Below are 54,043 nucleotides of genomic sequence, written 5' to 3' on the forward strand. Positions count from 1 at the left end.
CAGGGGCTCCGTGTACAGCTCAGAGCAGCAGCAGGTCGTGCAGCGAAGCCATGAGCAGCAGACAGCCGATCACCGCAAGGAAGATCATCAGCGGCGGCTGGGAGAGCGCGAAGAGACAACCGCGCCGCTCCTCGGGCGGAGCAGCGGTGTCGCTCGTTGTTGTGTCCAGCATCTCGCGGGCGATGATGACGCAGAGGGCACCGGCTCCGCGATCAACACGCCCGGAATATACGGGAGTTCGCTGGATCATGTGACGGGCGCGCTCGAACGTGAACGGTTCCGCGCGTTCCCTGCGACACGCGTGCGATCTTGTGTCGCCTCAGCCGGTCATATGCCGTGCTTCTTCAGGATCGCCTCGATGTCGCTGAAGTCGTCCCCGGAGCCCTTCGCCCGAGGTGTCGCGGCCGGCCGGGTGGCGACGCCGCCGCCCTGGCCCAGCGAGGGGGCCGAAGCCGCGGGAGCCACCGCATCGCGCTCGGCGGCGGCCTTCGCGGCCTTGCGTTCCTTCCGCGTCCCGCCGCCGCGCCGCTCCACGGCGCGGGTGATCATGAACAGCGCCCAGGCGCCGCCGAGCACCACGAAGCCGGCCCACGCGGTCGGGCTGAACGCGGTGTCCGCCAGCCAGCCGACCACTCCGGTCATGACCAGGCCGATCGGAACCAGGGAGTAGGCGGCTATGCGAGCGGCCCTCAGGAAACGCTTGCGGTAGGCCGTCACCGCGGCGATGCCCAGGCCGGCGACGGAGACGGCGGAGCAGACGGTCTCTGCGATCATTCCGGTCCTCCAGGCAGGGCTCGGTGGGACAAGGCCTCGTTCGTCCCTTCCATCCTGCACCGTCACATGCCCGGTATGCCATGGTCCGGGCAGACCTCAGGGACATCTCGGGGTCGCGGTCCTCCCCAGGTCCCGGTTGAGCCGCCCCCTCACGGGGCTGGGAGACTGGATCCCATGAACGACTCCTCCGACTCCTCCACCCCGCGTCCGGCCCCCGCCGTCCTGGACGTCTGGTGTGAGCTCCAGTGCGCCGACTGCCGTGGCGCCCTCGCCGACCTGCGCGCGCTGCGTGCCCGCTACGGCGACCGTCTGGAGCTGCGGCTGCGGCACTTCCCCCTGGAGAAGCACAAGCACGCCTTCGCCGCGGCGCAGGCCGCCGAGGAGGCCGCCGAGCAGGGCAGCGCCTGGCCGTACATCGAGGCCGTGCTCGGTCGCGTCGAGGAGCTGGACCGCAGGGGCGAGGCCGTCCTGGTCGAGGTCGCGCGGGAACTCGGCCTGGACGCCGAGGAGTTCGACACGGCCCTGATCGACGGCCGGCACATCCTGATCGTCGACGCCGACCAGGCCGAGGGCAAGGCGATCGGCGTCACCGGCACCCCGACGTACGTCATCGGCGATGAGCGTCTGGACGGCGGCAAGAGCCAGGAGGGACTGCGCGAGCGGATCGAGGAGATCGCCGACCGGCTGCTCGCCGAACAGGCCTGACCCACACGCCGAGCCGCTGGACCGCCCTGCCGCAAAGGCGCCTTGAAGAGGGGCGCCTTGAGGAACCAAGGGGCCGTGCCGAGCCGAGCACTCCTTGAACAGCCAAGGGTTCCTTGAACGGCCAAGGAGTGCCTTGAAGAACCATGGGTTCGTTGAAGCGCCAGCAGAGCCCCGAGAAGCCCAGGCCCGGCTAGAGCAGCGTCTTGTACAGGCAGTACTCGGCCGTCTCGTAGCCGAGTGACTCGTAGAGCCGCTCGGCGGGGGTGTTCCCCGCGAAGACGTTGAGAGCGATGCGGTTCAGTCCGGCGGCCGTCGCCTGTGCCTCGGCGAGCCGCATGAGTGTCCGGCCGTGGCCGCGTCCGCGCTGTTCGGCCCGGACCCCGACGTTGTAGACGAAGGCACGCCCGCCCCGGCGCCCCAGCCAGAGATCGCCCACGGGGACGCCCTCGTGCTCGAGGACGCTCAGCCACATGTTCGCGGTGGCCGGGCCCTGCGGCAGCGCGCCGCCGAAGTCACGGCTCGCCTTGGCGAGCGCGTCGGCCTCCGGCACGCCCCGCCTGATCCAGCCCTCGGCGTACCGCTGCCTGCCCGTCCGGTCCCAGATCTCGTACTCGTCCCGCGTCATGGGCCGGTCGGCGCTGCCCGGGGGCAGTACGGGCGCGAGGCCGTCGAGCGCCTTCTCCATGACGCGGTTGCGCAGGACGTAGCCGAGCGCCCTGGTGAGTTCCAGGGCCGCGGCGGCCTCGCCGGGAACGGTCACCTCGATCTGTCGGCAGCCCCAGCCACGGGCCACCTCCTCGGCTGCCAGCGCGGCCACGGTGCCGCGGCCGCGGCCACGGTCCGGCTCCTCGATGCGGAGCTCGTGGATCCTGGCGACGGACGGTCCCGAGCCGGGGCCCGTCGTGAGGTGCACCCGGCCGACGGGGCGGCTGTTCACGCACACTTGGTAGCGGCGTGAACGCCCCCCGTCGGTGGCGCGCTGAAGCGGCTCGGTCGGCCGCAGAGTCGTGGTCATCAGGGGTGTTGTACCCGCTGAGGCGTGCGAGGTCAGCCTAATTACCCGGCGATCAGGGGCTGATGGCCCCCGGGGACCGGTCAGGGATCGAGGTCGTCCCCGGCCCGCTCGTCGAAGACACGCATCGCCTTGGCGGTCACCGGCCCTGGTGCGCCCGGCAGTTCACGGGCGTCGACCCGGTGCACGGCCTGCACATCGCGCAGCGTCGAGGTCAGGAAGATCTCGTCGGCGCGGTCCAGGACGTCCAGCGGCAGGTCGGTCTCCCTGGCCCCGGTCCATTCGACCGTGAGGGCGCGGGTGATGCCGGCGAGGCAGCCCGAGGCGACCGGCGGGGTATGGATCTCACCGTCGAGAACGACGAAGACGTTCGACCCGGTGCCCTCGCAGAGTTGGCCCACCGTGTTGGCGAACAGCGCCTCGGACGCGCCGTGTTCACGCGCGCGGGCCAGGGCGACGACGTTCTCGGCGTACGAGGTGGTCTTCAGGCCGGTCAGGGCGCCGCGCTCGTTGCGGGTCCAGGGGACGGTGACGACGGCCGTGGACTCGGGGCGCGGGGCGGAGGTGCCGAGCGCGACGACGAGCGTCGGGCCGTGCTCTCCGCGGTCGGAGCCGAGCGGGCCGTGCCCGCCGGTGTACGTGATGCGGAGCCGGCCGAGCGGCATCGGATTGGCGCCGAGGACGGCGGCGCAGGCGCGGCGCACCTCGTCGGCGTCGGGCTCGGGCAGACCGAGACCGCGCGCCGATCGGGCCAGCCGGTCGAGGTGGCGGGTCAGCGCGAAGGGCCGGCCGTCGACCGCCTTCACGGTCTCGAAGATGCCGTCACCCACGGTCAGTCCGTGGTCGAAGACGGAGACGCGGGCGGCCTCGATGTCCTGCAGCCCGCCGTCGAGCCAAAGCTTCACTGGTCCCTACCTCGCATGTGTGAATGTGCCGGACGCGTCGTCCGGCGTGGCGTTCCGGCCCCGGTTCCCGGCTTGCCCCCGGAACCGGACGTGTCCGTTCCGTCCGTGGTCAGTCCGTGGGAGTCCCGTCTCCCGCGTCATACGTTCCCGACGCTACCGCGAGCAGCCGGGACGCCTTCAGCTCGGTCTCCCGCCACTCCCCCGCGGGGTCGGACCCCCAGGTGATGCCCGCCCCCGTGCCGAACCGCAGCACGCCGTCGGCGCGGTCGATCCAGAACGTACGGATGCCCACGGCCAGCTCGCCGGTGCCGCGGTCGGCGTCGACCCAGCCGACGCCTCCGCAGTACGGGCCGCGCGGCGAGGTCTCCAGGGCGTCGATGATCCGCAGCGCGCTGGATTTCGGGGCCCCCGTGACGGAGCCGGGCGGGAAGGCGGCGGCGAGGAGTCCGGGCCACCCGACGCCCTCGCGCAGTTCGCCACTGACGGTGGAGACCAGGTGCACGAGCCCGGGGTGCTTCTCGACGACGCACAGGTCGGGCACGGTCACGGTGCCGGTGGCGCAGACCTGGCCGATGTCGTTGCGGACGAGGTCCACGATCATCACGTTCTCGGCGTAGTCCTTTTCCAGGAGGTCCGCCTCGGTGCGTCCGGTGCCCTTGATCGGGCCGGACTCGACGGATCGGCCCGCGCGGCGCACGAAGAGTTCCGGGGAGGCGGTGGCTATCTCCACTCCGTGATCCGGCAGCCGAATCGTTCCCGCGTACGGCGCCGGGTTGCCGCGCGCCAGCAGAGCGGTCAGCGCGTCGACGTCCGCGTCTGGCGGGACGGGCGCGGAGAGCACACGGCAGAGGTTCGCCTGGTAGACCTCGCCGGCCGCGATGTGCTCGCGGATACGTCGTACACCTGCCGTGTACGCGGCGCGGTCGAGGGACGACTTCCAGTCACCGGCCGCCGGGCCGTGCCACCGTCCGGGGACCGGCGCGGGCACCGGCTCCTCTCGTACGTCCCGGAAACGGGCGCAGGTCAGACGCCCTTCGAAGTCGGCCGAGACGGCCCAGAAGCCGGTCGAGTCCAGGGCCGCGGGATCGCTGGTGACATCGAGGAGACCGGTCGCGACGAGGCCACCGAAGCGGGCGAGAGGAGGGAGGTCGAGCACGCGGTCGAGTCTAGGGCGGGTGTCCCGCGGGTGCCCTGACCATGTCCTCGGGCGGACAGACCGCAGCACGCTGCACAAACGCGTTTTTGTGCTGGCCCGGGAATCCGCTAGAGTTCAACTCGTCGCCGGGACGCGCAAGCGTCACGGAAACGACAAGCGGACGTAGCTCAGTTGGTAGAGCGCAACCTTGCCAAGGTTGAGGTCGCCAGTTCGAACCTGGTCGTCCGCTCGCAGGAAGTGGGGGATCTTCCCGAACCCGCACTCCTGGTGGAGTGGCCGAGAGGCGAGGCAACGGCCTGCAAAGCCGTCTACACGGGTTCAAATCCCGTCTCCACCTCCAAGGACGATTAGCTCAGCGGGAGAGCGCTTCCCTGACACGGAAGAGGTCACTGGTTCAATCCCAGTATCGTCCACTGGTCCGCAAGGACCCGATCCGCGAGGATCCCCGCGCGATTAGCTCAGCGGGAGAGCGCTTCCCTGACACGGAAGAGGTCACTGGTTCAATCCCAGTATCGCGCACGCAGCACCAGCAGCAAGCGTGGCTCCGGCCGCGTGACCCGCGCGATTAGCTCAGCGGGAGAGCGCTTCCCTGACACGGAAGAGGTCACTGGTTCAATCCCAGTATCGCGCACCAGCAAAGCCCCCGACCGTCTCGTACGGCCGGGGGCTTCGTCGTGTCCCGGGCGCGGTGGGCCGTGTCCGCCGCCTGCTGTCAGGACACGCCGGAGGGGCCCCTCCGCTCGGGAGGGGCCCCTCCGGTCGTTCAGGACGAGAAGAGCATGTGGCCGAAGCTCTTGTGCCGGTGGTGGCTGTCGTGGCCGCCGTAGTGACCACCATGACCGCCGTGACCACCGTGGCCGCCGTGCTGCGGGGCGCCCCAGGCGGGCGCCGGGGCGGACGGGTAGGCCTGCGGGACGCTCGGGGGCGGCGCGGGCTGGGACCACTGCGACTCCACGCGGGTCAGTGCCTCCAGCTCGCCGTAGTCGAGAAATATCCCGCGGCAGCCGCTGCACTGCTCGATCTGGACGCCATTGCGGTTGTACGTGTGCATCGGCGCATGGCATTTCGGACACTGCATGCTCGGCTCAACTCCTCGCCGGTCGGTACTGCTTTCGCCAGGACAGACACTGCCCGGCTTCGGTCGGTTGCACCTTACGTCGCGAAACCTCGGGTCAACTCGGGCGGGAGCGCGCTCATTCGGTCACAGGCGTCGACCACGGCCTGCTGCACCTCGTCCAACGGCCGCTCCGCGGCGGCGGACTTGGCGACGGCCAGGGCCGCGGTCTGCACAGTGAGGGCACGGGCCGCGACGTCCAGGGCGGGCCACGGATCGCCGTCGGCCGGAACGGCCGGGCCGCCCGCGTCCCGGTAGGCGGTCAGGAAGCGGAGCCACTCGTCGGTCGGCAGCAGCCCGCAGGCGTACCAGGCGGCCGGACGGGCCAGGTCCCAGGCCGGGTCGCCGACGCCCAGGTCGTCGACGTCGATGAGGAGCCAGGGTCCGTCCGGCGCGGGGTGGCGTACGAGCTGGCCGAGGTGCAGGTCACCGTGGCACAGGGTCGTGGTGTGCGGCATCGGGGCCTCGCCGCGCGCCCAGCCGGGCAGGGCCGCCCAGGCGCGCAGGACCGGGCCGGCGGCGGGGCGCGGGCCGGCCGCGCGCAGCCGGGCCGTCGCGCGGGCCGCCTTGACGGGCCCCCGCATGGGCGGCAGCCCGGCCGGGGCGGGAGCCCGGTGCAGGCGGGCCAGCAGGGTCGCGGCCGCCTCCCAGGGAGCCGCGTCGGGGGTGTCGGGGTCGACGGGACCGCCGTACGGCCAGAGGGTCACCCGGCGGCCGAGGAGGTCGGCGGGGGTGGGGTTCAGCGGCGGCAGGAGGATGCCGGGGAGGTTCGCGGCCACGGAGAGCCGGCGGCCGAGCGCGGCGGGGTCCGTGTCCGGGGCGTGGGCCTTGGCGACGAGGTCGCCGTGGCGGACCACGGTGCCGTCGTCCCGGTCCGCGAGGAGCTCGTCCTCGGCACCGCAGGGGCAGGCGCCGCGGGGACCGGGCACAGCCGTCGCCGGGTGAGCCGCGCGACGCACCCCGGCGACGAGTGCGGACAGCAGGCTGTCAGCGGTCACGATTCCCCCTGAGCTGTACGACGGGCCGGCACGACATCTGCCGTGAGGGTACGCAGCCCGGTGCGGGCCCCCGGCACCCCGGTATCCCGGCTCCGCGATGCAACCTGGGCTTCTGGGCCCCGGCGCCCTTGGACCCCGGCACCCCCTACGTTCTGGAACCCTGGACCGGGCACGCCGACAGCTCGGCGTCCCGGCACGCACACGCGGAGCCTCTGGACCCCGGCCCCGTAACGCTCCCGCCCCCCCTGGAGACCCGCACCCCGCCTGCTGCCGGCCGGCAGCAGGCGGCAGGCACAAAAAGATGCCCGCGCAGCTCCCCAGCTGCGCGGGCATCTTGTGCCGTCCGCCGCACCCCCGTCCCCACGGGGTTTCATGGCCGGATGTCCCCGCCCGGACCGCTCTTCCGGGCCTGGGGCGCCGCTCAGCGCCCCAGCATCACGCCCACGGACGACGCCTGTGTGACCACCGCGTCCCAGCCGCCGAAGACGACTACGAGCAGGGCCGCCAGGGGAAGGACCATCGCTGTCGCCACCAAGGGGTGGCGCTGACCCTGGCGTGTGCCGAACGCGGCGATGTACGCCCTGCGCCCTTGCGCGCGGAGCTCTGTCCGCGGTGCCGTGTGGGCCATGGTCCCTCTCCTGACCGAGTTCTGTTGTGCCTGGCAGCGGCGGGTGCTGACCTCGGGGGACGAGTGCTGCACCCACCGCTTGACCTCAAATCTAGGCGTACGGCGACATCGGGTCGTCATGCCCTCGTACCGATTGCCGGGCCTCCCGGAGGATGAGCGATGACCTGCGGAGTACTACCGTGGGAGGAGACGCGGACCCAGGTCTCAGGGTCTTCCCGGAGAGGGCGCCCGTTGTGCCCCTACTGTTCCGAGCTGTCCTCCCGGGGAACCGGCTGCTCGACGAGCGCGAGCACCCGGGTCGCCATGAAGCGGGCGGTCCGTACCACTGTTCCGTTTCGAGTGACTTCGCTCACTTCAACGACACCTCGTCGTACCGCCGTCTCCACCCGGCGACCCGCCCTGCTCGCCACCACCTCGTACGTACGCGTCGTGTCCCCCGCGTCCACGACTATCTCCACGCGGTCACCCTTCACGGGCTCAATCCCCCTTCTGCGATGGATGGTTGGGATCACAGGCAGCCCAAAGAGGCCCTGTTCGCACGCTCTCTGACCACCTCTCAAGTTTCCCACCCGGCACTGACAATCGATCGGGACGAGAGGGCGCGGCCTCTGCGCGCACCCGGCCGCGGAAACGTAAGCTGTGGCTCGTCAAACGGACCGGGCAGCGGGGATGGACATGGCGATGATGCGCCTGAGGCGCGAGGACCCGCGTGTCGTCGGCTCGTTCAGGCTTCACCGACGGCTCGGCGCGGGCGGTATGGGTGTGGTCTACCTGGGCTCCGACCGGCGTGGCCAGCGGGTCGCGCTGAAGGTGATCCGGCCTGATCTGGCGGAGGATCAGGAGTTCCGTTCGCGGTTCGCACGGGAGGTCTCGGCGGCACGGCGGATCAGGGGCGGCTGCACGGCCCGGCTCGTCGCCGCCGACCTGGAGGCGGACCGGCCGTGGTTCGCCACGCAGTACGTGCCCGGCCCCTCTCTGCACGACAAGGTCGCCGAGGGGGGGCCGCTGTCGGCCGCCGACGTGGCCGCCGTCGGTGCCGCGCTCTCCGAGGGTCTTGTCGCGGTGCACGAGGCCGGGGTGGTCCACCGTGACCTCAAGCCGTCCAACATCCTGCTGTCCCCCAAGGGGCCGCGGATCATCGACTTCGGCATCGCGTGGGCGACCGGGGCGAGCACGCTCACGCACGTCGGCACCGCGGTCGGGTCCCCCGGCTTCCTGGCGCCGGAGCAGGTGCGAGGTGCCGCCGTCACCCCGGCCACGGACGTGTTCGCGCTCGGGGCCACGCTCGCGTACGCGGCGACCCAGGACTCGCCCTTCGGACAGGGCAGTTCCGAAGTGATGCTCTACCGGGTGGTGCACGAGGAGCCGCATCTGCACGGGGTTCCCGACGCGCTCGCGCCGCTCGTCCGGGCCTGTCTGGCGAAGGACCCCGAGGAGCGGCCCAGCACCCTCCAACTGTCCTTGCGGCTCAAGGAGATCGCGGCCCGCGAGGCCCACGGCATGACGGACGCGCGGCCGCCCGCGCCGCGCACGGATCCGGACCGGCCGACGGGACGCCTGGCCGAGCAGTACGCCGAGCAGCGCACCCAGCGGCGTCCGGGTACCACTCCCCCGCCGCGCACCGGCGGGACGAACGGCGGATCCCGGTCGGGATCGCGACCGGCGCCCGTCCGCAACACCGGCCGCACCGGGAACCGGCCCGCGCCCCGCAGCGGCGCCGGGCGGCCGGGTCCGCGCACGACCGGAACCGGCAGGCGGCCCGCCAATCCGCGGCTGCTGCGCCAGCGGCTCTTCGTGTTCGTGGTGGTGACGCTGCTGGTCGCGCTCGGTATCGCCGCGGCCCAGGGGTGCCAGGGTCCGTCCCGCGGGCTCGACGACGGCCCGCGCGGCGGCGTACACCAGGAACAGAGAGCTCAGGGGCGCCTGGGGACGTGACGGTCCGTAAGGACACCGGAGAACCGGTGGCGGACCGGAGCCCGGGCGGTCCCGCGGGTGACCCTCAGCTCTCCGGGCGGCCCGTCGCCACCGCGTAGAAGGCGACCGCGGCCGCGGCGCCGACGTTCAGGGAGTCGACGCCGTGGGCCATCGGGATGCGGACCCATTCGTCGGCCGCCATCAGGGCCCGGGTGGACAGACCGTCGCCCTCCGCGCCGAGCATCAGCGCGACCCGGTCCATCCGGTGCGGGGCGGCCTCGTCGAGGGATCTGGCCTTCTCGTCCGGGGTGAGGGCGAGCAGGTTGAACCCGGCGTCGCGCACCGATTCCAGGCCCTTGGGCCAGGTGTCGAGACGGGCGTACGGGACCGAGAAGACCGCGCCCATCGAGACCTTCACCGAGCGGCGGTACAGGGGGTCGGCGCAGTCCGGGGACAGCAGCACGGCGTCCATGCCGAGGGCCGCGGCGGAGCGGAAGATGGCGCCGATGTTGGTGTGGTCGTTGACCGACTCCATGACGACGACCCGGCGCGCGGACCGCAGCAGTTCGTCCGCCGCCGGCAGCGGCTTGCGCTGCATCGAGGCGAGCGCGCCCCGGTGCACGTGATAGCCGGTGACCTGTTCGGCGAGCTCGGGGCTGACCGCGTAGACGGGTGCCGGGAGTTCGTCGATGACGTCGCGCATCACGTCGACCCACTTGGCGGACAAGAGCATCGAACGCATCTCGTACCCGGCGTCCTTGGCCCGTCTGATGACCTTCTCGCCCTCGGCGATGAACAGGCCCTCGGCGGGTTCGCGCTTGCGGCGCAGTTCCACGTCGGTCAGGCCCGTGTAGTCGCGCAGACGCGGGTCGTCGGGGTTCTCGACGGTGATGAGATCGGCCACAGGGTGATACTGCCTTGTCCTGGGTGCGGTGCCAACGGCTGGGAACGGGTTGGGTTACCCGGGGTTACTCGGGAAGTCCGGAGCCGACGTCCACGACCTCGCCGATGACGATGACCGCGGGCGGCCGCACATCTTCGGTACGAACGGTCTCGGCGACGGTGGCCAGGGTGGCGTCGACCCGGCGCTGTGCCGCGGTCGTGCCCTCCTGGACGAGGGCGACGGGGGTGTCGGCCGGCTTGCCGTGCGCCACGAGCGTGTCGGCGATCCTGCCGATCTTGTCGACGCCCATGAGGACGACGAGGGTGCCGCGCAGCTTGGCGAGGGCCGGCCAGTCGACGAGGGAGCGCTCGTCGTCGGGGGCGACATGACCGCTGACCACGGTGAACTCGTGGGCGACGCCCCGGTGGGTGACCGGGATGCCCGCGGCGCCCGGCACCGAGATGGAGCTGGAGATGCCGGGGACGATCGTGCAGGCGATGCCCGCCTCGGCGAGCGCCTGGGCCTCCTCCATGCCGCGGCCGAAGACGAACGGGTCGCCGCCCTTCAGCCGGACGACGGACTTGCCCTGCTTGGCGTGCTCGATGAGCGCGTTGTTGATGGCCTCCTGGGCCATGAACCGGCCGTACGGGATCTTCGCCGCGTCGATCACCTCGACGTGCGGCGGGAGTTCGGCGAGCAGGTCGCGGGGGCCGAGGCGGTCGGCGATGACCACGTCCGCCTCGGCGAGCAGTCGGCGGCCGCGGACCGTGATCAGGTCGGGGTCGCCGGGACCTCCGCCGACCAGGGCGACGCCGGGGGTACGGGTGCGGTGGTGCGGCGCGACGAGCGTGCCGTCGCGCAGTCCCGCGACCACGGCGTCGCGGATGGCGGCGGTGTGACGGGGGTCGCGACCCTTGGCGTTCGTGGTGAGGACGGCGACGGTCACGCCCTCGCTGTGGCCGGTGGCCGGGGTCCACGCGGTCGCCGCGTCGGCGTCGTCCGAGCGGACGCACCAGACGCGGTGGCGCTCGGCCTCGGCCGAGGCGTCGGCACTGGCCCGCGGGTCGCTCGTGGCGATCAGCGCGTACCAGGCGTCGGCGAGGTCGCCCTCCTCGTACGGGCGCCTCGTCCAGGTGATCTCACCCGCGTCCGCCATCGCCTCGACGGACGGTGTCGCCTCGGGAGACACGAGGTGGACGTCCGCGCCCGCCGCGATGAGCGCGGGAAGCCGGCGCTGGGCCACCTGGCCACCGCCGAGGACGACGACGCGTCGGCCGGCGAGGCGGAGGCCTACGGGGTAGGCGGGGTGTTCGGCCATGGAGGTGCGGCTCCTCGTACGGGCAGGCGGTGCGGTGGGCGCGCTGCGGCTGTGGAGCGGCCCTGACGTGGGGTTCTTCGGTGGGAGTCCCGACAGGGGTCCAGCCTACGGCGGGGCCGGGTGGGCAGCTCGGACGCCTGCCCACCCACCCGTGCCGTCGGACTACTTCTCGGTCACCCCGGCCGAGTCGAACGTCGCGACCTCGTGCATGGCTCGCGCCGCGCTCTGGACGATGGGGAGCGCGAGGAGGGCGCCGGTGCCCTCCCCGAGACGCAGGTCGAGGTCGATCAGGGGGCGCAGGCCCAGCTTGTTCAGGGCGGCCACGTGACCGGGTTCGGCGCTGCGGTGACCCGCGATGCAGGCGGCGAGGACCTCGGGCGCGATGGCGCGGGCCACGAGTGCGGCGGCGCCGGCGCTGACGCCGTCCAGGATCACCGGCGTACGCAGGGACGCGCCGCCGAGGAGGAGGCCGACCATGGCGGCGTGTTCGAGGCCGCCGATCGCCGCGAGAACGCCGATCGGGTCGGCCGGGTCCGGCTGGTGGAAGTCGATGGCCCGGCGGACGACCTCGGTCTTGCGGGCCAGGGTCTCGTCGTTGATGCCGGTGCCGCGGCCCGTCACCTCGGCGGGGTCGGCGCCGGTGAAGACCGAGATCAGGGCCGCCGACGCGGTCGTGTTGGCGATGCCCATCTCACCGGTCAGCAGCGCCTTGTTGCCCGCGGCCACCAGGTCGCGGGCCGTCTCGATGCCCACCTCCAGCGCCGCGACGGCCTCTTCGCGGGTCATGGCGGGACCGGTCGTCATGTCGGCGGTGCCCGCGCGGACCTTCCGCGGCAGCAGACCCGGCGTGGCCGGCAGGTCGGAGGCGACACCCACGTCGACGACACAGACCTCGGCGCCGACCTGGTTGGCGAACGCGTTGCAGACCGCGCCGCCGCCCAGGAAGTTGGCCACCATCTGCCCGGTGACCTCCTGCGGCCAGGGGGTGACGCCCTGCGCGTGGACACCGTGGTCGCCCGCGAAGATCGCGACGGCGGCGGGCTCCGGGATCGGCGGCGGGCACATCCGGGACAGGCCGGACAACTGCGCGGAGATGATCTCCAGCATGCCGAGGGCGCCCGCGGGCTTGGTCATCCGCTTCTGGCGCTCCCACGCCTCGCCGAGCGCCTTGGCGTCCAGGGGGCGGATGTTGGAGACCGTCTCGGCGAGCAGGTCGTGCGGCTCCTCGCCGGGCAGGGCACGGCGGCCGTACGTCTCCTCGTGCACGACCCAGGACAGGGGGCGGCGCTTGGACCAGCCGGCCTGCATCAGCTCGGGCTCGTCGGGGAACTCGTCGACGTATCCGACGCAGAGGTAGGCGACCACGTCGAGGTGGTCGGGCAGGCCCAGCGCGCGGACCATCTCCCGCTCGTCGAAGAAGCTGACCCAGCCGACGCCGAGGCCCTCGGCGCGGGCCGCGAGCCACAGGTTCTCGACCGCGAGGGCGGAGGAGTACGGGGCCATCTGCGGCTGGGTGTGCCGGCCCAGGGTGTGCCGGCCGCCCCGGGTCGGGTCGGCGGTGACGACGATGTTGACGGGGGTGTCGAGGATGGCCTCGATCTTCAGTTCCTTGAACTGCTTCGCGCGGCCCTTGGGAAGCGACTTGGCGTAGGCCTCGCGCTGGCGCTGGGCGAGTTCGTGCATGCTGCGCCGGGTGTCGGCGGAACGGATGACGACGAAGTCCCAGGGCTGGGAGTGGCCGACGGACGGCGCGGTGTGCGCGGCCTCCAGGACACGCAGCAGCACGTCGTGCGGGATCGGGTCGCTGCGGAAGCCGTTGCGGATGTCACGGCGCTCGCGGATCACGCGCAGGACGGCCTCGCGCTCGGCGTCGCCGTAGCCGGGGGCCGCCGGACCGGTGGACTCTCGTACGTCTTCCACCACGGCCGTGCTCTCTTCCTGGTCGGCGACCTGGGTGTGCAGGTCCTCCGCTTGCTGTGCGACTACGGGTTCCGGCTCCGCGGTGAACGGTTCCGGTACGGAGGCGGGCTCGGGCACGGCCTCGGGCGCGGCCTCCGCTTCCCGGGGGGCGGGCACGAGCGCCTGGGCGACCGGCTCCGCCTCGGAGGTCTCCTCGACGGGGGCGGGCGCCATGACGGCCGCGGCCGGCGCGGGTTCCTGGACCGGCGGCTGCTCCTCGACGGGCAGCGGAGGCACGGTCATGGCGTGCGGCGGGGTGGGGGCCAGGTGCGGAGTCGTCGGCACCGTGCCGTCGACGGGCACGAACTGGCCGAGGCTCTGGTCGGCGTCGGGCAGCAGGGGCGCGCCGGGGAACCCGGGGGCGCCCGCGGCGTCCAGGGCACTCGCGTAGTGCTGGTCGCCGAGGGAGTGGTCGGCGGCCGGCTGGGAGGCCTCCGTGTGCGCCGCCACACCCACCGGTACGCCGTGCGGGGCCTCGGTGGTGCCGGGCCCGGAGAAGGCGACGCCGTTGTGGGAGAAGGCCGCGTCCTCGGAGAGCGCGGCGCCGTTCTCGGCGAACGCGGGCTGGTCCGTGAACTGCTGGTCCTCGAACTGCTGGTCCTCGAACTGCTGGGCCTGGAACCCTTCGAGGGCGCCACCCTGACCGCCCAGCGAGGCTTCCGCCGAGCGCGCGGAGAGCGCCGACAGCGCGGACTCGGGGACTTCGAAGGAGTGCGGGGCCGCGGCGCCGACGGACTGCTCGGTCCCCGGCAGGGAGGCCTCGTCCGCGAATCGGACCGCCGGTTCCGGCACGTGGACGGCGGGGTCCGCGAACCCTGCCGCGTGGGCTCCGGTCTCGGCCGGGTCGGCTTCGTACATGTCCTGGTCGGCGACCTGCGGCGGGACCTGCGCGGCGAGGTCCTCCTCGGCGGGGGCGAGGTGCTGCGCGGGCACGACGTGCCCGGCGTCCTCGGGGACCAGTGCCGGTGCGGCCTCGGGCTCGGCCGTCTCCGCGTCGCCGGCGGCCTGCGCCACGGCGTCGAAGGTGTCCGGTGCGCCGAGGGTCTGCGGGGCGTCCGGGAACCGCGGGGCGTCGGGAACCTGCGGGGCGGGCGAGCCGTCCGTGGCGGGCGCGGCCCCGGGAGCCTGTCCGTCCGCCTGGTCCTCCAGGTCGAGCGACGTCTCGTCGGCCCCCGGCATCGGCGCCTCGGCGGCGTCGGGTGCCGGGGCCGGGTCGTGGAGGAAGGGCGCCGCCACGAAACCGGGCGCCTGCTCGGCCTCCGCGGCCTGCGGCACCTCGGCGACCGGTCCGGCCGCAACGCTCACCGCGGCTCCGGGCAGCCGTCCCGCCTCCGGGACGACCGTTTCTGCTGCCGTGGCCTGGCCGCCCATCGGCGGAGCCCCCCACGCCACCGCGCCCTGCGGGAGCGCCTCGCCGAGCTGGGGCACGTCCAAGTACTCGGGACCCACGGTCGGCGGGCCGGCGTGGCGCGCCGGAGTGACCGGGCTGGCCATGGAGCCGGTGCGGGAGCCCGCGGGTCCGCGGTCGGCCAGCGAGCGCACCGGGCTGGAGGAGCCGTCCGGTGTGGGCGGGCCGAGGTGCAGCGGACGGCGCGGCGGCACAGGCTGCGGCGCGGGCTGCGGGACGGGCGCCGGACCCGGCGCGCGGACGGCGCCGAGGTCGATCGCGCCGCTGTCCCGTCCGTCCGTCTCGTGCGGACCGGGCTCGTCGGTGAAGGGCATCGGGGCCGGCGGCGGCACCTCGTTGCCCCAGGCGCCCTGGGCACCGGGCGCGCCCGGCATCAGAAGCAGGTCGTCGTCCTCGACGGGGTTCTCGGAGGGGTCGAGGAAGGTGTACGCGCCCGGCGTGGTGACGCCCGGCTGCTCCACCATGCCTGCGTTCTCCGGCAATCCCTCGCCCGGGACCTGGCCGGTGTCGGTCATGCGTACCCCTCGCCCATCGGTTAGTGCTCCAAAGTCCAGCTCGCCCGGAACGGCGCACCGACCGCCCCACAGTGAAGAACGAGCGTGCGTGCCCAGCGGCACGTACGACCGGCCAACAAAGACGACAAAGCCATTAACTGGCATTGTCCCGGTCATCCCGCCCTCGCGACAGCGTGATCCGCGAGCACCCGCTGTGGACTGCGCCACGTTGCGCGTCCTCCGGTTCTGCCGTACCACACACGCCTCAAAACGGGCGGGTTTTCCGGACATTGGCCCACGAAAGGCCGACCCCCCGGGTGCGGTACAACGATCGGCCAGCCTACCGCGCGCAGTACGACAACAGGATCACGGGGCGCGATCCGGCAAACGGCCGCTGAGCAGGAACGCGACGCTCCGCTCCTTCTCCGTCCAGGCCCGTGTATCGAGTTCGACGGACTGGATGAGGGCGCACTCGACGTCATAGCCGTGCTCGGTCAGATCGCGGCCGATGAGTTCGGCGGCGTCACGGGTGGCTGCGTCCGCGACGATCCGCTGCGGCCGGCGGTCGGCGACGGCGGAGACGACCGCCGCTCCCCCGCCGCCGACGCGGACGACATCGGGTTCGGGCAGGTCCTCCAGGACGTGCGGGGCGCTGCCGTGCACGATCTGCATCTGGACCCCGTAACGGCGGGCCGAGTGCTCGGCGCGGGCGCAGGAACCCGGACTGCGGTCGACCGCGATGACGGCGGCACCGGTGCGGGCGGCCTCGACGGCGAAGGCGCCACTGCCGGAGCCGATGTCCCAGACGAGGTCGCCCACGCGCGGTCCCAGCCGGGCGAGTTGGGCGGCGCGCAGCAGATCCGTCTCGCCTTCGCCGAGTGCGCCGCCGTACGCCCCGGCGGGCAGCGCCCAGCCGCGCGGTCCGCTGCCGGGCTCCCGGCCGGCGATCCAGCCGCCCCCCTCGGCCGCGGCCACGAAGCCGCCGATGACGATCACGACGTTCGGGTCGCGCCAGGTGTGGTCGGCCGCCTTGTCGGAGGTCAGGATCGTGACCCGTTCCCGGGTGGTGCCGAGTTCCTCACAGATGACGAAGGTGCGGTGCACTCCTTCGAGAAGCAGCCCGAGTTCGGCGGGTCCGGCGCCCGGTGAGGTGAGGACAGCCACTTTGGTGTGGGCTCGGCATACATTCACCGCGCGTCGCAAGGTACGACTGTGTGCGACCACCACTTGTGCGTCGTCCCAGGGCATTCCGGCACGGGCGAAGGCGGCGGCCACCGCGGAGACGGCGGGCACGACTTCGACCTCCAGGCCGAACTCGGGCGCGCGCAGGGTGCGTACGACACCGAAGAATCCGGGGTCCCCGTCGGCGAAGACGACGGCGGTGCCCCGGTGGCCGGCGATCCGGCGGGCGGCGAGGGCGACGCTGCCGAGCCTGACGCGCTCGGCGCCCTCGGGCACTTCGGGGAGCGCGAGATGGTGGGCCGCGCCGGCCACCAGCGTGGCGGCACCGAGAGCGGAGCGCGCCGCGACGGTCATCGGCGAGCCGTCCCAGCCGATCACCGTGACCCGGTCGGCCATCGTCGTCAGTCTCCAGAAGGTCTTCGCAGGTCGTCAGGTGCAGCCCGGGCGGGCTTCGTGAGGGTACCTGGTGCGGCCCGGCGGCGCCGTGCCGGTCGGCGTGGCGCGGGAGCGGTCCCGCCGTGCGCGGATCACCCGTCCGGTCCGGGGCCGCCGGGTCCGGTGACCCGACTCCCGTGCGCCCATACGACTCGACGCGGCCGTACATGACTCACCACGACCGTTCCCGTACGTATGCGAGAACGGCGCGCGGAATGCCGTACGCCTGCCCGGTCCGCTCAGTTCCAGTCGTTGAACGAGGTGAAGCCGCCGGTGTCGGCGAGGCGCCCGCCCATGCCGTCGAGGTCCTCCGGCACCAGGCTCCACACGATGAAGTCGGTGCGCAGGTCGACCCAGGCGCCGTCCTCGGTCCGGGTGCGCGCTATGCAGGCGTTGCGCAGAACGCCCTCGCTGATGCAGCCGATCTTCTGGGCGACCTGCTGCGAGGCGGTGTTGCCCGCGGCCGTGCGCAGTTCGATGCGCTCGAACTTCTGGTCGCGGAAGAGCCATCGGGCGGTGGCGAGCGCGGCTTCGGACGCGTAGCCCTCGCCGCGCGCCCAGGGGGCGATGATGTAGGAGAGCTCGGTCGAGCGGACCCGCCAGTTCGTCTTGCCGAGCTGGATGACGCCGACCAGGCGCTGGGTGAGGAACTCGGTGACGGCGAGGTCGAGTCCGCGCCCCTCCGTGCGTTCCGTGGGCGCGTAGTCGCGGATCCAGCCGCGGGCACCGTCCTGGGTGAACGGTTGCGGGATCGACGTCCAGGCCGCCACCATCTCGTCGTTCATCATCTCGGTCAGCGCGGGCACGTCGTCCTCGTCGAGCGCACGCAGGACCAACCGCTCCGTGCTGATGGAGATGTCGGGGAAGGTGCTCGTCATGCGACGCTCCGTAACCGTCGGGGACTTCGGACCTGATGTACCGTCGGGTCCGCTGAACTGCCCAGCATGCAGCATGAAACCACTGAACGGCACAACGGGGTCCACTCCGGGTAATGGAGTGGACCCCGTGCGGTGACGAGAGAGGCTGTCGGCCCTAAGTGGCCGGATCCCCGGTCTACTTGAACGACGGGATGACGGAGCCGGCGTACTTGTCCTCGATGAACTTCTTGACCTCGGGCGAGGTGAGGAGCTTCGCGAGCTTCTTCACGCGCGGGTCGTCCTCGTTGCCCTTCTTGACGGCGAGGAAGTTGCCGTACGGGTTGTTCGTCGCCGACTCCAGGACGAGGGCGTCCTTGGCGGGCTTGAGGTGGTCCTCGATGGCGTAGTTGCCGTTGATCACCGCGGCGTCGACGTCGTCCAGGGAGCGCGGGGTCTGGGCCGCCTCCAGCTCCTTGAACTTGAGGTTCTTCGGGTTCTTCGCTATGTCCTTGGGCGTCGCGCTGTTGCCCGCCCCGTCCTTGAGCGTGATGATCCCGTTGGCGGCGAGCAGCTTGAGCGCGCGGGCCTCGTTGACCGTGTCGTTCGGGACGGCGACCGTCGCACCGCTCTTCAGGGCGTCGACGCTCTTCACCTTGTGGGAGTAGAGGCCGAGCGGCTCCAGGTGCACCGTGACGACGGGCACGATGTGGGTGCCGTTCTTCTTGTTGAAGTCGTCGAGGTACGGCTGGTTCTGAAAGTAGTTGGCGCCCACGGACCCGTCCTCGGTCGCCGTGTTCGGCGTGACGTAGTCGGTGAACTCCTTGACCTCCAGGTCCAGGCCGGCCTTCTTCGCCAGGTGGTCCTTGATGAACTCGAGGATCTCGGCGTGCGGGACCGGGCTGGCCGCGACGACGAGCGGCCCGCTGGTGTCGGAGGCGGAGTCCTTGCCGGAGCCGCAGGCGCTGAGCCCGAGGGTGAGGGCTCCGGCGGCGAGGACGGCGGTGGTGATCTTGGCGGTGTTACGCACGAAAAGTGCCTTTCCTTATGGGTGGAGCTGCCCCGTCTTGGGGTGAACGGGGAAATCTGCGGGTGGGACGACCGGGGACCGGAGGCGGGACCCCGAGGCGTTTCAGGCGGCCTTGCCGACGTCGGCCGCCGCGGGCCTCGCAACCTTCAGCAGCCGCAGCCTCGGGGCGGCGCCGGATTGCCCGCCGCGCCGGTGCAGGGTGCGGGCCGCGTAGTCGCCGGCGAACTGGATGGCCGAGATGACGACGGCGAGGATGCCGACCGTGATCCACATGAGGCCCGACTCGAAGCGCTGGTAGCCGTAGCGGATCGCGATGTCGCCGAGGCCGCCCGCGCCGACGGTGCCGGCCATCGCCGAGTAGCCGATGAGGGCGACGACCGTGGTGGTCGCGGAGGAGATCAGCGAGGGGAGCGACTCCGGTACGAGGACCCTGCGGACGACGGTCCAGGTGTTGCCGCCCATCGCCTGTACGGCTTCGACGAGCCCGCCGTCCACTTCGCGGACAGCCGTCTCGACGAGCCGCGCGAAGAACGGGATCGCACCGACCGCGAGCGGCACGATCGCCGCCTCGCGTCCGATGGTCGTTCCGGTGATCGTGCGCGTGAAGCTCATCAGCGCGACCATCAGGATGATGAACGGCAGCGAGCGGGCGATGTTCACGACCTGCCCGATGACCTTGTTCACGACCACGTTCTGCAGGAGGCCGCCGCGGTCGGTGAGGACGAGCAGGACGCCGAGCGGCAGACCGGCGACGACCGCGATCAGCGTGGACCAGCCGACCATGTAGAACGTGTCCCAACACGCCTGGGACAGCAGCGGCTGCATCTCCGACCAGGTCACAGGGCACCTTCCTTCACCAGAACGGGCTCCTGGCCCTGGATGTCGATCTGCAGGCCCTGCTCGCGCAGGAAGCCGATCGGTACGACGTTCTCCTCGTAGCGGCCGGGCAGTTCGATGCGCATCCGGCCGACCTGCTTGCCGGCGACGGTGTCCATCGCGGCGCCGAGGATCGAGATGTCGATGTTGTAGGTGCGCGAGAGCTGCGAGATGACGGGCTGGGTGGCCGACTCTCCGTGGAAGGTGACGTCGATGACGGTGCGGTCGTCGCCGGAGGCCTCGCCGCTGACCGGGAAGAGCGCGGAGGCCAGCTCGGAGCCGGGCGTCGCGAGGAGTTCGCTGACGGTGCCGGACTCGACGATGCGACCGTTCTCCATCAGCGCGGCCGAGTCGCAGACCGTCTTGACGACGTCCATCTCGTGGGTGATGAGCAGGACGGTCAGGCCCAGCCGGCGGTTCAGGTCGCGCAGCAGCTCGAGGATGGAGCGGGTGGTCTCCGGGTCGAGGGCGCTGGTCGCCTCGTCGGAGAGCAGCACCTTCGGGTCGCCGGCCAGGGCGCGGGCGATGCCGACGCGCTGCTTCTGACCGCCGGAGAGCTGCGCGGGGTACGCCCTCGTCTTGTCGGAGAGACCGACCAGGTCGAGGAGTTCGAGGGCCTTGGAGGACCGCTGCTTCCCCGAGAGACCGAGGATTTCGAGCGGCAGCTCGACGTTGTCCTGGACGGTCCGCGAGGACAGCAGGTTGAAGTGCTGGAAGACCATGCCGATCCGCGTGCGTGCCCGGCGGAGCTCCCGGCCGGCCCGCGGGCCGCGCCCGACGAGGGCGGTGAGGTCCCGGCCGTCGACGGTGACCGTGCCGGAGGTGGGACGCTCCAGGAGGTTGACGCAGCGGATGAGCGAGGACTTGCCGGCGCCCGACTGGCCGATGACGCCGTACACCTCGCCTTCGCGGACATGCAGATCGACGCCGTCGAGGGCGGTCACTTCACGGCCGCGCGAGCGGTAGACCTTGGTGAGGCCCGTTGTCGTGATCACTGGGAATTCCGTCACTGTCGAGTGCGGGGCGTGGGTGTGCGCCGGGCACGGGTGCATTCGGTCGGGAACGCGGCACGGTTCTCGCGATGGCGATGGAACCGGAAGGAGAACGTGTGCGCGGGGCAGCCCGGTCACGTACGCGGTACGGACACAGGGCGCGGGATCAGGCGGTGGTGCGGGGGCCCTCTAGCAGGCGCACATTCGACACGTACAACGAGCACCGGGCGTCGTGGTCGCCTCGGTCGCAAGGATGCGGCAGCTCGTCGTGGTCATGGAATGAAGTAAAGCAGACCGGGGGCCGGGGGCCGCCACCGCTGTCCGAATAGCGGACAGCGGTGGACGGTTCTCAGCCTCGGACGGAGATCTCCACTCCGGTGTCCGTCACCAGTACGGACAGGGCGGAGAGGTCCTCGACGACGAGGTCGGCGTCCAGCTCGTGGGCCTGGTGCGTTGTGGCCAACGCCACGGTGGTCATCCCGGCGGCGCGGCCCGCCCGGAGCCCGGCGGGGGCGTCCTCGAAGACGACGCAGCGGGCCGGGTCGACGCCCAGTTCACGGGCGGCGAGCAGATAGGGCTCGGGGTCGGGCTTGCCCCGGGTGATGTCGTCGGCGGTGATCAGCGTCTTGGGGTGGATCCCGACCTCGTCGAGCCGGGCGTCGGCGAGCCGGCGGGTGGCCGAGGTGACGACGGCCCAGCGCTCGGCGGGCAGCGCGGCGAGCAGAGCGAGGGTGCCGGGCAGCGGCACGACCCCGCCTCGCACGTCCTCGACCTCGAGCTGCTCGATGCGGGCGAGCGCCTCGGGGACGAGGGCGGCGGGCAGCAGGTCGGCGGCTATCTCGACGGCGGGGCGGCCGTGCAGGCCGATCGCGGCGAAGTCCTCGGCGGTGATCCCGTACTCCTCGGCCCACAGGGTCCAGCAGCGGTTCACCGACGCGAGGGACGATACGAGGGTTCCGTCGTTGTCGAACAGGAGGGCTTCAGCGTGGATCTTCATGCCGTCGACCCTACGGGGGAGCCCGGGGGCGAGCGCATCAGGTCTTTTGGCCCGTAATAGGGTCACGGCATGTTTGATGCCCTGACGGTCGCGACGGCCGTCGCCGCGCTCGCGCTCGCCGCCTGGTGCGGCTGGGCCGCCCACCGCGATCAGCCCACCAAGGACTGGCACTTCATCGGCATGGCCGTGGTGTCGCTGCTCGCCCTGGTCCAGCTGGTGATCGGCGTCGTCCAGCTGGCGCGCGGCGAGAAGGCCGAGCAGGGCACGACGATCTTCGTGGCGTATCTGCTCGGCGCCTTCGCGTGCGTTCCCGCCGCGGGGTTCATGTCGCTGGCGGAGCGCACCCGCTGGGGTTCGGTCACGGTGGCGGCCGGCGGCGTCGTCCTCGCCGTGCTCGAAGTGCGGCTCTACGACATCTGGGGAGGCTGAGATGACGGCCACGGAGGAGAACACGACCGTGCCTCGGAACGAGCGGGACGAACGCGAGGCGCAGGGCGGGAAGCCGCCGGAGGGGCCCGCGGACCAGAAGCGCACGCGGCTCATCAGCGGCCCCGGCATCCTGCTGCTGTGGCTGTACGGAGTGATGGTGGTCGGCGCCGTCTCGCGGTCGGCCGTGCAGATCTCCACCCAGTTCGACAAGGCGCCGCTGGCCTACTCGCTCTCCGCGGTCGCCGGTCTCGTCTACGGGTTCATCACGTACTCGCTCGTGCGCGGCGGCGAGACGGCGCGCAGGGCGGCGCTGGTGTGCTGCGCCGCCGAGCTCGCGGGTGTGCTGACCGTCGGGACCTGGACGCTGGTCGAGCCGTCCGCGTTCCCCGACGCCACGGTGTGGTCGGACTACGGCATGGGCTATCTCTTCATCCCGGTCCTGCTGCCGCTGTCGGCGATGTACTGGCTGCGCAGGGCCCGTACGACCGCCGACTCGCGACCGCAGCCGAAGTAGGCCGCGTTCAGGCGCTGGTGGCGTACGCGCCGGTGTCGGCGCCCTTGGCCAGGGTCACCCGCGTCATGCGCTCGCCCACCTGCTCCTGCGAGACGGGCGCGTAGCCGTGCTTGCGGTACAGGCGCAGGTTGCGCTCGCTGCGGTGGCCGGTGAAGAGCTGGAAGGACTTGGCGGTTCCCCCCGCGCCGAGGCGGGTCTCGATCGCGTCGAGCAGGCGTCCGCCGAGGCCGTGCCGCTGCATGCGCGGATGCACGATGAGTTTGTCGATGCGGGCCGTGCCGTCGGTGTCGACGGCGCCGCGTACCGAGGCCACCACCTCGTCGCCGAGGCGGGCCACCAGGACGGTGCCGCCCGCCAGTTCCGCCCTCAGCGAGTCGAGCGGCTGTGTGAGCGGCTCGATGCCGTAGTCGCCGTACAGCTCGGCCTCGCTCTGATAGCAGAGGTACTGCAGCTTCAGGATCTGTTCCGCATCCTGCTCGGTCGCCGCCGAGATGGTCACGCTCATGCCCATGTGTGCATGCCTCCCGCTCACCTGTTCCGGTCGTCCCCCACTCCTATCCCCGTCGTCAGCGGGCCGCAACCTCCGTCGTCAGCAATCGACGCAGACATCCAAGACATCTGGAACGTTCCGGACCAAGACTGCCTTGTGAGATACCCAACTCACCCGCGATCTCCCGGTAGGTGAGGTCCTGGGGGGAGAGCAGGGCGGCCAGCAGACCCGGGCAGCGGCCGGGCAGCCGGCGCACGGCGTCGTACAGCTCGCGACGGCGGGCGGCGGTCATCGCCTGCTGTTCGGGGCCGGGGCGGCCGTCGTCCGCGGGCTCGACGGCGTACGGCTGCTCGACGCGGGACCTGCGGCGGCTGCGGCGGGCCTCGGAGCGCACGGCCCGGCGCACCCAGCGCTGCGGGTCGACCGGCGGTCCCGTCGTGTCCAGGCGCTCCAGCAGGCGCAGCCAGACGGCCTGTTCCAGGTCGCCCTGCTCGGCGCCGGAGGCGTGGGCCTCCGCCGACGCCTCGGCGGCGAGCAGCGGCCGCAGCGTGGAAACCAGCTCATGGGTCATGTGCGGCACGACGCGGCCGCCCCGGCGAGAGGTTGCCGGGGCGGCCGGTTGTCATCCCATCCGGGGTGACCGGCTCACGCGTTGACGGATGCGGACACCTGTCTCGTTGATCGGACGCGTCCGTCGGCGGCCCGGGGAGACGGCCGGAGAGGCGGCCCGGGGAGGCGAGGTCATCCCTTGAGGAAGTCCGCGCGGGCGAGCACCGCGGTGTCCGCGTTGTCGGAGAAGACGCCGTCGATGCCCGTCTCGAAGTAGACCTTGAAGGCGCCGAAGGGGTCCCCGTAGGCGTCCACGGCGGTGCCCTTGCGGAAGCTCGTGGGCAGGAAGGGGTTCTCGTTGCGCATGGTGTACGGGTGCAGGATCAGGCCCGCGCGGTGCGCGTCGGCGACGAGCGTGGTCGGCGCGGTGAGGTCGCCGTCCGCGTCCTTCGGGATGACCAGGTCGAGCGTGGGGCCGATGCCCTGCGCGTACGAGGCGATCCACGCCAGGCCCTCGGGGGTGACGAGGTCGGCGACCGTGCGGGGGTCGCCCGCGGCGACGAAGTCCCAGGGGCTGGTGTTCGCGGCGGACAGCAGGACGACGAGCGGGTTGCCGACCAGCTTGTCCAGCCGCTGGATGCTGCTCGGCTCGAAGGACTGGAGGATGACCGGCGAGTCCTTCTTGTCCTTGCCGTACTTGCGCAGCAGCTTGGCGACCCGCTCCTCCAGGCCGAGGCCGAGCGCCCGGAAGTAGGTGGGGTGCTTGGTCTCGGGGTAGATCCAGACCTGCTTGCCGCGCTTGCGGGTCTGCTCGTCCTGCCAGCGGAGCACCTCTTCGAAGGTGGGGATCTCCCAGCGGCCGTTGTAGAGGGTGTTGTGCGGGCGGTTGGCCGGGATGCGCTCGACGGCGCGCAGCGTCTTCAGCTCGGCGAGCGTGAAGTCCTCGGTGAACCAGCCGGTGGTGGGGACCCCGTCGAGTGTCTTGGTGGTCTTGCGGCCGGCGAACTCGGGGTGCGCCGAGACGTCCGTGGTCCCGCCTATTTCGGGTTCGTGACGGCATACGAGGTGGCCGTCCCTGGTGGGCACCAGGTCGCCGGCCTCGACGACGTCGGCGCCCAGGTCGAGGGCGAGCTGGTACGAGCCGAAGGTGTGCTCCGGCCGGTAGCCGCTGGCTCCGCGGTGACCGATGACGGCCGGTCTTGGCAGGCTCCGGTAGCCCCCGCCCCCGTGGCGTCCGTCCGCGCTCGCGGCGCCGGGCAGGCCGAGGACCGCTCCGCCCGCCCCGAGCGCCGCGGCTCCGAGCAGCGTCCGCCGCGCCGTGCCCCGTTCCTGACCGTTCGACTCCTGCGCCCCCATGAGCGCTCCTCCCGCCGTAGGTGCCCTGCCTGTCGAAACGGGACGATCGTAGGGGCCCCGGTGTGACGGGAGGGAGACCCGCGGCGGAACAGTGGGTGACCCCGGATGTCGTACAGGATGCGGAACCTGACGGTCCGTCGGCATCGGCAGGGCGGTCGGGGGTAGGCGTGAGACTGCGGCGAACGGGCGGCGATTCATGACGGGATCACCCGTTCGCCGGTACGGCGCGCGATGTCCGTCACATCGTGTCGCCCCGCGTCCGCCGCTCACAGGCACGCAACCGCAGGTAAACGTAGGTCAACAGTGCGTATCCAGTCGATGAACCCGATGTGCAATCATCCGGGAACCGCGAGTATCGTCCTCACCTGCACATACTCCATACCGATCCCTTGACACCGGAGGGCCCGTTGTCCCGCTTCGCGCTCATCAAGGCAGTGCTCGGACCGATCATGCGCCTGATGTTCCGCCCACAGGTGGAAGGCGTGGAGCACATCCCGGGCGACGGTCCGGTGATCCTGGCCGGCAACCACCTCACGTTCATCGACTCGATGATCCTTCCGCTGGTCTGCGACCGGCAGGTGCTCTTCATCGGCAAGGACGAGTACGTCACGGGCAAGGGCCTCAAGGGCCGCCTGATGGCGTGGTTCTTCACCGGCGTCGGCATGATCCCGGTGGACCGGGACGGCGCCAACGGCGGCGTGGCCGCGCTGATGACCGGCCGCCGCGTCCTGGAGGAGGGCAAGGTCTTCGGTATCTACCCCGAGGGCACCCGCTCCCCCGACGGCCGCCTGTACCGCGGCCGCACCGGCATCGCCCGGCTCACCATGATGACCGGCTCCCCGGTGGTCCCGTTCGCGATGATCGGCACGGACAAGCTCCAGCCGGGCGGCGCGGGCATCCCGCGGCCGGGCAAGGTCACCGTCCGCTTCGGTCCCGCCATGGAGTTCTCGCGCTACGAGGGCATGGACCGCGACCGCTACGTGCTGCGCGCCGTGACCGACTCCGTGATGACCGAGGTCATGCGGCTGTCCGGCCAGGAGTACGTCGACATGTACGCCACCAAGGCGAAGGCCGCCTAGACAGCTCGGCCGCACGCGAAGGGCCCCGGCTCTTCGCCCGGCCACGCGACATCACACACGGGTGGGCCCCCGACCGGCAGCCGCGGTCGGGGGCCCACCCGTTTCGTACGACCAGGGGTCCCGTCCGGGTCGTCCCGGACCCGGCGTGCCGCGTGGCCCGGTCCGCGGGTGGCCCGGCCCCGTGGTCGCCCCTGTCCCGGCATGGTCCGAACGGCGTTCCTACGTCTCCAGCTTCTGGCCGCGCAGCAGGAACCACGCCGCCACCGCGGTGGCGAGCAGGACCGCCGCGCCCGCGCCGGAGGCGAGCGCCAGGCCGTCCACGAAGGACTCCCTGGCCGCGGTGAGCATGGTCTCCGCGGTGTGCTCGGGCAGACTCCCGGCGGCCTCCACCGCTCCGCCCAGCGAGTCGTGCGCCTCGGCCGGGGTGCCCGCGGGGCTGGTGAAGCCCGCGTAGACGCCGGTCACGACGGAGCCGAGCAGGGCGATGCCGAGAGCCGCGCCGAGTTCGTACGCCGTCTCGGAGACCGCGGACGCGGCGCCCGCCTGGTCCTTGGGCACGGCGGAGAGGATGACGTCGGCGGTGACGGTGAACGAGAAGCCCGCGCCGATGCCGACGACCAGCAGGGCGGCGCCGAGCAGCGGATAGCCGGTGGCCCGGTCGAGCACGGTGAGCGCCCCGAGCGCGAGGCCCACGGCGGTGAGTCCGGCGGAGACGACGGTCCGCACGGAGAACCGCCGCGCGAACCGGCCCGCGACCAGACCCGCCGCCACCGCGCCCACCGCGGCGGGGACTTCGGCGAGCCCCGCCTCGAACGGCCCCCGGCCCTGCACGAGTTGCAGGTACTGGGAGAGGAAGAACACGAGTCCGGACATGCCGAGCACGGTGAACAGGTCGGCGAGCACGGCACCGGAGAATCCCCGGTTACGGAACAACCGGACGTCCAACAGCGGTGTGGGAAGAGTCAGTTGGCGGCGCACGAACCAGAACAGCGCGCCGGCGCCCAGCAGGCCCGCGGCGAATGCCCCGCCGCTCGGTCCGTGCGCCGCGAGCTCCTTCACCGCGTACACCACGCCGATCACACCGACGAGCGAGAGCGTGACGCTGATCAGGTCCCAGGGTCCGGGGTTCGGGCTCTTCGACTCGGGGAGCAGCCTGCGGCCGACGAGGACGAGCACCACCATCACCGGAAGGTTGATGAGGAAGACCGAACCCCACCAGAAGTGTTCGAGCAGGAAGCCGCCGACGACGGGACCGACCGCCGTGCCCGCGGAGGCCGTCGCGCCCCAGATGCCGATGGCGAGGCTGCGCTCGCGCGGGTCGTGGAAGATGTTGCGGATCAGGGCGAGGGTGGCGGGCATCAGGGTCGCGCCCGCGACACCGAGCAGCGCCCGCGCCAGGATCATCGACTCGGGTGTCGTGGCGTAGGCGTTGAGCACGGATATGAGGCCGAACGCCGTCGCGCCGACGAGCAGCAGCTTCTTGCGGCCGATGCGGTCGCCGAGGCTCCCCATGGAGACGAGCAGACCGGCGATGACGAAGGAGTAGACGTCACCGATCCACAGGAGCTGGGTGCCTGAGGGCTTCAGGTCCTCGCTGATGTACGGGGTCGCGAGGCCGAGGACGGTCGCGTCCACGGCCACCAGCAGCACGGCGAGGACGAGGACGCAGAGCGCGAGCCAACGGTCCGGGCGCTTGTGCACCTCCGTCACGAGCGCCGGCCGCAGGGTGCTGGTCATGGTTCCTCTCTCCTGAGCGCGCCGCCGAGCAACAGCTCGACGATCATGTGGTGGAAGTCCTTGGCGGCGACCCGCCCCTCGGTCACGGCCCAGGCCGCCGAGGCCATCAGCCCGTAGAGCGCCTCGGTGAGCCAGGCCGGGGTGAGGTCGATGCGGAACTCGCCGCTCTGCTGGCCGCGCCGGAACAGCGCGGCCATCCGGGCGTCGAGGCGGGCCCAGCCCTCGTGCTGCCCGTCGCCCTCGAAGAGCTGGTTCTCCGTGTAGAGGAAGGCGAGCAGTCCGGCCACCTTCTCCAGCTCCCGCACCAGGCGGCGCACGGCTTCCTGGGCGGTGCCGTCGTCGAGGCGGGCCGCGTCCAGGGCGGCCTCGCACTCCTCGATGCCGAGCGCCTCCAAAGCGCGTACGAGCGCGTCACGGCCGGCGAACTGACGGTGCAGTGTGGCCCGGCTGATCCCGGCGGCCTTGGCGACCTCGTCCATGGTCGCGGTGGATTTCCGGGTGAGCAGGGCGGCTGCGCTGCGCAGCACGTGGTCACGGTCGACAGCCATGAGACAAATATACCGCAGGTGAGACATGAACGTCTCACCTGGCGCGTACGTGTCTCACTCCCTCCCTGTTCAGGGGGTTCACGCAGCCCTTCTCACGTACCGCCTGACATACCGCCTGACACGCTCAGTGCCAGGGCAGCTGCCCGCGTCGTTCCCAGTACGCCCGTGGTTCCTCCACCAGGGCGGCCAGCCGGGAGAGCTGATCGTCGTCGAGGTCGACGACCGCCGCGTGCAGGTTCGAGGCGAGCTGGCTGACGGTGGCCGCCCCCGACAGCACGACACCCGCCCAGGGCTGCCGCAGGATCAGCGCGAGGGCGACCGCGTCGCAGCCGAGGGAGGTCTCCGCGGCGACGGCGCGCAGCGCGTCCGGCGCACCGGGCCCGGCGAGCCGGCCATTGGCCATGCCCTCCTTGACGATCACCGTGAGCCCCGCGTCGTGGGCCTCGGCGAGCGCCGGGGCGGCCGAGGTCTCCAGGAGGTTGTACGTGGACTGGACCGTACGGAAGAGCGGAACGCCGTCGACCGTGACGGCGAGCGCGGCACGGATCGCCTCCGCCTGCGCGGGCCCGCTGGTGGAGAAGCCGACCGACAGCCCCCCGGCGGCGGCCTGGGCGAGGGCCGCGTGCAGTTCCTTGTCGGTGAGGGCGGGGCTGTCCGGGGTCACCGAGTGGATCTGGTAGAGGTCGAGCCGGTCGCCGAGCAGTTCCGCGGTCTCGGCGCGCTGCCGCTCGTACGTGGCGAGGCCGTGGTCCTTGACCTCGTGCGCCTCGGCGTCGGTGCGCCAGTCAGCCGTGTACCTGTAGCCCCATTTGCTGCCGATGACGATGTCGTCGATGTCGGGGCGACCGCTCAGCCAGTCGGCGAGGAACTCCTCGGAGCGGCCGTAGGAGCGGGCCACGTCGAAGTAGCGCACGCCCTGGGCGTAGGCGGCTTCGAGGAGTTCGTGGGTGCGCTCGCGCAGGGCGTCGACGCTGCGGTCGGCCGGGAGGTCCTCCTCGCGCCCGAGGTTGATGTAACCGGGGCGGCCCACGGCGGCGAGCCCCAGGCCGAGGTGGGCGGTGGGAGTCGTCGCTGAGGCGAGACGTGCGAAGGGCATCGCGGCTCCGTTCGGTCGGCTCCTTTACGGCTCCCGGCCAACGTAACCCGCGACGCCCTCCGTCGTACGGCACCCGCCCCGCTCACGGACCGTGTCCGCTCCTCCGGACGGGCTACTTCTTGTGCTTCGCCACGGCCCACACCTGCTGGGCGGCGACGTCCGTCTTGATCTCGGCGAGCTGGACGGCGACCGCGCTCGGCGCCGTACCGCCGCGGCCGTCGCGGGAGGCGAGCGCGCCGGGGACGTTGAGGACGGACCGCACCTCGGGCGTCAGACGCGCCGAGATCTTCGCGAACTGCTCGTCGGTCAGCTCGTCCAGTTCCTTGCCGTCCGCCTCGGCGACCTTCACGCACTCACCGGCGACCTCGTGCGCGACACGGAACGGCACGCCCTGCTTGACCAGCCACTCGGCGATGTCGGTGGCGAGCGAGAAACCGGCCGGGGCCAGCTCCTCCATGCGCTCGCGGTGCACGGTCAGCGTGGCCATCATGCCCGTGAAGGCGGGGAGCAGGACCTCCAGCTGGTCGCAGGAGTCGAAGACCGGCTCCTTGTCCTCCTGGAGGTCGCGGTTGTACGCCAGCGGCAGCGCCTTGAGCGTGGCCATCAGCCCGGTCAGATTGCCGATCAGCCGGCCCGACTTGCCTCGCGCGAGCTCGGCGATGTCCGGGTTCTTCTTCTGCGGCATGATCGACGAGCCGGTGGAGAACGCGTCGTGGAGGGTGACGAAGGAGAACTCCTTCGTGTTCCAGATGATGACCTCCTCGGCGATCCGGGAGAGGTTCACGCCGATCATCGCGGTGATGAAGGCGAACTCCGCCACGAAGTCGCGGGAGGCCGTGCCGTCGATGGAGTTGGCGACACTGCCGTGCTCGAAGCCGAGGTCCTTGGCCACCGCCTCCGGGTCCAGGCCGAGGGAGGAACCGGCCAGGGCACCGGAGCCGTACGGCGAGACGGCCGTCCGCTCGTCCCACTGGCGCAGCCGCTCCGCGTCCCGGGACAGCGACTGGACATGGGCCAGGACGTGGTGCGCGAACAGCACGGGCTGGGCGTGCTGGAGATGCGTGCGGCCGGGCATCGCCACGTCCGGGTGCGCCTCCGCCAGACCGATCAGCGCCTCCTGGAGGTCCGCGATGAGACCGCCGATGATCCGGGCGTGGTCGCGCAGGTACATCCGGAAGAGCGTGGCCACCTGGTCGTTGCGGGAGCGGCCGGCGCGCAGCTTGCCGCCGAGGTCGGGGCCGAGACGCTCCAACAGGCCGCGCTCCAGGGCGGTATGGACGTCCTCGTCGGCGATCGTGCCCACGAAGGAGCCGTCGGCGACAGCGGACTCCAGCAGGTCGAGGCCCTCGGTCATCCGGGTGAGCTCGTCCTCGGTGAGCAGGCCCGCACCGTGCAGGACGCGCGCGTGGGCTCGCGAGCCGGCGATGTCGTACGGCGCGAGGCGCCAGTCGAAGTGGACCGACGCGGACAGCTTGGCCAGGGCCTCGGCGGGACCGTCGGCGAAACGTCCGCCCCAGAGCCGGACGTCACCGCTGTTGCTGCTCACTTGCGTTACTCCTCGAAAGGTGTGGATGTGCCACCGCCTCCCCACGCGCGAGTGAGGAGGCGGCTGTCAGGCTAGTGCGGTCGGGAGGCTTCGAGGCGGCGGACACGACACGGCCCGCGCCAAGTCCCGTACGGGTTACGCCAGATCCCGCTTGGCGGCGATCTTCGACGACAGGCTGTAGATGTCGATGAAGCCCTTGGCCGCGGCCTGGTCGAAGGTGTCGCCGGTGTCGTACGTGGCGAGGTCGAAGTCGTAGAGCGAGGTGTCGGAGCGCCGGCCCGTGACGACCGCGCGGCCGCCGTGCAGGGTCATCCGGATGTCGCCGTTGACGTGCTGGTTGGCCTCGTCGATGAAGCCGTCCAGGGCGCGCTTGAGGGGGGAGAACCACTGGCCGTCGTAGACCAGTTCGCCCCAGCGCTGCTCGACCTGCCGCTTGTAGCGGGCGAGTTCGCGCTCGACCGTGACGTTCTCCAGCTCCTGGTGCGCGGTGATCAGCGCGATCGCGCCCGGAGCCTCGTACACCTCACGGGACTTGATGCCCACGAGCCGGTCCTCGACCATGTCGATCCGGCCGATGCCCTGGGCTCCGGCGCGCTCGTTGAGCTGCTGGATGGCCTGGAGCACGCTGACGGGCCTGCCGTCGACGGCGACCGGGACGCCGTGCTTGAAGGTGATGACAACCTCGTCGGCCTCGCGGTGCTCGGCCGGGTTCGAGGTGTACTCGTAGATGTCCTCGATCGGGGCGTTCCAGATGTCCTCCAGGAAGCCCGTCTCGACCGCGCGCCCGAAGACGTTCTGGTCGATGGAGTACGGGGACTTCTTGGTGGTGGCGATCGGGAGCTGCTTCTGCTCGCAGAAGGCGATGGCCTTGTCCCTGGTCATCGCGTAGTCGCGGACCGGGGCGATGCACTTGAGGTCGGGGGCGAGGGCGACGATGCCGGCCTCGAACCGCACCTGGTCGTTGCCCTTGCCGGTGCAGCCGTGGGCGACCGTGGTGGCGCCGTGCTTCTGGGCGGCGGCGACGAGGTGCTTGACGATCGTCGGCCGGGAGAGGGCGGAGACCAGCGGGTAGCGGTCCATGTAGAGGGCGTTGGCCTTGATCGCCGGGAGGCAGTACTCGTCGGCGAACTCGTCCTTGGCGTCCGCGACCTCGGCCTCGACGGCGCCGCACGCGAGCGCGCGCTTGCGGATGACGTCCAGGTCCTCGCCGCCCTGGCCGACGTCGACCGCTACGGCGATGACCTCGGCGCCCGTCTCCTCGGCGATCCAACCGATGGCGACGGAGGTGTCCAGACCGCCTGAGTAGGCGAGTACGACGCGCTCGGTCACGGGATTCTCCTCACAGTGCATTCGCTGACATGCATGAGTATGCAGCACTCTGCATGGTTCGTCAATCGTGACCCGCGCGGCGCCCCGAACTTCCGGGCCGACGGACAGAGGGACGAACGGACGAACGGACGGGCAGACGGGCAGACGGGCAATCCGGGGTAACGGGACAGCCGGGCAAGGGAATCCCCGGGCGCCCGGCGACGGAATCTTCCGGACGCTTGAACGCGTGAAACCGCTTTCGCGTATCTCCCGCTGAACGCAGGCGCCGCGTTCGCGTACGGCAGACACACGGACAACGGACCGCCCGGACCATCACCGGGCGGTCGTCCGCCCCCCGACCCGAGTGAGGATTCCGCATGTCCAGGGCTCTTCCGAAGTACAACAAGCGGCGCGTCGTGATGATCGGCGGAGCCTCCGCCGTGGTGCTGTCCGCGGCGGTGATCACCGGCAGCGCCCTGGCGGGCGGGACGCACGGCAGCGGCGCGCAGAACGCCACGACGAAGGCCGCGGCCGCGGGCACGGTGAACTGCCCGGCCGTCGCGCCGAGCCTGCCCGCGGTCCCCGCCACCGCGAAGGCCGAGGTCGACCGCAACCTCACCCTGCTGGACACCCAGATCGCCGAGGCGAACAAGCGGCTGGTCGACACCGTCGGACAGGGCGGCGCCAACTTCGTCCAGAACGCGATCCTCGGCCCGCTCAAGGACAAGCGCGTCGCCACCATCAACCGCATCGCGACGGCCATCGGGCGCACGGCCGCCAAGCCGCAGGGCCTGGACTCGCTCGCGCCCTGCACGCTCAACGCCGTGGGCGGCGCGGCCACCGGCGCCGCCGCACCCAGCGCGACGGCCACCGCGCAGGCGGGCGGGGCAGCGGGCGACACGGGCGCCGCCACCGCGGCCGGCACCATCACCTGCCCGGACGTCGCGTCGCAGCTGCCCGCCGTCCCGGCCTCCGCGAAGGCCGAGGTCGACCGCAATCTGGCGCTCCTGAACACCCAGATCGCCGAGGCCGACACGCGTCTGGCCAACACCGTCGGACAGGGCGGCGCCAACTTCGTCCAGAACGCGATCCTCGGCCCCCTGAAGGACAAGCGGACCTCCACGATCGACCGCATCGCGATCTCCATCGGCCGCACCGCCGCCAAGCCGACCGGACTGGACACCCTCGCCGCCTGCACCCTCACCAAGTGACGTGACAGGCGCCCCGGCCGCTTCGCCGATGGCGGCCGGGGCGCCTGTCACGGGTTCCGGCGGTGCCCCTGAACGACGCCGCCGGAACCCGCGATTCCTTAGACGGACGAAAGACTTTCCCGGATAATCGTTAGACATGGGAAAGACCTACGAGCGCATCGACGGCCGCCTCCGTACGTTCATCGAGGCGCAGCCCCTCTTCTTCACCGCGACCGCCCCGCTGTCCGGGGACGGCACGGTCAACCTCTCCCCCAAAGGGCTCAGCGGATCGTTCGCCGTACTCGACGAGCGGACCGTGGCCTATCTGGACTTCGCCGGCAGCACCGCCGAGACGATCGCGCATCTGCGCGAGAACGGCCGGATCACCCTGATGTGGTGCGCCTTCCAGGGCCCGCCCAACATCGTCCGGGTGCACGGGCGCGGCGAGCCGGTCTTCCGCGACGACCCGCGCTTCAAGGAACTCCTCACCCACTTCCCCGCCATCGATCCGGCCCCGCACGGACTGCGCGCGATCATCGTCGTGACGGCCGAACTCGTCCGCGACAGCTGCGGCTACGCGGTGCCCTTCATGTCCTACGACGAGGACCGCGATCTGCACGGCAAGCGCTTCGCGCGCGAGGACGACACCTCACTGAGCGAGTACTTCACCAAGAAGGAGCACATCGCGACGAGCCTGGACGGACTGCCCGGGCTGCCGCTGCCGTTGCCCCCCAGTACGGTCTGAGCCATGCGCCTCGGAGCCGTCGCCCTCGCGTCCGCGTCCCTGCTCGCCCTGGCCCCGGGCGGGCCCGTGCCCCTTGCCGGGCTTCCCTCGCGGCTGGCCGACACCGGCGGCGGAACCCAGCTGATCACCGCCGAGGCACCCCGCGAGAACGCGACCTCGGGGACGCTCACCTGGTGGGACCTGCGGGACGGGCGCTGGGTGCGGGCCGGTTCCGCCCCCGCGCGGTTCGGGGCGCGCGGGCTGGCCGAGGGCCGGGCGCGGCGCCAGGGCACGAACACCACACCCACAGGGCTGTACGGGCTGCCGTACGCGTTCGGGACCCGGGCGGCGCCGGAGGGGACCTCGACGCCGTACCGCCGGGTGGGCCAGGACTCCTGGTGGTGCCAGGACAACGCGTCCCTGTCGTACAACCGCTGGACCGAGCCGCGCCCCGGGGACTGCCGGGCCGAGGAGTCCGAGCGTCTGATCGCCTACGAGAAGCAGTACGCGTACGCCTTCGTCATCGGGTTCAACTACGACCGGCCGGTGCGCGGGCGCGGGGATCTTCCTGCACGTCAACGGGAGCGGACCCACGGCCGGCTGTGTGTCCGTCCCGGCGGACGCGATGCGCCGGATCCTCACGTGGGCCGATCCGGCACGGAAGCCGCACATCGCGATCGGCACGACGAACGGGGCGACCGCGGTCACCCGATACTGACGGACCGGCACACCGGCACTCCGGCTGAACCCGGACCGGCGCCACGCGGACCGGCGGAAGGGACCGACCGGCAGTCCGATGGGCCGGGCTTCAGGCCGCGGGGAGGCGGACCGTGAACGTGGTCGCTCCCGGGCCGCTCTCCAGAGCGACCGTGCCGCTGTGCGCCTCGACCACGGCGGCCACGATCGACAGGCCGAGCCCCGCTCCGCTGCCGGTGCCGTCCGCGCGGCGGCGGTCCGCCCGGGTGAAGCGTTCGAAGACACCGGGCCGGACGTCCTCGGGCACCCCCGGTCCGTCGTCGTGGACCTTCAGCACGGCCTCCGTACCGCCCTCCTCCAGGGACACCGTCACCCGGGTGCCGACAGGCGTGTGCACACGAGCGTTGGCCAACAGGTTGGCCAACACCTGCTGGAGCCGGTGGGCGTCGCCCGTCACCGTGACCGGCTCCTCGGCCAGCTCCAGGACCCAGTGGTGGCCGGGGCCCGCCGCGCGGGCGTCGGTGACCGCGTCGAGGACGAGGTGGGTGAGGTCGACGGGAAGGCGTTCCAGCGGGCGGCCTGCGTCGAGTCGGGCGAGCAGGAGCAGGTCGTCGACCATCTCGCCCATGCGGGCCGACTCGGCGGCGATCCGTTCGAGGGCACGGGTCACCTTCGGGGGCACCGGGCCGGGGTGCAGCAGCGCGAGCTCGGCGTGGCCGCGGACCGAGGCGACCGGGGTGCGCAGCTCGTGACTCGCGTCGGCGGCGAAGGTGCGCAGCCGTTCCTCGCTGGCGTGCCGCTTGGTGAGCGCGTCCTCGACATGGCCGAGCATGCGGTTGAAGGCACCGGCGACGCGGCCCACCTCGCTGCGCGGGTCGGATTCGGGCGCCCGCGGGGGCAGGGCCACCTCGCCGCTGGCGAGCGGGAGTTCACTGACCCGGGTGGCGGTCGCGGCGACCCGGTTCAGCGGGCGCAGCGACCAGCGGACCCACAGGGCCCCGGCGACTCCGGCGACCACGAGTGCCACGCCGAAGACCAGGGAGGCCACGAGTTCCAGGCGGTGGACGGCCGCGTCGACCGGTTCGGTGGGCAGCCCGGTGATCAGCACGTCACCGTCCCTGCCGGGTGTCGCCAGCACGCGGTAGTCGCCCAGGGCCGACAGACAGACGGTGTGGGCGCTGCCGTCCGCCGGGAGCGCGGCGAGAGCCGCCTCGTCGCGGGCGCTGAGATCCACGTTCCGGGCGGCCGTGCCGGTGCCGGGCGGCACGACCGCCGCGTTCGTGACGTCGTCGCCGACCAGACGGGCTCCGAACGTGCCGGTGCTCTGCCGGCGGGTGTCCCCCTGCTCGTCACCGTCGTGGTCGGACGGCTTCGTCGAGCCGTGCTCCAGGCTCGCCGGGAACCGCGCCCCGGCGACCTGCAACTGCTGGTCGAGGCGACCGGTCAGGAAGCCGTCCAGTTCGTACACCGCGGCGACGCCGACGGCCGCGCAGCTGACGGCGAGCAGCACCACGAGCCCGGCGGTGAGGCGGGCGCGCATGGTGCGCGGTCGCGGCAGCGCGCGCAGGGCCGCCGTCAGCCGGAGCCACCAGCGCCTGCCCATGGCCCTGGACCTGGTGATGGCCCTGGCCCGCGTGCTCCCGCTCACCGGCCGGCCGCGGGCTTCATGACGTACCCGGCGCCCCGGACCGTGTGGATCATCGGCTCGCGGCCCGCGTCGACCTTCTTGCGCAGGTAGGAGATGTAGAGCTCGACGACATGGGCCTGGCCCCCGAAGTCGTAGGACCAGACGCGGTCGAGGATCTGGGCCTTGCTGAGGACGCGGCGCGGGTTGCGCATCAGGAAGCGCAGCAGCTCGAACTCGGTCGGCGACAGCTCGACCAGGTCGCCGCCCCGGGTCACCTCGCGGGCCTCCTCGTCCATCGCAAGGTCTCCGACGACGAGCCGCGGGCCCTCGTCGATCCGGCGGGCCATGCCGGCCCGGCGGAGCAGTCCGCGCAGCCGGGCGACGACCTCCTCCAGGCTGAACGGCTTGGTGACGTAGTCGTCGCCGCCCGCGGTGATGCCGGCGATGCGGTCCTCCACGGCGTCCCGCGCCGTGAGGAAGAGGACGCAGACGCCCGGCAGCACGGTGTGCAGGTCGCGCAGCACGGCGAAGCCGTCGGTGTCCGGGAGCATCACGTCGAGGACGACGGCGTCGGGCAGCAGCTCGCGAGCCTCGGCGGCCGCCGAGGCACCGTCGCCCGCGGTACGGACCTCCCAGCCCTCGTAGCGCAGGGCACCGGAGAGGACCTCGGCCAGGTCCGGATCGTCGTCGACGACGAGGACGCGCACGGGGGTCCCGTCGGGCCGGGTGAGCGAGGGCGGCCTTCCGGTCCCCCGGGACCGGACAACGCCGGTGCCGGTGTCCTGGTCGCCGGGGGTGCCGGGGTCTGGGGTGGGAGTGTTCATGTCGCCTTCCAGCATCGCCCCTCCCGACGGCCGCACCTTGCCACGCGGCCTCTGAGTTTCCTCTGAGTCGTCTCTCCTCAGAGGTCCCCCTGTTTCCCTCGGCCTTCCCCTCCTCCGCCCCTTCCCGGTCGCTCTCAGTTTGCTGTGAGTCCGCGCCGAAGGGGCCGGTTCAGAGCCTCCTCAGAGGTTCCGGACGCACAGTTTGCTCCCGGACTGCCGGAAAAGAGGACGGACAGATGACCACGGTGTACGAGCGGGCGGCTGACCCGCGCGGGACGCGAGGACGCAGGCGGCCGCGGCCCTCGCCCGCCGGGCCGCTGCTGGCCCTGCTCTGGGCGGGAGCGGCCGCGGTCCTCGCCCTGTGGTGGACCGACACCCGGTCGGTGGTGGGCCTCGCCGGCTGGCTGACGGACGCCGGACGGATCGCCGGGCTGCTGTGCGGCTACAGCTGCGCCGTCCTGGTGGCGCTGATGGCCCGGGTCCCGCTCCTGGAGCGGCGCGTCGGCTCCGACCGGGTGGCCCGCTGGCACGCCATGGCCGGCCGCTACACGATCTGCCTGCTGGTCGCGCACGTCACCCTGATCCTCTTCGGCTACGCCGCCCAGGACGGGACGGGCATCGTGCACGAGACGCTGAGCGTGGTGTTCGACTACCCGGACATGCTCAAGGCGACGACCGGCACGGTCGTCCTCTTCGCCGTCGGGATCACCTCGGCGCGTCTGGCCCGCCGCCGGATCAGCCACGAGTTCTGGTACTACGTCCATCTGCTGACGTACGTGGCGGTCTTCCTGGCCTTCTTCCACCAGCTCGCGCTCGGCTCCGACTTCGTCGGCGACAGCGCGGCGCAGGCCGCCTGGTACGCGCTCTACCTGGGCACGGCCGCCCTCGTCGTCTGGTTCCGCCTGCTGGTCCCCGTACGGCTCAACCGGCGCCACCGGCTGCGCGTGGAGTCCGTGCACCGGGAGTCCCCCGGGGTGTTCTCCATCGTGATATGCGGGGAGGGTCTGGACGAACTGAACGCGCGGGCGGGCCAGTTCTTCCGCTGGCGGTTCCTCGCGGACGGGATGCGGTGGACCTCGACGCCGTACTCCCTGTCGGCGCCGCCCCGGCCCGACCGGATGCGGATCACCGTGAAGGCGCTCGGCGACCACAGCGCGGCCGTGGGGCTGCTGCGTCCCGGCACCCGGGTGTGGGCGGAGGGCCCCTACGGCTCGCTGACCGCCGACCGGAGCACCTCGTCGAAGTCGCTGCTGATCGCGGGCGGCGTCGGCATCACACCACTGCGTGCCCTGTTCGAGGAGCTGCCCGGCCGGGTCACACTCCTCTACCGGGCGCGCACGGCCGAGGACCTGGCGCTGGGCGGCGAGTTGGAGGACATCGCACGGTGGCGCGGGGCCCGCGTCCTGTACGCGGTGAACGCCGCCGACGGCTCGCGCCCGCGGCTCACCGCCGAGTCGCTGCGCGAGGCCGTGCCGGACATCGCCGAGCACGACGTCTATCTCTGCGGACCTCCCGCGATGGCGCGGGACCTGTACGGGGAGCTGCACACCGCGGGTGTCCCCGACCGCCGTATCCACCACGAGTCGTTCGAGCTGTGAGGCCGCCGTGCACGCCCTGAAGAAGAACCGTCCGCTGCGCCGGGTGACGCTGGCGGCCGCCACCACGGTCACCGCTGTCGTCCTGCTCCTCTCGCTGAAGCCGCACACCCCGCCGGCACCGGCCGAAGCCTCCTCGTCCGCGGCTCACTCCCCTTCCTCCGCTTCCTCCTCCTCGGGCACGTCCGGGGGCTCGAGGAGCACGGGGACCAAGACCGTCACCGGCGATACGGTGCAGACCCGTTGGGGTCCGGTCCAGGTACGGATCACGTTGAAGAACGGCCGGATCACGGAAGCCTCCGCGGTGGCCTATCCTTCGGACAATCCCAAGGACCAGGAGATCAACAGTTACGCGATTCCCCAGCTCAGGCGGGAGACGCTGGCCGCCCAGAGTGCCCAGATCGACTCGGTGTCCGGAGCCACCTACACCAGCGGCGGATACAAGCAGTCGCTCCAGTCCGCACTCGACTCGGCGGGCCTCTGAACGCACGGGCGTCGCGGGCCGTATCTCTGGGCCAGGGAGCCACTCCCCTCACCCCGTCTCTCCAGGACGAACACGGAGGAACCGTGTCCACGATCGCCGGTGGCCGCGCCGCGCGGCGCCAGACCATGCGCCGAATCCGCCCTCGCCGCTCGCCCGCCGTCCCGTTGCTGCTCGCCGTCTGGGCCGGCGCCGCGGCGGTCATCTGGCTGTGGTGGATGGATACCCCGTCCATCGCTGACAACAACAGCAGGATCCTCAACGCCGGCCGTATCACCGGGCTGCTCGCCGGGTATCTGATGGCGCTCGTGGTGCTGCAGATGGCCCGCGTCCCCGCCCTCGAACGCCGCGTGGGATCCGACCGGGTGGCGCGCTGGCACGCGATGACCGGCCGCTACACCATCTGCCTGGTCCTCGCCCACCTCTTCCTGACGATGTGGGGCTACGCCCTGCAGTCCGGCAAGGGGCTCGGCCAGATCGTGCAGCAGACCATCGACTCGGTCAACCAGCTGCCCGACATGGGCAAAGCCGCGATCGGCACGGGTCTGCTCGTGCTCATCGGGTTCATCTCCGTGGGCTGGCTGCGCCGGCTGATCCCGTACGACACCTGGTACCACGTCCACCTGCTGACGTACGCCGCGGTGTTCCTGACGTTCTGGCACCAGCTCTCCACCGGCAACGACTTCGCGGTGGAACCCGCCGCCAAGACCGCCTGGTACGGGCTCTACGGATCGGTGACCGCGCTGGTCATCTGGTACCGAATCCTTTCTCCGATCCGGCTGAACCTGAAGCACCGGATGCGGGTCCAGGCCGTCATCGAGGAGACGCCCGGCATCGTGTCGGTGCTGATCAGCGGGCGCAAGCTGCACCGGATGGGCGCGGAGGCCGGACAGTTCTTCCGCTGGCGCTTCCTGGCGCCCGGGATGCGTTTCAGCTCCCACCCGTACTCGCTCTCGGCGGCGCCCCGCCCCAACATGCTGCGCATCACCGTGAAGGCGATCGGCGACCACAGCGCCGCCCTGCGTGATCTGGAGCCGGGCACCCGGGTCTGGGCCGAGGGCCCGTACGGCGCGCTGACGGCCGGCAAGCGCAGTCGCGGCAAGGTGCTCCTGGTGGCGGGCGGTGTCGGCATCACCCCGATGCGGGCGCTGTTCGAGACCCTCCCCGGCGCGTCCGGCGACCTGACGCTCCTCTACCGCGCCAACACCACCCAGGACCTGGCCCTGTGGGACGAACTCGCCGCCATCTCCAAGGAACGCGGCGCGCGTCTGATGTACGCGGTGAACAGCCCCGACGGCGAGCGGCCGGACATCTCGGCGGACTCCCTGCGCCGCAAGCTGCCCGACATCGACCACCACGACGTCTTCATGTGCGGGCCGCCCGGCTTCGCACAGCAGGTGTACGACGCACTGCGCGGCGCGGGGGTCCCCGCCCGCCGCATCCATCACGAGTCGTTCGAGATGTGAGCGACGGGAGTCAGGAACGATGAAGAAGAGTCACCCCATTCGGCGCTTCGTGCTCGCGAGCGCCGCCACCGTGTCCGGAATAGTGCTGCTGCTGGCGCTCAAGCCGGCGTCCGACCCGTCCGCCGCGTCGGCGCAGGCCGGTGCGGCGCCCCAGCAGACGGCGGCCGCGCAGGGATCGCCGCAGGGCGGCACCGCTCAGCAGTCGGGCACCAAGACCGTCACCGGTGACGTGGTGAGGACCGAGTACGGCCCGGTCCAGGTGCGGCTGACCATGGTCGACGGCAGGATCACCAAGGCGGACGCGGTCCAGGCCCCCAAGGGCGGGACCAGCGACCAGAAGACCGCCCTCTCGGTGCCCAAGCTCAACCAGGAAGCCGTCACGGCACAGAGCGCCGACATCGACGCCGTCTCGGGGGCGACGTACACCAGCGGGGGCTACAAGAAGTCCCTGCAGTCGGCCCTGGACAAGGCGAAGGCCGCCGGCGGCACGGCGGGCTCCTCGGGGTCCGCCGGGTCCTCGGGTTCCTCCGGAAAGGCCGGGGCGTCCGCACCGGCCCCGGCCGCTCAGGCGCGTGTCGTCACCGGGACCGTGGCCCAGACCCAGTACGGCCCCGTCCAGGTCCGGCTCACCCTCACCGGCAACAAGATCACCAAGGCCGAGGCGGTCCAGGCCCCCAAGGGCGGTGTCAGCGACCAGAAGACAGCGCTCGCGGTGCCCAAGCTCAACCAGGAAGCCGTCTCGGCGGGCAGTGCCCAGATCGATGCCGTCTCGGGGGCGACCTACACCAGCGGCGGCTACAAGAAGTCGCTCCAGTCGGCTCTGGACAAGGCCGGTGTCTGAGCCGGCGGAGGACGCACCGCAGGCGCTGCGCCATGCCGAGGAAGTGATGGGCACCGTCTTCTCCTTCGACGTGCGCGGCGGAGAACCCGAAGCCGTACGGACGGCGTTGGAGGAGGCGATCGCCCAACTCCACCGTGTGGACGAGGTGTTCAGCACGTACCGCGAGGACAGCCAGATCTCGCGGCTGGTACGCGGAGAGCTCACCGTCGAGGAGTGCGACCCGGAGGTGGCCGAGGTGCTCGATCTCGGCGCCGAGGCGGAACGGGTCAGCGACGGCTGGTTCAGCACGCGGTACGAGGGACAGCTCGACCCGACGGGGATCGTCAAGGGCTGGGCGGCCGAACGCGCGGCCCGGCACCTCACCGCCGCCGGGGCGAGCGGGGTGAGCGTCAACGGCGGCGGCGACGTCCAGCTGTGCGGCGTCCCCGGGCCGCACCGCCCCTGGCGGGTGGGCGTGTCCGACCCGCTCCGTCCGGGCTCGCTCGCCGCGGTGGTCTCCGCGGCCGGAGTCGACGAGCTGGCCGTCGCGACCTCCGGCACCGCCGAGCGCGGCGCCCACATCGTCGACCCGCGCACCGGCACGTCCGCGGTCACCGACCTGCTGGCCGTGACCGTGGTGGGCCCCCGCCTGACCTGGGTGGACGCCTGGGCGACGGCGGCCTTCGCGATGGGCTCACGGGCCGGTCTCGACTGGCTGGAGTCGCTCCCGGACGTGGAGGCACTGCTCATCACGGCGGGCGACGAGGTCAGATGCACGGGGGGACTCGCCCAGCGCCTCGGGTGACCGGCCCGCTTCGGCAGCGCGGACGACCTCACGACCGCCCGGTCTCACTAAGCCGACACCGCCACCCGCACCCGCGTCAGGGCACGGCTGGTATGGCACGGCATACGACGGTGGAGGCGTACCCCGCTCGGGGCGCGCCTCCGCCGTCGTGCTCACTGCCGTACGGGTCAGTGATCGTTCTGGGCCAGCCGCAGCAGATGATCGGCCAGCGCCTGCCCGCCCGTCGGCCCCCGGCTGATCAGCAGCAGGGTGTCGTCCCCCGCGATCGTCCCGAGGATGTCGTGCAGCTCGGCCTGGTCGATCGCCGAGGCGAGGAACTGCGCGGCCCCGGGCGGGGTGCGCAGGACCACGAGATTCGCCGAGGCCTCCGCGGAGATCAGCAGCTCCATGGAGAGCCTGCGCATCCGCTCCTCCTTCGCCGACTCCCCCAGCGGCGCGCGCGGGGTGCGGAACCCGCCCTCGCTCGGTACCGCGTAGATGAGGTCGCCGTCGTTGTTGCGGATCTTCACCGCGTTCAGCTCGTCGAGGTCCCGGGAGAGCGTCGCCTGGGTGACGTTCAGCCCGTCGTCGGCGAGAAGCTTCGCCAACTGGCTCTGCGAGCGCACCGGTTGCCGGTTGAGGATGTCCACGATCCGGCGGTGGCGTGCGGTGCGGGTCTGCGGCACGGCAGGCCCTGCGTGCTCGTGGTCCTGCGCCTGACTCATCGTCGTCGTCCCATTTCCCTGGATCATCCGTCCCCGTTGGCTGCGTCGAGGATGCCGGGAAGGGCCCGGAGGAACGCGTCCACTTCGTCATCGCCGAGGTTCAGCGGCGGCATCAGCCGTACGACATCGGGGGCGGGCACGTTCACCAGGAAACCGGCGTCCTGAGCCGCCTGCTGCACCTGGGGCGCGAGCGGCTCGGTGAGCACGATACCCAGGAGCAGTCCCGCACCCCGGACATGGTCGATCAACGGATGGCCGGAACCGTCGCCGCCCTCGATTCCGTCCCGCAGTTTCCCGCCGGCGCGCTTCACGTTCTCCAGGAGCCCCTCGGACTCGATCGTGTCGAGCACGGCGAGTCCGGCGGCGCAGACGACCGGGTTGCCGCCGAAGGTCGTGCCGTGGTGGCCGGGTCCCAGCAGCCCGGCGGCGCGGCCGAAGGCGACGGTGGCGCCGAGCGGCAGTCCGCCGCCGAGGCCCTTGGCGAGCGTGACGATGTCGGGCAGGACGCCTTCGTGGGCCTGGTACTCGAACCAGTGGCCGGTACGGCCGATGCCGGTCTGCACCTCGTCCAGGACGAGCAGGGCGCCATGGGCGGCGGTGATCGCCCGGGCGGCCTTGAGGTAGCCGGGAGGCGGTACGACCACGCCGTTCTCGCCCTGGATCGGCTCGATGATCACCAGCGCGGTGTCCTCGGTGACCGCCTGGGCGAGTGCCTGCGCGTCGCCGTACGGGACATGCGTGACGTCGCCGGGCAGCGGCAGGAAGGGCTCCCGCTTGGCGGGCTGGCCGGTGAGCGCGAGGGCGCCCATGGTCCGCCCGTGGAAGCCGCCGGTGGTGGCGACCATGTGGGTCCGGCCGGTCAGCCGGCCGATCTTGAAGGCGGCCTCGTTGGCCTCGGCGCCCGAGTTGCAGAAGTACACCCGGCCCTCGCGCCCGAAGAGCTGGAGCAGCCGTTCGGCGAGCGCGACGGGCGGTTCGGCGACGAAGAGGTTGGAGACATGGCCGAGGGCGCCGATCTGGCGGGTCACGGCCTCGACGATCGCGGGGTGGCCGTGTCCGAGCGCGTTGACCGCGATGCCGCCGACGAAGTCGAGGTACTGGTTGCCGTCGGCGTCCCACAGCTTCGTCCCGGCACCGCGGACGAGCGGCAGTCGCGGGGTGCCGTAGTTGTCCATGAGCGCGCCCTGCCACCGCTGGGTGAGCTCCGCGTTCGTCACGCTGCCGGTCATGCGACGTCCCCCGCTTCCTCGTCGTCCGGCACGACCATCGTGCCGATGCCCTCATCGGTGAAGATCTCCAGCAGGATCGAGTGCTGGACCCGGCCGTCGATGACACGGGCGGTGGTGACGCCGTTGCGTACGGCGTGCAGACAGCCCTCCATCTTCGGCACCATGCCGCTGGCCAGCTCGGGAAGGAGTTTCTCCAGCTGGGTGGCGGTGAGGCGGCTGATCACCTCGTCGCTGTTCGGCCAGTCCTCGTAGAGGCCCTCGACGTCCGTGAGGACCATGAGGGTCTCGGCACCCAGTGCGGCAGCGAGTGCCGCAGCCGCCGTATCAGCATTGACGTTGTAGACATGTCCGTCGTCCTGGCTCCGGGCGATCGAGGAGACGACCGGGATACGGCCGTCGGCGAGCAGTGCCTCGATCGCGCCCGTGTCGATCGCGGTGATCTCGCCCACCCGCCCGATGTCGACCAACTCCCCGTCGATCATGGGCTGGTGCTTGGTGGCGGTGATGGTGTGCGCGTCCTCGCCGGTGAGACCGACGGCGAGCGGTCCGTGCTCGTTGAGCAGTCCGACCAGCTCGCGCTGGACCTGTCCGGCCAGCACCATGCGGACGACGTCCATCGCGTCCTCGGTGGTGACGCGCAGGCCCGCCTTGAACTCGCTGATGATGCCGTGCCGGTCGAGGGCGGCGCTGATCTGCGGACCGCCGCCGTGCACGACGACCGGCTTGAGGCCCGCGTGGTGCAGGAAGACGATGTCCTGGGCGAAGGCCGCCTTCAGCTCACTGTCGATCATGGCGTTGCCGCCGAACTTGACGACGACCGTCTTGCCGCGGTGCCGGGTCAGCCAGGGCAGCGCCTCGATGAGGATCTGCGCCTTGGGCAGAGCGGTGTGCTTGCGGGTCAGGTTGCTCATGAGGAGTACGCGCTGTTCTCGTGGACGTAGTCCGCGGTGAGGTCGTTGGTCCAGATCACGGCGGTCGCGTCGCCCTCGGCGAGGTCGGCGACGATGTGGACCTCGCGGTAGCGCATGTCGACGAGTTCGCGGTCCTCGCCGACCCCGCCGCTCTTGCAGACCCAGACGCCGTTGATGGCGACATTGAGACGGTCCGGGTCGAAGGCGGCCTTGGTGGTGCCGATCGCGGACAACACGCGCCCCCAGTTGGGGTCTTCGCCGTGGATCGCGCACTTGAGGAGGTTGTTGCGGGCGATGGAGCGGCCCACCTCGACGGCGTCGTCCTCGCTCGCGGCGCCCACGACCTCCACCTTGATGTCCTTGCTGGCGCCCTCGGCGTCGCGGATGAGCTGCTGACCGAGGTCGTCGCAGACCGCGCGGACCGCCTCGGCGAACTCCGTGTACTCCGGGGTGACTTCGCCGGCCCCGGAGGCGAGCAGCAGCACGGTGTCGTTGGTGGACATGCAGCCGTCGGAGTCGACGCGGTCGAAGGTCGTACGGGTGGCGTCGCGCAGCGCGCGGTCGAGGGTCGCGCTGTCCACGTCCGCGTCGGTGGTGAGTACGACGAGCATGGTGGCGAGGCCGGGGGCGAGCATGCCGGCGCCCTTGGCCATGCCGCCGACGGTCCAGCCGGGCCGTGTCACGACCGAGGTCTTGTGCACGGAGTCGGTGGTCTTGATGGCGATGGCGGCCTTCTCGCCGCCGTGCGGGCCGAGTTGGGCCACCGCCAGATCGATGCCGGGAAGCAGCCTGTCCATCGGCAGCAGCACGCCGATGAGGCCGGTCGAGCACACGGCGACGCTGCCCGCGCCGGTGTCACCGAGCGCCTCGGCGACCTTCTCGGCGGTGGCGTGGGTGTCCTGGAAACCCTTGGGTCCCGTACAGGCGTTGGCACCACCGGAGTTGAGGACGACCGCGGTCAACTCGCCGCTCTTGAGGACCTGCTCGGACCACAGGACCGGCGCGGCCTTCACACGGTTGGAGGTGAAGACGCCCGCGGCGGCGCGGCGGGGCCCGTTGTTGACCACGAGGGCCAGGTCCGGGTTGCCGTTCTCCTTGATCCCGGCGGCAATCCCGGCCGCGGTGAATCCCTGTGCTGCCGTGACGCTCACGGTGCGACTCCGATCGTGGAAAGTCCCAGCTCCTCGGGGAGGCCGAGGGCGAGGTTCATGCTCTGGACGGCACCGCCCGCGGTGCCCTTGGTCAGGTTGTCGATGGCGCTGATCGCGATGATGCGGTGCGCGGCGGCGTCGTACGCGACCTGGACCTGAACGGCGTTGGAACCGTAGACGGACGCCGTGGCGGGCCACTGCCCCTCGGGGAGGAGGTGGACGAAGGACTCGTCGGCGAAGGCCTTCTCGTAGGCGGCCCGTACGGACTCGGCGGTGACGTCCGGCTTCGCCTTGGCGCTGCAGGTGGCGAGGATGCCGCGGGGCATGGGCGCGAGGGTGGGTGTGAAGGAGACGGTGACGGGCTCTCCGGCGGCCGCGCTGAGGTTCTGGATCATCTCGGGGGTGTGCCGGTGGACGCCGCCGACGCCGTACGGGGTCATCGACCCCATGACCTCGCTGCCGAGCAGGTGCGCCTTGGGCGTCTTGCCGGCACCCGAGGTGCCGGAGGCCGCGACGATCACGGCCTCGGGCTCCGCCAGCCCGGCCGCGTACGCCGGGAAGAGGGCCAGCGAGGCGGCCGTCGGGTAGCAGCCGGGCACCGCGATGCGCTTGGACCCCTCCAGCGCGGCGCGGGCGCCCGGCAGTTCGGGGAGGCCGTACGGCCAGGTCCCGGCGTGCGCGGAGGCGTAGAACCGCTCCCAGTCGGCCGGGTCCTTCAGCCGGAAGTCGGCGCCCATGTCGACCACCAGGACCTCGGGGCCGAGCTGCTCGGCGACCGCGGCGGACTGTCCGTGGGGCAGCGCGAGGAACACCACGTCGTGGCCGGCCAGCACCTCGGGCGTGGTCTCCGCGAGGACGCGGTCCGCGAGCGGCAGCAGATGGGGCTGGAGCGCGCCGAGCCGGCCGCCCGCGTTGGAGTTGCCGGTCAGGGCGCCGATCTCGATCTCGGGGTGCGCCAGAAGGAGACGCAGCAGTTCCCCGCCCGCGTACCCACTCGCTCCCGCCACCGCCGCGCGCATCGCCATGGAACCCTCCTCTTGGATGGCATGACTATACGTTTCGCTGCACGTTTATGCAATCACCCATCGCGGAGCGCTGCCCCGGCCGATGCGGCTGAGCGGCTGAGTCGACCCTTTGGCGCTTGATGTGACCCGACTGGGCGTTGTCGTCGGCACGCGGGGTAGCGAGAGTTGATCCCTGGTCGGCCACGGTACTGCGGATGCCGTTGCGGAGCGGGCGCATACGATCGCCCGCATGGCACTGCGACCTGTTCAGCTGAACGTAAAGGCTCTTGATGTCTCGGCGGTCGGCCGGTTCTGGGCGGAGGCGCTCGGCTGGGGTACCTACCGCGGGGGATCCGGCGCGATCACCTACGTCGGACCCGGCGTGACCGACGTCGGACCCGTCATGAGCGACGTCGGATCCGTCGGCGGCTTCGTCTGGCCGGACCCGGTCGTCGTCTGCGTCGACGTCGTGACCGTCCCGGAACCCAAGACGGCGACAAAGAACCGTGTGCACCTCGATCTCGCCACCACCTCCGCGGCCCATCAGGCGGAGTTGGTCGCGCGCCTGAAGGCTCTCGGTGCGAGGCCCGCCCACGTGGGCCGGGGCAGTGTGCCGTGGACGGTCCTCGCCGACCCGGAGGGCAACGAGTTCTGCGTGCTGGAGCCTCGGGAGACCTACCGGGACACCGGACCGATCGCCCGGGTGGTGGTCGACTGCGCGGATCCGCGGGCCATGGCCCGGTTCTGGGACGAGGCGATGGACTGGACCCTGCACGAGGTGACCGACGATCACGCGGTGCTGCGCTCCGCCGAGGATGCCGGCCCGTATCTCGAGTTCGTCCGCACGCCCGACACGAAGACCGTTCCGGACCGCGTCCACCTCGACCTGCTGCCGTACCCCGGAGACGACAAGGAGGCGGAGGTCGCCCGGCTGCGGGCCCTCGGCGCCACCGACCTCGACGTCGGCCAGGGCGATGTCGCGTGGACGTGCCTGGCCGACCCGGAGGGCCATGAGTTCTGCGTCCTCGCCCTGCCCTGACGCGGACCCTCGACGACTCGCTCGCGGACCACGACGTACGCCCCCGGCCATGGCCGGACGAGGGCTTGAAATCCGTTCGACCCCGCGCACCTCGCGCCTCACCCGGTGACGGTCGCAGGCCTGTTCTCGGCGCGGGGAGCCATGAGATCCGCGTGCGGAACTTCAAGTGGGCTGTTCCCAGCTCCAGTTGGCGGACGGGTGTTCTCTCCGCCCGGTCGCCGGGTCACCCGGAGGGGCGCTGCCCCAACTGGTCGCGGCGGCGCGTCAGATGGGCGGTCTCGGCGGTGTTGCCCGCCAGCTCGATGGCTTTGTCGTAGGCCGCGCGCGACTTCCGACTGCGGCCCAGCCGACGCAGCAGGCCGGCGCGGGTCGCGTGATAGGCGTGATAGCCGGCGAGTTCGTCCTCGAGACGGTCTACGGCCGCCAGCGCCACCTCCGGGCCGTCGAGTTCGGCGACCGCGACGGCCCGGTTGAGGGCGACGACCGGCGAGGGGTCGATGCGGACGAGCTGGTCGTAGAGGGCGACGACCTGCGACCAGTCGGTGTCTCGTACGTCGCGGGCAAAGGTGTGCACGGCGTTGATCGCTGCCAGGATCTGGTAGCGCCCCGGAGCCACACCGGCGGCGGCAGTAGCCAGGCGTTCCCGTACCAGCCGATGGCCCTCGGTGATCAGAGCCGCGTCCCAGGCTCCACGGTCCTGCTCGTCGAGAGCGACCAGTTCGCCGCTCGGTGAGACCCGGGCGGTACGGCGGGCCTCGGTGAGGAGCATCAGTGCCAGCAGTCCGGCCACCTCCCCGTCCTGCGGCATGAGGGCACGGATCAGGCGCGTGAGCCGGATCGCCTCGGCGGTCAGGTCGTGACGTACGGGATCGGTGCCGGGGCCGGTCGCCAGGTAGCCCTCGTTGAAGACGAGGAAGAGGACGGCGAGTACGCCGGAGACGCGTCCCGGGAGATCCTCCGCGGAGGGCACCCGACAGGGGATGCGAGCCGCCTTGGTCTTGGCCTTCGCGCGGGTGATCCGCTGCCCCATGGCGCTCTCCCGCACCAGGAAGGCACGGGCGATCTCGGTCGTGGTCAGACCGCCGACCATGCGCAGCGTCAGCGCCACGCGGGCCTCCATCGCGAGCGCCGGGTGGCAGCAGGTGAAGATCAGCCGGAGCCGTTCGTCATCGATCGGGCCGAGAGGCTCGGGCGGGTCGTCGTACGACATCTGAGCCTCCTTCTGCTTGTCGCCGCGCTTGTTCTCGCGCCGGACCCGGTCGATGGCCTTGCGGTGGGCGGTCGTGGTCAGCCAGGCGCCGGGACTGGGCGGTACGCCATCGGCCGGCCACCGCTCGACGGCGGTCGCGAACGCCTCGGCCGCCGCCTCCTCGGCGATGTCGAGGTCACCGAAACGCCTGGCCAGGGCGGCGACCACCCGCGCCCACTCCTCGTGGTGGGCCCGGGTGATCGCCTCCTGGACGTCGGTCACGCTCACAGGACCGGCCGCACCTCGACCTTCCGATTGCATGCCTTGGACCCCTCAGCCGCCAGCTCGAGCGCCACGTCGAGGTCGGGAGCCTCGAGAATCCAGAAGCCGGCGAGGTACTCCTTCGACTCCAGGAAGGGCCCGTCGGTGAACAACGCCTCCCCACCGCGGTTGTCGATCACCGTGGCCGTGCCGGGCGCCCCGAGGCCGGCGGCGAAGACCCAGTACCCCTCGGCCACGAGCCGGTCGTTGAACACGTCGATCGCAGCCATCTCGTCCGGGGTGGCGAGGTCCGCCTTGTCATGGATCACGGAAACCAGGTACTGCATCTCGGATCGTCTCCCGTGCTGTGCGGGCACCCCTCGCGGGCGACCTCTCACCCGTACTACGAACGCCCCCGCCCCGATCCGACACCGCCCCCGGATCTCTTTCGAGGAACCTCGGACCCGTTCCCGCGGCCAGAGAACCGGCTCGGCAGCTTCCTCGCCTCCGTCGCGGCGGGCTCCCGGCGGTCCGGGTCGGCCTTCGCCGGGTCGTCGCCACCGGGGCCCGAGGCCCTGCGCCGGACCGCGGACCGTATGCGGACACATGGCGACATGTCGCCCACCAGGCGACGGGCACGTTCCAGTTCCCCGTCGTCACCTTCCTGATCCCGCCGGGCGCGGTGATCTACCTGCTCGTCGAGGCGTACGGCCACACGAGCGGACGCCAGGGCTCCCCACCCGGCACGACCGGCTCCGGCGGCCGCGGCGCCCCGGGGATCGACGGCTGAGACAGATCCCCGGCGGGCGCCCCGGTCAGGAACGCTTGGCGTCGCGCTCCGCGTTCTTCTCCTTGATGCGTACCGCTTCCTTGCGGGCCTCGGCCTGGGTGGCGCGCTCGCGGCGCAGCCACGAGGGCTCCTCCGTCTTCAGCGCCTCGATCTGCTCGGTGGTGAGCGCCTCGCTGACGCCGCCGCGGGCGAGTCCCGCGATGGAGACACCGAGCTTGGCCGCGACGACCGGCCGCGGGTGCGGGCCGGTGCGGCGCAGCTCCTGGAGCCACTCGGGCGGGTCGGTCTGCAGCGCGTTCAGCTCGGCACGGGAGACAACACCCTCCTGGAACTCGGCGGGGGTGGCCTCGAGGTACACACCCAGCTTCTTCGCCGCGGTGGCGGGCTTCATCGTCTGGGCGGTCTGGTGCGAACTCATGGGTCAAGGGTATCGAGCGCCCGGGCCCCCGCCGACCATTCCGGGTGCGGCACCCATGGCCACGCCGGGTAATCTGACGTGGTGACCGGCTCCGAAGCATCCCCCGCGTTCAGGCTCGCCTACGTTCCGGGGGTGACGCCCTCGAAGTGGGTGCGGATCTGGAACGAGCGGCTGGCGGACGTACCCCTGGCCCTGGTCCCGGTGTCCGCCGCCGAGGTGTACGACGTCCTGCGGCGCGGCGACGCCGACGCGGGCTTCGTCCGGCTGCCGGTCGACCGGGCCGATCTGAGCGCGATCCCTCTCTACACCGAGACGACGGTCGTCGTGGTCCCCAAGGATCACATCGTGGCGGCGGTCGAGCAGGTCTCCGGCGAGGACCTCGCGGACGACATCGTGCTGCACCCCCTCGACGACCCGCTGGACTGGGAGCGGCTGCCGGGCAAGCCCGCGCTGGAGCGGCCCGCGAGCACCGAGGATGCCGTCGAGCTCGTCGCGGCGGGTATCGGGGTCGTGGTGGTTCCGCAGTCCCTCGCCCGTCTCCACCACCGCAAGGACCTCACGTACCGGACGGTCACGGACGCCCCCGAGTCACGCGTCGCGCTGGCCTGGCCGGAGGACCGGACCACCGATCTGGTGGAGGAATTCATCGGCATCGTGCGCGGCCGCACGGTCAACAGCACGCGCGGACGCGCCCAGACCCCGGCCGCGGCACAGCAGAAGGACCGGGGCGCGGCCAAGTCCACTCCCCGGAAGTCCGACTCGGGTGGCGGCGCACGACGCAAGCCCGCACCCGGCAAGTCGGGCGGCAGGAGCGGCGGCAAGGCCACGGCCAAGAATCCCCGCAGCAGCGGTACCGGCGGCCCGAAGGGCGGCGCCAAGCGCGGCAAGCCCCGCCGCAGCTCCTGATCCGGTCCCGGATCCCGGTTCGACGGCGGCTCCGACGCCGGCTCCTGATCGGGTTGCCGATTCGGTTCCGGCCGAGTCGAAGTGATGGCCCACCCGCGTCGGCCCTGACGCCCCAGAAGCGCGGTGAGGTCCGAGGACCGGCAGAGAGGGCGCGTCGGCCGGGCTCACGAAGCGCGCTCCCCGGCGGCGCTTGACCTGGAGCACACTCCAGGTTCTACGGTTTCTCCATGACCAGCGGACAGCCCCTCCCGCACACCACGGAACCGACCCTCACGATCGCCCAGGTCGTCGAGCGCACCGGCCTCTCGCACGACACGCTGCGGTACTACGAGAAGGCCGGCCTGATCGAACGGGTCGGCCGGACCACCGGCAACCAGCGGCGTTACCTGGCGGCGGACCTGGCCTGGCTGGAGTTCCTGATCCGGCTGCGGGAGACCGGCATGTCGATCGCGGACATGCAGCGGTTCGCGGAGCTGCGCTCCCGGGGCGACGTGACGGTCCCCGACCGGCTGGCGATGCTCCGGGATCACCGCGCCGACCTCAAGGACCGCATGCGGACGCTGCGCCGGAACGCGTCCGCCCTCGACGACAAGATCGACCACTACGAACGGCTGCTGGAGCGGCCGGGATCGGACGACCCGATATGAGCGACGCCGTGGAGAACACCGGGTCCACCACCCGCGAGGAGCGTTTCGAGCACGGTCTGAAGGTCCTCGACCGAGTGGACGGCGAGGCCGGTCGGCGAGTGGTCGCCGCGCTCGGTGACATCAACCCCGAACTGGGCCACCAGATCGTCGCCTGGGGCTTCGGCGACATCTACGACCGGCCCGGACTCGCCCCGCGCGAACGCCAGTTGGTGACCCTCGGCATGCTCACCGCGCTCGGCGGGTGCGAGACCCAGCTGGAGGTGCACGTCAACGCGTCCCTCAACGTGGGGCTTTCCCCGGAGCAGATCGTCGAGGCGCTGCTGCACTCCGCCGTCTACTGCGGTATTCCGAAGGCGATGAACGCGACCCTGGTCGCGAAGAAGGTGTTCGGCGAGCGTGGGGTGCTGCCGGTCGGGCAGCAGCCCACGGCCGGCCCTGCCGCCGCCTGATCCTCAGGGTGAGCTGACGATGACGACGCATCGGAGAGCGGGACGGCATGGGTGAGTTCTGGCCGGTGAGGGACGTACTGACGTACCTGGCCGGGAGCTGGCGAGTGGAACGCACCGTGCGGGATCTCGCGAGCGACGCGGAGGGCCGCTTCACCGGCACGACGGTTTTCGGGCCGCTGGAAGAAGCGGGACCGCTGGAGGACGCGGGGCTGTTGCACCACGAGTCGGGCACCTTCGTGTGGCGGGGCGTGGCGCGGCCCGCCGAACGGACCCTGCGGTTCCTGCCGGGGCAGGACCCCGGGACCGCGCTCGTACGGTTCTCCGACGGCCGCCCGTTCCACGACCTGGACCTGACGAGCGGGCGGTACGTCGCCGACCATCCGTGCGCGGCGGACCTCTACCGGGGCGAGTTCACCGTCCGGGACGAGCAGCACTGGCGGTCCGTCTGGCGGGTGCGGGGGCCCGCGAAGGATCTGGTGCTCACCACCGGCTACGCGCGCCTGGACTGAGTGGCCGCCCCGTCGAAGCGCAGATTCCAGCGGCCCGACCGGCCCGTCACGGTGATCGCCGACAAGGGGCGGACATCGATGTTCCAGTACGTCGACGGCGGCGCCTTCAGCGCGTAGACCAGTGCGGCCCGGACCACCGCCGGCTCGGCCACCGCGACGATGCTGCCGCCGTCGTCGAACGGCCGGGTGTCGAGCCAGGCGCCGACGCGGGCGATGAAGGACAGCAGGCTCTCGCCGCCGTGGGGTGTGGAGCGCGGGTCGGACAGCCAGGAGTCCACGGCCTCGGGCTCGCGGGCCATGGCCTCCCCCAGGGTGAAGCCGC

Annotated in this window: 54 protein-coding genes, 5 tRNA genes and 1 pseudogene (1 of these 60 cut by a window edge); 23 read left to right on the forward strand and 37 right to left on the reverse strand. The window is 71.7% G+C overall.

What is annotated here, in order from left to right; genetic code table 11:
* Positions 1–19: 19 nt before the first annotated feature.
* Both ACZ6KY_RS16805 and ACZ6KY_RS16810 read right to left on the reverse strand, forming a co-directional pair.
* Entirely contained in the window at positions 20–172 is a 153-nt protein-coding gene (locus tag ACZ6KY_RS16805) for a hypothetical protein (RefSeq protein WP_167455603.1), read from the reverse strand.
* A 155-nt stretch (positions 173–327) separates the two neighbouring features.
* Positions 328–774 (reverse strand): hypothetical protein, encoded by a 447-nt coding sequence (locus ACZ6KY_RS16810; protein WP_469311031.1) that lies wholly within the window; start codon positions 772–774, stop codon positions 328–330.
* A gap of 174 nt (positions 775–948) precedes the next feature.
* On the opposite strand from ACZ6KY_RS16810, the gene ACZ6KY_RS16815 reads away from it, so the two are divergent.
* On the forward strand, positions 949–1,479 hold the full coding sequence (locus tag ACZ6KY_RS16815; RefSeq protein WP_469311032.1) for a DsbA family protein: 531 nt from the start codon (positions 949–951) through the stop codon (positions 1,477–1,479).
* Between the two features lie 190 nt (positions 1,480–1,669).
* On the opposite strand, the gene ACZ6KY_RS16820 is transcribed toward ACZ6KY_RS16815, so the two are convergent.
* The 3 genes from ACZ6KY_RS16820 to ACZ6KY_RS16830 form a co-directional block, all read right to left on the reverse strand.
* A complete protein-coding gene (locus ACZ6KY_RS16820) occupies positions 1,670–2,494 on the reverse strand; it encodes a GNAT family N-acetyltransferase (RefSeq protein ID WP_469311033.1) in 825 nt (274 codons plus the stop codon).
* A gap of 80 nt (positions 2,495–2,574) precedes the next feature.
* Entirely contained in the window at positions 2,575–3,396 is an 822-nt protein-coding gene (locus tag ACZ6KY_RS16825) for an aminotransferase class IV (RefSeq protein ID WP_469311034.1), read from the reverse strand.
* Positions 3,397–3,505: 109 nt separating this feature from the next.
* Positions 3,506–4,552, reverse strand: a complete 1,047-nt coding sequence (locus ACZ6KY_RS16830) for a chorismate-binding protein (protein WP_469311035.1) — start codon at positions 4,550–4,552, stop codon at positions 3,506–3,508.
* A gap of 156 nt (positions 4,553–4,708) precedes the next feature.
* Here ACZ6KY_RS16830 and ACZ6KY_RS16835 point away from each other — a divergent pair.
* The 5 genes from ACZ6KY_RS16835 (at position 4,709) to ACZ6KY_RS16855 (ending at position 5,186) form a co-directional block, all read left to right on the forward strand.
* Positions 4,709–4,781 (forward strand) — tRNA-Gly (locus ACZ6KY_RS16835).
* A 37-nt stretch (positions 4,782–4,818) separates the two neighbouring features.
* A tRNA-Cys gene (locus tag ACZ6KY_RS16840) sits at positions 4,819–4,892 on the forward strand.
* Position 4,893: 1 nt separating this feature from the next.
* Positions 4,894–4,965, forward strand: a tRNA-Val gene (locus ACZ6KY_RS16845).
* Positions 4,966–4,999: 34 nt separating this feature from the next.
* Positions 5,000–5,071, forward strand: a tRNA-Val gene (locus tag ACZ6KY_RS16850).
* A gap of 40 nt (positions 5,072–5,111) precedes the next feature.
* Positions 5,112–5,186 (forward strand) — tRNA-Val (locus ACZ6KY_RS16855).
* Between the two features lie 129 nt (positions 5,187–5,315).
* Here ACZ6KY_RS16855 and ACZ6KY_RS16860 read toward each other — a convergent pair.
* From ACZ6KY_RS16860 to ACZ6KY_RS16875, 4 genes are all read right to left on the reverse strand, one after another.
* Positions 5,316–5,630 carry a TFIIB-type zinc ribbon-containing protein gene (locus ACZ6KY_RS16860; protein WP_469311036.1) on the reverse strand — a complete coding sequence of 105 codons (315 nt, stop codon included), beginning with the start codon at positions 5,628–5,630 and terminating at the stop codon, positions 5,316–5,318.
* 74 nt (positions 5,631–5,704) lie between these two features.
* Positions 5,705–6,664: a phosphotransferase family protein gene (locus tag ACZ6KY_RS16865; protein WP_469311037.1), complete on the reverse strand. Its 960-nt coding sequence runs from the start codon at positions 6,662–6,664 to the stop codon at positions 5,705–5,707.
* A 421-nt stretch (positions 6,665–7,085) separates the two neighbouring features.
* A complete protein-coding gene (locus ACZ6KY_RS16870) occupies positions 7,086–7,292 on the reverse strand; it encodes a hypothetical protein (protein WP_469311038.1) in 207 nt (68 codons plus the stop codon).
* 239 nt (positions 7,293–7,531) lie between these two features.
* Entirely contained in the window at positions 7,532–7,765 is a 234-nt protein-coding gene (locus ACZ6KY_RS16875) for a hypothetical protein (RefSeq protein ID WP_261702819.1), read from the reverse strand.
* Positions 7,766–7,961: 196 nt separating this feature from the next.
* Here ACZ6KY_RS16875 and ACZ6KY_RS16880 point away from each other — a divergent pair, with 196 nt between their 5' ends.
* Positions 7,962–9,227, forward strand: a complete 1,266-nt coding sequence (locus ACZ6KY_RS16880) for a serine/threonine-protein kinase (protein ID WP_469311091.1) — start codon at positions 7,962–7,964, stop codon at positions 9,225–9,227.
* A gap of 64 nt (positions 9,228–9,291) precedes the next feature.
* On the opposite strand, the gene ACZ6KY_RS16885 is transcribed toward ACZ6KY_RS16880, so the two are convergent.
* The 9 genes from ACZ6KY_RS16885 to ACZ6KY_RS16925 form a co-directional block, all read right to left on the reverse strand.
* Positions 9,292–10,110: a TrmH family RNA methyltransferase gene (locus tag ACZ6KY_RS16885; protein WP_469311039.1), complete on the reverse strand. Its 819-nt coding sequence runs from the start codon at positions 10,108–10,110 to the stop codon at positions 9,292–9,294.
* 64 nt (positions 10,111–10,174) lie between these two features.
* Entirely contained in the window at positions 10,175–11,407 is a 1,233-nt protein-coding gene (gene cobA, locus ACZ6KY_RS16890; protein WP_469311040.1) for a uroporphyrinogen-III C-methyltransferase, read from the reverse strand.
* Between the two features lie 162 nt (positions 11,408–11,569).
* On the reverse strand, positions 11,570–15,289 hold the full coding sequence (cobT, locus tag ACZ6KY_RS16895; protein ID WP_469311041.1) for a nicotinate-nucleotide--dimethylbenzimidazole phosphoribosyltransferase: 3,720 nt from the start codon (positions 15,287–15,289) through the stop codon (positions 11,570–11,572).
* A gap of 345 nt (positions 15,290–15,634) precedes the next feature.
* The gene (cbiE, locus tag ACZ6KY_RS16900) at positions 15,635–16,846 is read right to left on the reverse strand and encodes a precorrin-6y C5,15-methyltransferase (decarboxylating) subunit CbiE (protein ID WP_469311042.1); all 1,212 of its coding nucleotides are present in this window, start codon (positions 16,844–16,846) and stop codon (positions 15,635–15,637) included.
* 278 nt (positions 16,847–17,124) lie between these two features.
* The gene (locus ACZ6KY_RS16905) at positions 17,125–17,763 is read right to left on the reverse strand and encodes a GNAT family N-acetyltransferase (RefSeq protein ID WP_469311043.1); all 639 of its coding nucleotides are present in this window, start codon (positions 17,761–17,763) and stop codon (positions 17,125–17,127) included.
* Positions 17,764–17,938: 175 nt separating this feature from the next.
* Positions 17,939–18,769, reverse strand: coding sequence for a MetQ/NlpA family ABC transporter substrate-binding protein (locus tag ACZ6KY_RS16910; protein ID WP_469311044.1), 831 nt, complete (start codon positions 18,767–18,769; stop codon positions 17,939–17,941).
* Positions 18,770–18,871: 102 nt separating this feature from the next.
* On the reverse strand, positions 18,872–19,609 hold the full coding sequence (locus ACZ6KY_RS16915) for a methionine ABC transporter permease (RefSeq protein WP_469311045.1): 738 nt from the start codon (positions 19,607–19,609) through the stop codon (positions 18,872–18,874).
* Positions 19,606–20,697, reverse strand: a complete 1,092-nt coding sequence (locus ACZ6KY_RS16920; RefSeq protein ID WP_469311046.1) for a methionine ABC transporter ATP-binding protein — start codon at positions 20,695–20,697, stop codon at positions 19,606–19,608. Before ACZ6KY_RS16920 ends, ACZ6KY_RS16915 begins: the two co-directional genes overlap by 4 nt.
* A gap of 289 nt (positions 20,698–20,986) precedes the next feature.
* Positions 20,987–21,634, reverse strand: a complete 648-nt coding sequence (locus tag ACZ6KY_RS16925; protein ID WP_469311047.1) for an HAD family hydrolase — start codon at positions 21,632–21,634, stop codon at positions 20,987–20,989.
* A 69-nt stretch (positions 21,635–21,703) separates the two neighbouring features.
* Between ACZ6KY_RS16925 and ACZ6KY_RS16930 the strand changes: the two genes are divergently transcribed.
* Together ACZ6KY_RS16930 and ACZ6KY_RS16935 are read left to right on the forward strand one after the other, a co-directional pair.
* A complete protein-coding gene (locus ACZ6KY_RS16930) occupies positions 21,704–22,063 on the forward strand; it encodes a hypothetical protein (RefSeq protein WP_469311048.1) in 360 nt (119 codons plus the stop codon).
* Position 22,064: 1 nt separating this feature from the next.
* Positions 22,065–22,577 (forward strand): hypothetical protein, encoded by a 513-nt coding sequence (locus tag ACZ6KY_RS16935; protein WP_469311049.1) that lies wholly within the window; start codon positions 22,065–22,067, stop codon positions 22,575–22,577.
* Between the two features lie 7 nt (positions 22,578–22,584).
* On the opposite strand, the gene ACZ6KY_RS16940 is transcribed toward ACZ6KY_RS16935, so the two are convergent.
* The 3 genes from ACZ6KY_RS16940 to ACZ6KY_RS16950 form a co-directional block, all read right to left on the reverse strand.
* Positions 22,585–23,088, reverse strand: a complete 504-nt coding sequence (locus ACZ6KY_RS16940; RefSeq protein WP_469311050.1) for a GNAT family N-acetyltransferase — start codon at positions 23,086–23,088, stop codon at positions 22,585–22,587.
* Between the two features lie 55 nt (positions 23,089–23,143).
* Complete coding sequence (locus ACZ6KY_RS16945; RefSeq protein WP_469311051.1) at positions 23,144–23,638, reverse strand: sigma-70 family RNA polymerase sigma factor; 495 nt, start codon at positions 23,636–23,638, stop codon at positions 23,144–23,146.
* 170 nt (positions 23,639–23,808) lie between these two features.
* Positions 23,809–24,972 carry a glycerophosphodiester phosphodiesterase gene (locus tag ACZ6KY_RS16950; RefSeq protein WP_469311052.1) on the reverse strand — a complete coding sequence of 388 codons (1,164 nt, stop codon included), beginning with the start codon at positions 24,970–24,972 and terminating at the stop codon, positions 23,809–23,811.
* Positions 24,973–25,379: 407 nt separating this feature from the next.
* Here ACZ6KY_RS16950 and ACZ6KY_RS16955 point away from each other — a divergent pair, with 407 nt between their 5' ends.
* On the forward strand, positions 25,380–26,051 hold the full coding sequence (locus ACZ6KY_RS16955) for a lysophospholipid acyltransferase family protein (RefSeq protein WP_401334005.1): 672 nt from the start codon (positions 25,380–25,382) through the stop codon (positions 26,049–26,051).
* Positions 26,052–26,270: 219 nt separating this feature from the next.
* On the opposite strand, the gene ACZ6KY_RS16960 is transcribed toward ACZ6KY_RS16955, so the two are convergent.
* The 5 genes from ACZ6KY_RS16960 to ACZ6KY_RS16980 form a co-directional block, all read right to left on the reverse strand.
* Positions 26,271–27,788, reverse strand: a complete 1,518-nt coding sequence (locus ACZ6KY_RS16960; RefSeq protein WP_469311053.1) for an MFS transporter — start codon at positions 27,786–27,788, stop codon at positions 26,271–26,273.
* Complete coding sequence (locus ACZ6KY_RS16965) at positions 27,785–28,336, reverse strand: TetR/AcrR family transcriptional regulator (RefSeq protein WP_467756496.1); 552 nt, start codon at positions 28,334–28,336, stop codon at positions 27,785–27,787. The genes ACZ6KY_RS16960 and ACZ6KY_RS16965 overlap by 4 nt, the downstream gene beginning before the upstream one ends.
* A 124-nt stretch (positions 28,337–28,460) precedes the next feature.
* Positions 28,461–29,432 (reverse strand): aldo/keto reductase, encoded by a 972-nt coding sequence (locus ACZ6KY_RS16970; protein ID WP_469311054.1) that lies wholly within the window; start codon positions 29,430–29,432, stop codon positions 28,461–28,463.
* Positions 29,433–29,544: 112 nt separating this feature from the next.
* Positions 29,545–30,978 (reverse strand): argininosuccinate lyase, encoded by a 1,434-nt coding sequence (gene argH / locus ACZ6KY_RS16975; RefSeq protein WP_469311055.1) that lies wholly within the window; start codon positions 30,976–30,978, stop codon positions 29,545–29,547.
* 135 nt (positions 30,979–31,113) lie between these two features.
* Positions 31,114–32,307, reverse strand: coding sequence for an argininosuccinate synthase (locus ACZ6KY_RS16980; RefSeq protein ID WP_469311056.1), 1,194 nt, complete (start codon positions 32,305–32,307; stop codon positions 31,114–31,116).
* Between the two features lie 356 nt (positions 32,308–32,663).
* Here ACZ6KY_RS16980 and ACZ6KY_RS16985 point away from each other — a divergent pair, with 356 nt between their 5' ends.
* The 3 genes and pseudogenes from ACZ6KY_RS16985 (at position 32,664) to ACZ6KY_RS16995 (ending at position 34,918) form a co-directional block, all read left to right on the forward strand.
* The gene (locus tag ACZ6KY_RS16985; protein ID WP_469311057.1) at positions 32,664–33,497 is read left to right on the forward strand and encodes a hypothetical protein; all 834 of its coding nucleotides are present in this window, start codon (positions 32,664–32,666) and stop codon (positions 33,495–33,497) included.
* A 136-nt stretch (positions 33,498–33,633) separates the two neighbouring features.
* Positions 33,634–34,221 carry a pyridoxamine 5'-phosphate oxidase family protein gene (locus tag ACZ6KY_RS16990; protein WP_469311058.1) on the forward strand — a complete coding sequence of 196 codons (588 nt, stop codon included), beginning with the start codon at positions 33,634–33,636 and terminating at the stop codon, positions 34,219–34,221.
* A gap of 3 nt (positions 34,222–34,224) precedes the next feature.
* Positions 34,225–34,918 (forward strand): annotated as a pseudogene (locus ACZ6KY_RS16995) (L,D-transpeptidase family protein).
* Positions 34,919–35,008: 90 nt separating this feature from the next.
* On the opposite strand, the gene ACZ6KY_RS17000 reads toward ACZ6KY_RS16995, so the two are convergent.
* Together ACZ6KY_RS17000 and ACZ6KY_RS17005 are read right to left on the reverse strand one after the other, a co-directional pair.
* Positions 35,009–36,499, reverse strand: a complete 1,491-nt coding sequence (locus ACZ6KY_RS17000) for a sensor histidine kinase (RefSeq protein ID WP_469311059.1) — start codon at positions 36,497–36,499, stop codon at positions 35,009–35,011.
* Between the two features lie 41 nt (positions 36,500–36,540).
* Positions 36,541–37,347: a response regulator transcription factor gene (locus tag ACZ6KY_RS17005; protein ID WP_469311060.1), complete on the reverse strand. Its 807-nt coding sequence runs from the start codon at positions 37,345–37,347 to the stop codon at positions 36,541–36,543.
* A gap of 236 nt (positions 37,348–37,583) precedes the next feature.
* Here ACZ6KY_RS17005 and ACZ6KY_RS17010 point away from each other — a divergent pair, with 236 nt between their 5' ends.
* The 5 genes from ACZ6KY_RS17010 to ACZ6KY_RS17030 all read left to right on the forward strand — a co-directional run bounded on the left by ACZ6KY_RS17010 (position 37,584) and on the right by ACZ6KY_RS17030 (position 42,514).
* Positions 37,584–38,945 (forward strand): ferredoxin reductase family protein, encoded by a 1,362-nt coding sequence (locus ACZ6KY_RS17010; RefSeq protein WP_469311061.1) that lies wholly within the window; start codon positions 37,584–37,586, stop codon positions 38,943–38,945.
* Positions 38,946–38,952: 7 nt separating this feature from the next.
* A complete protein-coding gene (locus ACZ6KY_RS17015; RefSeq protein ID WP_469311062.1) occupies positions 38,953–39,426 on the forward strand; it encodes an FMN-binding protein in 474 nt (157 codons plus the stop codon).
* Positions 39,427–39,551: 125 nt separating this feature from the next.
* Complete coding sequence (locus tag ACZ6KY_RS17020) at positions 39,552–40,889, forward strand: ferredoxin reductase family protein (RefSeq protein ID WP_469311092.1); 1,338 nt, start codon at positions 39,552–39,554, stop codon at positions 40,887–40,889.
* 19 nt (positions 40,890–40,908) lie between these two features.
* The gene (locus ACZ6KY_RS17025; protein ID WP_469311063.1) at positions 40,909–41,730 is read left to right on the forward strand and encodes an FMN-binding protein; all 822 of its coding nucleotides are present in this window, start codon (positions 40,909–40,911) and stop codon (positions 41,728–41,730) included.
* A complete protein-coding gene (locus ACZ6KY_RS17030; RefSeq protein WP_469311064.1) occupies positions 41,723–42,514 on the forward strand; it encodes an FAD:protein FMN transferase in 792 nt (263 codons plus the stop codon). Before ACZ6KY_RS17025 ends, ACZ6KY_RS17030 begins: the two co-directional genes overlap by 8 nt.
* Positions 42,515–42,681: 167 nt before the next feature.
* Here ACZ6KY_RS17030 and ACZ6KY_RS17035 read toward each other — a convergent pair whose 3' ends face one another.
* The 5 genes from ACZ6KY_RS17035 to argC are packed head-to-tail and all read right to left on the reverse strand — an operon-like array spanning position 42,682 to position 47,534.
* On the reverse strand, positions 42,682–43,218 hold the full coding sequence (locus ACZ6KY_RS17035) for an arginine repressor (protein ID WP_469311065.1): 537 nt from the start codon (positions 43,216–43,218) through the stop codon (positions 42,682–42,684).
* 23 nt (positions 43,219–43,241) lie between these two features.
* Positions 43,242–44,447, reverse strand: a complete 1,206-nt coding sequence (locus tag ACZ6KY_RS17040; RefSeq protein WP_469311066.1) for an acetylornithine transaminase — start codon at positions 44,445–44,447, stop codon at positions 43,242–43,244.
* Positions 44,444–45,358, reverse strand: a complete 915-nt coding sequence (gene argB, locus ACZ6KY_RS17045; RefSeq protein ID WP_469311067.1) for an acetylglutamate kinase — start codon at positions 45,356–45,358, stop codon at positions 44,444–44,446. Before argB ends, ACZ6KY_RS17040 begins: the two co-directional genes overlap by 4 nt.
* Positions 45,355–46,509 (reverse strand): bifunctional glutamate N-acetyltransferase/amino-acid acetyltransferase ArgJ, encoded by a 1,155-nt coding sequence (gene argJ, locus ACZ6KY_RS17050; RefSeq protein ID WP_469311068.1) that lies wholly within the window; start codon positions 46,507–46,509, stop codon positions 45,355–45,357. Before argJ ends, argB begins: the two co-directional genes overlap by 4 nt.
* Positions 46,506–47,534, reverse strand: coding sequence for an N-acetyl-gamma-glutamyl-phosphate reductase (gene argC / locus ACZ6KY_RS17055; RefSeq protein ID WP_469311069.1), 1,029 nt, complete (start codon positions 47,532–47,534; stop codon positions 46,506–46,508). The genes argJ and argC overlap by 4 nt, the downstream gene beginning before the upstream one ends.
* Positions 47,535–47,763: 229 nt before the next feature.
* On the opposite strand from argC, the gene ACZ6KY_RS17060 reads away from it, so the two are divergent.
* Complete coding sequence (locus tag ACZ6KY_RS17060; RefSeq protein WP_469311070.1) at positions 47,764–48,552, forward strand: VOC family protein; 789 nt, start codon at positions 47,764–47,766, stop codon at positions 48,550–48,552.
* A 223-nt stretch (positions 48,553–48,775) separates the two neighbouring features.
* On the opposite strand, the gene ACZ6KY_RS17065 is transcribed toward ACZ6KY_RS17060, so the two are convergent.
* The 3 genes from ACZ6KY_RS17065 to ACZ6KY_RS17075 all read right to left on the reverse strand — a co-directional run bounded on the left by ACZ6KY_RS17065 (position 48,776) and on the right by ACZ6KY_RS17075 (position 51,210).
* Entirely contained in the window at positions 48,776–50,062 is a 1,287-nt protein-coding gene (locus ACZ6KY_RS17065) for an RNA polymerase sigma factor (protein ID WP_469311071.1), read from the reverse strand.
* The gene (locus tag ACZ6KY_RS17070) at positions 50,026–50,349 is read right to left on the reverse strand and encodes a YciI family protein (RefSeq protein ID WP_469311072.1); all 324 of its coding nucleotides are present in this window, start codon (positions 50,347–50,349) and stop codon (positions 50,026–50,028) included. Before ACZ6KY_RS17070 ends, ACZ6KY_RS17065 begins: the two co-directional genes overlap by 37 nt.
* A gap of 468 nt (positions 50,350–50,817) precedes the next feature.
* Positions 50,818–51,210 (reverse strand): DUF5997 family protein, encoded by a 393-nt coding sequence (locus tag ACZ6KY_RS17075; RefSeq protein ID WP_469311073.1) that lies wholly within the window; start codon positions 51,208–51,210, stop codon positions 50,818–50,820.
* Positions 51,211–51,291: 81 nt separating this feature from the next.
* On the opposite strand from ACZ6KY_RS17075, the gene ACZ6KY_RS17080 reads away from it, so the two are divergent.
* From ACZ6KY_RS17080 to ACZ6KY_RS17095, 4 genes are all read left to right on the forward strand, one after another.
* Positions 51,292–52,116 (forward strand): LysR family transcriptional regulator substrate-binding protein, encoded by an 825-nt coding sequence (locus ACZ6KY_RS17080; RefSeq protein ID WP_469311074.1) that lies wholly within the window; start codon positions 51,292–51,294, stop codon positions 52,114–52,116.
* 227 nt (positions 52,117–52,343) lie between these two features.
* Positions 52,344–52,763: a MerR family transcriptional regulator gene (locus ACZ6KY_RS17085; protein ID WP_469311075.1), complete on the forward strand. Its 420-nt coding sequence runs from the start codon at positions 52,344–52,346 to the stop codon at positions 52,761–52,763.
* Positions 52,760–53,212 (forward strand): carboxymuconolactone decarboxylase family protein, encoded by a 453-nt coding sequence (locus tag ACZ6KY_RS17090; RefSeq protein WP_469311076.1) that lies wholly within the window; start codon positions 52,760–52,762, stop codon positions 53,210–53,212. Before ACZ6KY_RS17085 ends, ACZ6KY_RS17090 begins: the two co-directional genes overlap by 4 nt.
* A 47-nt stretch (positions 53,213–53,259) precedes the next feature.
* The gene (locus tag ACZ6KY_RS17095) at positions 53,260–53,721 is read left to right on the forward strand and encodes a DUF6314 family protein (RefSeq protein WP_469311077.1); all 462 of its coding nucleotides are present in this window, start codon (positions 53,260–53,262) and stop codon (positions 53,719–53,721) included.
* On the opposite strand, the gene ACZ6KY_RS17100 is transcribed toward ACZ6KY_RS17095, so the two are convergent.
* On the reverse strand, positions 53,703–54,043 hold the 3' portion of the coding sequence (locus ACZ6KY_RS17100; RefSeq protein ID WP_469311078.1) for a histidine phosphatase family protein. Its footprint extends 253 nt past the window's final position; the window shows 341 of its 594 coding nt (coding positions 254–594); the start codon falls outside the window, past its right edge; its stop codon occupies positions 53,703–53,705. The genes ACZ6KY_RS17095 and ACZ6KY_RS17100 overlap by 19 nt on opposite strands.

The sequence above is a fragment of the Streptomyces sp. NPDC042002 genome (assembly GCF_055588305.1).

Bases quoted from the DNA above. Each gene is read 5' to 3' on its own strand.
- ACZ6KY_RS16805 (WP_167455603.1), bottom strand. From the start codon at position 172: ATGCTGGACACAACAACGAGCGACACCGCTGCTCCGCCCGAGGAGCGG.
- ACZ6KY_RS16970 (WP_469311054.1), bottom strand. From the start codon at position 29,432: ATGCCCTTCGCACGTCTCGCCTCAGCGACGACTCCCACCGCCCACCTC.
- ACZ6KY_RS17040 (WP_469311066.1), bottom strand. From the start codon at position 44,447: ATGACCGGCAGCGTGACGAACGCGGAGCTCACCCAGCGGTGGCAGGGC.
- ACZ6KY_RS17000 (WP_469311059.1), bottom strand. From the start codon at position 36,499: ATGGGCAGGCGCTGGTGGCTCCGGCTGACGGCGGCCCTGCGCGCGCTG.
- ACZ6KY_RS17010 (WP_469311061.1), top strand. From the start codon at position 37,584: ATGACCACGGTGTACGAGCGGGCGGCTGACCCGCGCGGGACGCGAGGA.
- cobA (WP_469311040.1), bottom strand. From the start codon at position 11,407: ATGGCCGAACACCCCGCCTACCCCGTAGGCCTCCGCCTCGCCGGCCGA.
- ACZ6KY_RS16940 (WP_469311050.1), bottom strand. From the start codon at position 23,088: ATGGGCATGAGCGTGACCATCTCGGCGGCGACCGAGCAGGATGCGGAA.
- ACZ6KY_RS16960 (WP_469311053.1), bottom strand. From the start codon at position 27,788: ATGACCAGCACCCTGCGGCCGGCGCTCGTGACGGAGGTGCACAAGCGC.
- ACZ6KY_RS16950 (WP_469311052.1), bottom strand. From the start codon at position 24,972: ATGGGGGCGCAGGAGTCGAACGGTCAGGAACGGGGCACGGCGCGGCGG.
- ACZ6KY_RS16985 (WP_469311057.1), top strand. From the start codon at position 32,664: ATGTCCAGGGCTCTTCCGAAGTACAACAAGCGGCGCGTCGTGATGATC.
- ACZ6KY_RS16905 (WP_469311043.1), bottom strand. From the start codon at position 17,763: ATGACGAGCACCTTCCCCGACATCTCCATCAGCACGGAGCGGTTGGTC.
- ACZ6KY_RS17005 (WP_469311060.1), bottom strand. From the start codon at position 37,347: ATGAACACTCCCACCCCAGACCCCGGCACCCCCGGCGACCAGGACACC.
- ACZ6KY_RS16880 (WP_469311091.1), top strand. From the start codon at position 7,962: ATGGACATGGCGATGATGCGCCTGAGGCGCGAGGACCCGCGTGTCGTC.
- ACZ6KY_RS17070 (WP_469311072.1), bottom strand. From the start codon at position 50,349: ATGCAGTACCTGGTTTCCGTGATCCATGACAAGGCGGACCTCGCCACC.
- ACZ6KY_RS17075 (WP_469311073.1), bottom strand. From the start codon at position 51,210: ATGAGTTCGCACCAGACCGCCCAGACGATGAAGCCCGCCACCGCGGCG.
- ACZ6KY_RS17095 (WP_469311077.1), top strand. From the start codon at position 53,260: ATGGGTGAGTTCTGGCCGGTGAGGGACGTACTGACGTACCTGGCCGGG.
- ACZ6KY_RS17025 (WP_469311063.1), top strand. From the start codon at position 40,909: ATGAAGAAGAGTCACCCCATTCGGCGCTTCGTGCTCGCGAGCGCCGCC.
- ACZ6KY_RS17035 (WP_469311065.1), bottom strand. From the start codon at position 43,218: ATGAGTCAGGCGCAGGACCACGAGCACGCAGGGCCTGCCGTGCCGCAG.
- ACZ6KY_RS17065 (WP_469311071.1), bottom strand. From the start codon at position 50,062: ATGCAATCGGAAGGTCGAGGTGCGGCCGGTCCTGTGAGCGTGACCGAC.
- ACZ6KY_RS16990 (WP_469311058.1), top strand. From the start codon at position 33,634: ATGGGAAAGACCTACGAGCGCATCGACGGCCGCCTCCGTACGTTCATC.
- ACZ6KY_RS17090 (WP_469311076.1), top strand. From the start codon at position 52,760: ATGAGCGACGCCGTGGAGAACACCGGGTCCACCACCCGCGAGGAGCGT.
- ACZ6KY_RS16935 (WP_469311049.1), top strand. From the start codon at position 22,065: ATGACGGCCACGGAGGAGAACACGACCGTGCCTCGGAACGAGCGGGAC.
- ACZ6KY_RS16965 (WP_467756496.1), bottom strand. From the start codon at position 28,336: ATGGCTGTCGACCGTGACCACGTGCTGCGCAGCGCAGCCGCCCTGCTC.
- ACZ6KY_RS16820 (WP_469311033.1), bottom strand. From the start codon at position 2,494: ATGACCACGACTCTGCGGCCGACCGAGCCGCTTCAGCGCGCCACCGAC.
- ACZ6KY_RS16810 (WP_469311031.1), bottom strand. From the start codon at position 774: ATGATCGCAGAGACCGTCTGCTCCGCCGTCTCCGTCGCCGGCCTGGGC.
- ACZ6KY_RS16925 (WP_469311047.1), bottom strand. From the start codon at position 21,634: ATGAAGATCCACGCTGAAGCCCTCCTGTTCGACAACGACGGAACCCTC.
- cbiE (WP_469311042.1), bottom strand. From the start codon at position 16,846: ATGGCCGACCGGGTCACGGTGATCGGCTGGGACGGCTCGCCGATGACC.
- ACZ6KY_RS16870 (WP_469311038.1), bottom strand. From the start codon at position 7,292: ATGGCCCACACGGCACCGCGGACAGAGCTCCGCGCGCAAGGGCGCAGG.
- ACZ6KY_RS16930 (WP_469311048.1), top strand. From the start codon at position 21,704: ATGTTTGATGCCCTGACGGTCGCGACGGCCGTCGCCGCGCTCGCGCTC.
- ACZ6KY_RS16815 (WP_469311032.1), top strand. From the start codon at position 949: ATGAACGACTCCTCCGACTCCTCCACCCCGCGTCCGGCCCCCGCCGTC.
- ACZ6KY_RS17020 (WP_469311092.1), top strand. From the start codon at position 39,552: ATGCGCCGAATCCGCCCTCGCCGCTCGCCCGCCGTCCCGTTGCTGCTC.
- cobT (WP_469311041.1), bottom strand. From the start codon at position 15,289: ATGACCGACACCGGCCAGGTCCCGGGCGAGGGATTGCCGGAGAACGCA.
- argC (WP_469311069.1), bottom strand. From the start codon at position 47,534: ATGGCGATGCGCGCGGCGGTGGCGGGAGCGAGTGGGTACGCGGGCGGG.
- argB (WP_469311067.1), bottom strand. From the start codon at position 45,358: ATGAGCAACCTGACCCGCAAGCACACCGCTCTGCCCAAGGCGCAGATC.
- ACZ6KY_RS16920 (WP_469311046.1), bottom strand. From the start codon at position 20,697: ATGCACCCGTGCCCGGCGCACACCCACGCCCCGCACTCGACAGTGACG.
- ACZ6KY_RS16945 (WP_469311051.1), bottom strand. From the start codon at position 23,638: ATGACCCATGAGCTGGTTTCCACGCTGCGGCCGCTGCTCGCCGCCGAG.
- ACZ6KY_RS17085 (WP_469311075.1), top strand. From the start codon at position 52,344: ATGACCAGCGGACAGCCCCTCCCGCACACCACGGAACCGACCCTCACG.
- ACZ6KY_RS16860 (WP_469311036.1), bottom strand. From the start codon at position 5,630: ATGCAGTGTCCGAAATGCCATGCGCCGATGCACACGTACAACCGCAAT.
- ACZ6KY_RS17060 (WP_469311070.1), top strand. From the start codon at position 47,764: ATGGCACTGCGACCTGTTCAGCTGAACGTAAAGGCTCTTGATGTCTCG.